Source organism: uncultured Streptococcus sp., assembly GCF_963536705.1.
Lineage (GTDB): Bacteria > Bacillota > Bacilli > Lactobacillales > Streptococcaceae > Streptococcus.
This window is the reverse complement of the sequence record NZ_CAUTAP010000005.1, coordinates 57672-115342: the sequence shown is the minus strand read 5'-3', so window position 1 is coordinate 115342 and position 57671 is coordinate 57672. Positions and strand designations below refer to the sequence as shown.

57 protein-coding genes (2 of these 57 cut by a window edge) are annotated in these 57671 nt (G+C 47.3%); 4 read left to right on the top strand and 53 right to left on the bottom strand.

What is annotated here, in order from left to right; translation table 11 throughout:
• From RWX26_RS04685 to RWX26_RS04455, 47 genes are all read right to left on the bottom strand, one after another.
• On the bottom strand, positions 1 to 201 hold the 5' portion of the coding sequence (locus RWX26_RS04685) for an ABC transporter ATP-binding protein (RefSeq protein WP_314579683.1). It extends 591 nt beyond the left edge of the window; 201 of the gene's 792 nt are visible here — the first part of the coding sequence; the start codon lies at positions 199 to 201; its stop codon lies beyond the left edge, outside the window.
• Positions 189 to 995 (bottom strand): ABC transporter permease, encoded by an 807-nt coding sequence (locus RWX26_RS04680; protein WP_111676348.1) that lies wholly within the window; start codon positions 993 to 995, stop codon positions 189 to 191. Before RWX26_RS04680 ends, RWX26_RS04685 begins: the two co-directional genes overlap by 13 nt.
• The gene (locus RWX26_RS04675) at positions 988 to 1929 is read right to left on the bottom strand and encodes an ABC transporter permease (RefSeq protein WP_111676350.1); all 942 of its coding nucleotides are present in this window, start codon (positions 1927 to 1929) and stop codon (positions 988 to 990) included. The genes RWX26_RS04680 and RWX26_RS04675 overlap by 8 nt, the downstream gene beginning before the upstream one ends.
• Positions 1930 to 2020: 91 nt before the next feature.
• Entirely contained in the window at positions 2021 to 3628 is a 1608-nt protein-coding gene (gene nikA, locus RWX26_RS04670) for a nickel ABC transporter substrate-binding protein (RefSeq protein WP_314579680.1), read from the bottom strand.
• Between the two features lie 94 nt (positions 3629 to 3722).
• Positions 3723 to 4532 (bottom strand): ABC transporter permease, encoded by an 810-nt coding sequence (locus tag RWX26_RS04665; RefSeq protein ID WP_268699213.1) that lies wholly within the window; start codon positions 4530 to 4532, stop codon positions 3723 to 3725.
• The gene (locus RWX26_RS04660) at positions 4525 to 5520 is read right to left on the bottom strand and encodes an ABC transporter permease (protein ID WP_268699212.1); all 996 of its coding nucleotides are present in this window, start codon (positions 5518 to 5520) and stop codon (positions 4525 to 4527) included. Before RWX26_RS04660 ends, RWX26_RS04665 begins: the two co-directional genes overlap by 8 nt.
• Positions 5513 to 6496, bottom strand: coding sequence for a M14 family metallopeptidase (locus RWX26_RS04655; protein ID WP_048772472.1), 984 nt, complete (start codon positions 6494 to 6496; stop codon positions 5513 to 5515). The genes RWX26_RS04660 and RWX26_RS04655 overlap by 8 nt, the downstream gene beginning before the upstream one ends.
• Positions 6486 to 7256, bottom strand: a complete 771-nt coding sequence (locus RWX26_RS04650; RefSeq protein WP_223323135.1) for an ABC transporter ATP-binding protein — start codon at positions 7254 to 7256, stop codon at positions 6486 to 6488. Before RWX26_RS04650 ends, RWX26_RS04655 begins: the two co-directional genes overlap by 11 nt.
• A complete protein-coding gene (locus RWX26_RS04645; protein ID WP_223323133.1) occupies positions 7253 to 8035 on the bottom strand; it encodes an ABC transporter ATP-binding protein in 783 nt (260 codons plus the stop codon). The genes RWX26_RS04650 and RWX26_RS04645 overlap by 4 nt, the downstream gene beginning before the upstream one ends.
• A gap of 3 nt (positions 8036 to 8038) precedes the next feature.
• On the bottom strand, positions 8039 to 9634 hold the full coding sequence (locus RWX26_RS04640; RefSeq protein WP_223323131.1) for an ABC transporter substrate-binding protein: 1596 nt from the start codon (positions 9632 to 9634) through the stop codon (positions 8039 to 8041).
• Between the two features lie 116 nt (positions 9635 to 9750).
• A complete protein-coding gene (locus RWX26_RS04635) occupies positions 9751 to 10854 on the bottom strand; it encodes an NADH-dependent flavin oxidoreductase (protein ID WP_223323129.1) in 1104 nt (367 codons plus the stop codon).
• 55 nt (positions 10855 to 10909) lie between these two features.
• Positions 10910 to 11482, bottom strand: a complete 573-nt coding sequence (locus RWX26_RS04630; RefSeq protein ID WP_125350964.1) for a histidine phosphatase family protein — start codon at positions 11480 to 11482, stop codon at positions 10910 to 10912.
• A complete protein-coding gene (cobS, locus tag RWX26_RS04625; RefSeq protein ID WP_314579662.1) occupies positions 11479 to 12207 on the bottom strand; it encodes an adenosylcobinamide-GDP ribazoletransferase in 729 nt (242 codons plus the stop codon). Before cobS ends, RWX26_RS04630 begins: the two co-directional genes overlap by 4 nt.
• Positions 12204 to 12788, bottom strand: coding sequence for a bifunctional adenosylcobinamide kinase/adenosylcobinamide-phosphate guanylyltransferase (gene cobU, locus RWX26_RS04620; RefSeq protein WP_314579660.1), 585 nt, complete (start codon positions 12786 to 12788; stop codon positions 12204 to 12206). Before cobU ends, cobS begins: the two co-directional genes overlap by 4 nt.
• On the bottom strand, positions 12781 to 14079 hold the full coding sequence (hemL, locus tag RWX26_RS04615) for a glutamate-1-semialdehyde 2,1-aminomutase (protein ID WP_314579658.1): 1299 nt from the start codon (positions 14077 to 14079) through the stop codon (positions 12781 to 12783). Before hemL ends, cobU begins: the two co-directional genes overlap by 8 nt.
• Before the next feature lie 43 nt (positions 14080 to 14122).
• Entirely contained in the window at positions 14123 to 15094 is a 972-nt protein-coding gene (hemB, locus tag RWX26_RS04610) for a porphobilinogen synthase (protein ID WP_314579655.1), read from the bottom strand.
• Positions 15081 to 15806: a uroporphyrinogen-III synthase gene (locus RWX26_RS04605; protein ID WP_314579652.1), complete on the bottom strand. Its 726-nt coding sequence runs from the start codon at positions 15804 to 15806 to the stop codon at positions 15081 to 15083. Before RWX26_RS04605 ends, hemB begins: the two co-directional genes overlap by 14 nt.
• Positions 15791 to 16711 (bottom strand): hydroxymethylbilane synthase, encoded by a 921-nt coding sequence (gene hemC, locus RWX26_RS04600; RefSeq protein ID WP_314579649.1) that lies wholly within the window; start codon positions 16709 to 16711, stop codon positions 15791 to 15793. Before hemC ends, RWX26_RS04605 begins: the two co-directional genes overlap by 16 nt.
• Positions 16698 to 17951, bottom strand: coding sequence for a glutamyl-tRNA reductase (gene hemA / locus RWX26_RS04595; RefSeq protein ID WP_314579647.1), 1254 nt, complete (start codon positions 17949 to 17951; stop codon positions 16698 to 16700). Before hemA ends, hemC begins: the two co-directional genes overlap by 14 nt.
• A 15-nt stretch (positions 17952 to 17966) precedes the next feature.
• Positions 17967 to 18398 carry a bifunctional precorrin-2 dehydrogenase/sirohydrochlorin ferrochelatase gene (locus RWX26_RS04590; RefSeq protein ID WP_002896443.1) on the bottom strand — a complete coding sequence of 144 codons (432 nt, stop codon included), beginning with the start codon at positions 18396 to 18398 and terminating at the stop codon, positions 17967 to 17969.
• An 11-nt stretch (positions 18399 to 18409) separates the two neighbouring features.
• Positions 18410 to 18985 (bottom strand): cob(I)yrinic acid a,c-diamide adenosyltransferase, encoded by a 576-nt coding sequence (locus RWX26_RS04585; protein ID WP_314579645.1) that lies wholly within the window; start codon positions 18983 to 18985, stop codon positions 18410 to 18412.
• Positions 18982 to 20481 carry a cobyric acid synthase gene (locus RWX26_RS04580; RefSeq protein WP_002910532.1) on the bottom strand — a complete coding sequence of 500 codons (1500 nt, stop codon included), beginning with the start codon at positions 20479 to 20481 and terminating at the stop codon, positions 18982 to 18984. Before RWX26_RS04580 ends, RWX26_RS04585 begins: the two co-directional genes overlap by 4 nt.
• Complete coding sequence (locus tag RWX26_RS04575) at positions 20466 to 21281, bottom strand: energy-coupling factor ABC transporter ATP-binding protein (RefSeq protein ID WP_002910533.1); 816 nt, start codon at positions 21279 to 21281, stop codon at positions 20466 to 20468. Before RWX26_RS04575 ends, RWX26_RS04580 begins: the two co-directional genes overlap by 16 nt.
• 62 nt (positions 21282 to 21343) lie before the next feature.
• On the bottom strand, positions 21344 to 22018 hold the full coding sequence (locus tag RWX26_RS04570) for a CbiQ family ECF transporter T component (protein ID WP_032909763.1): 675 nt from the start codon (positions 22016 to 22018) through the stop codon (positions 21344 to 21346).
• Between the two features lie 117 nt (positions 22019 to 22135).
• Complete coding sequence (locus tag RWX26_RS04565; RefSeq protein WP_002911813.1) at positions 22136 to 22441, bottom strand: energy-coupling factor ABC transporter substrate-binding protein; 306 nt, start codon at positions 22439 to 22441, stop codon at positions 22136 to 22138.
• On the bottom strand, positions 22438 to 23172 hold the full coding sequence (locus RWX26_RS04560) for an energy-coupling factor ABC transporter permease (protein WP_002898257.1): 735 nt from the start codon (positions 23170 to 23172) through the stop codon (positions 22438 to 22440). The genes RWX26_RS04565 and RWX26_RS04560 overlap by 4 nt, the downstream gene beginning before the upstream one ends.
• Positions 23173 to 23241: 69 nt before the next feature.
• The gene (locus RWX26_RS04555) at positions 23242 to 23943 is read right to left on the bottom strand and encodes a cobalt-factor II C(20)-methyltransferase (protein WP_314579637.1); all 702 of its coding nucleotides are present in this window, start codon (positions 23941 to 23943) and stop codon (positions 23242 to 23244) included.
• 9 nt (positions 23944 to 23952) lie between these two features.
• Positions 23953 to 24720, bottom strand: coding sequence for a sirohydrochlorin cobaltochelatase (locus RWX26_RS04550; protein WP_314579635.1), 768 nt, complete (start codon positions 24718 to 24720; stop codon positions 23953 to 23955).
• Between the two features lie 13 nt (positions 24721 to 24733).
• On the bottom strand, positions 24734 to 26173 hold the full coding sequence (cobA, locus tag RWX26_RS04545; RefSeq protein ID WP_314579633.1) for a uroporphyrinogen-III C-methyltransferase: 1440 nt from the start codon (positions 26171 to 26173) through the stop codon (positions 24734 to 24736).
• Positions 26174 to 26191: 18 nt separating this feature from the next.
• Positions 26192 to 26941 carry a precorrin-6A reductase gene (gene cobK / locus RWX26_RS04540; RefSeq protein ID WP_125445346.1) on the bottom strand — a complete coding sequence of 250 codons (750 nt, stop codon included), beginning with the start codon at positions 26939 to 26941 and terminating at the stop codon, positions 26192 to 26194.
• Positions 26938 to 27663, bottom strand: coding sequence for a precorrin-3B C(17)-methyltransferase (gene cobJ / locus RWX26_RS04535; RefSeq protein WP_125356104.1), 726 nt, complete (start codon positions 27661 to 27663; stop codon positions 26938 to 26940). Before cobJ ends, cobK begins: the two co-directional genes overlap by 4 nt.
• Positions 27664 to 27742: 79 nt before the next feature.
• Complete coding sequence (cbiG, locus tag RWX26_RS04530; protein WP_314579630.1) at positions 27743 to 28804, bottom strand: cobalt-precorrin 5A hydrolase; 1062 nt, start codon at positions 28802 to 28804, stop codon at positions 27743 to 27745.
• Complete coding sequence (locus RWX26_RS04525; protein WP_126435889.1) at positions 28794 to 29567, bottom strand: cobalt-precorrin-4 methyltransferase; 774 nt, start codon at positions 29565 to 29567, stop codon at positions 28794 to 28796. Before RWX26_RS04525 ends, cbiG begins: the two co-directional genes overlap by 11 nt.
• A complete protein-coding gene (locus RWX26_RS04520; protein WP_314579626.1) occupies positions 29567 to 30136 on the bottom strand; it encodes a decarboxylating cobalt-precorrin-6B (C(15))-methyltransferase in 570 nt (189 codons plus the stop codon). Before RWX26_RS04520 ends, RWX26_RS04525 begins: the two co-directional genes overlap by 1 nt.
• Positions 30108 to 30740: a cobalt-precorrin-7 (C(5))-methyltransferase gene (locus tag RWX26_RS04515; protein ID WP_314579624.1), complete on the bottom strand. Its 633-nt coding sequence runs from the start codon at positions 30738 to 30740 to the stop codon at positions 30108 to 30110. The genes RWX26_RS04520 and RWX26_RS04515 overlap by 29 nt, the downstream gene beginning before the upstream one ends.
• Complete coding sequence (gene cbiD, locus RWX26_RS04510; protein WP_061595246.1) at positions 30731 to 31858, bottom strand: cobalt-precorrin-5B (C(1))-methyltransferase CbiD; 1128 nt, start codon at positions 31856 to 31858, stop codon at positions 30731 to 30733. The genes RWX26_RS04515 and cbiD overlap by 10 nt, the downstream gene beginning before the upstream one ends.
• Positions 31858 to 32562, bottom strand: coding sequence for a cobalt-precorrin-8 methylmutase (locus RWX26_RS04505; protein WP_223337402.1), 705 nt, complete (start codon positions 32560 to 32562; stop codon positions 31858 to 31860). Before RWX26_RS04505 ends, cbiD begins: the two co-directional genes overlap by 1 nt.
• The gene (locus RWX26_RS04500) at positions 32563 to 33261 is read right to left on the bottom strand and encodes a cobalt-precorrin-8 methylmutase (RefSeq protein ID WP_002910554.1); all 699 of its coding nucleotides are present in this window, start codon (positions 33259 to 33261) and stop codon (positions 32563 to 32565) included.
• 9 nt (positions 33262 to 33270) lie between these two features.
• On the bottom strand, positions 33271 to 34221 hold the full coding sequence (gene cbiB, locus RWX26_RS04495; RefSeq protein ID WP_314579618.1) for an adenosylcobinamide-phosphate synthase CbiB: 951 nt from the start codon (positions 34219 to 34221) through the stop codon (positions 33271 to 33273).
• 1 nt (position 34222) lies between these two features.
• On the bottom strand, positions 34223 to 35581 hold the full coding sequence (locus tag RWX26_RS04490) for a cobyrinate a,c-diamide synthase (protein ID WP_314579615.1): 1359 nt from the start codon (positions 35579 to 35581) through the stop codon (positions 34223 to 34225).
• 298 nt (positions 35582 to 35879) lie between these two features.
• Positions 35880 to 37637, bottom strand: coding sequence for an ABC transporter ATP-binding protein (locus RWX26_RS04485; RefSeq protein WP_314579612.1), 1758 nt, complete (start codon positions 37635 to 37637; stop codon positions 35880 to 35882).
• Positions 37627 to 39393 (bottom strand): ABC transporter ATP-binding protein, encoded by a 1767-nt coding sequence (locus RWX26_RS04480; protein ID WP_314579610.1) that lies wholly within the window; start codon positions 39391 to 39393, stop codon positions 37627 to 37629. The genes RWX26_RS04485 and RWX26_RS04480 overlap by 11 nt, the downstream gene beginning before the upstream one ends.
• Entirely contained in the window at positions 39386 to 39844 is a 459-nt protein-coding gene (locus RWX26_RS04475; protein WP_268686904.1) for a MarR family winged helix-turn-helix transcriptional regulator, read from the bottom strand. Before RWX26_RS04475 ends, RWX26_RS04480 begins: the two co-directional genes overlap by 8 nt.
• Positions 39845 to 40018: 174 nt before the next feature.
• A complete protein-coding gene (locus RWX26_RS04470; protein ID WP_002903845.1) occupies positions 40019 to 40354 on the bottom strand; it encodes a hypothetical protein in 336 nt (111 codons plus the stop codon).
• Between the two features lie 79 nt (positions 40355 to 40433).
• The gene (locus RWX26_RS04465) at positions 40434 to 40844 is read right to left on the bottom strand and encodes a peptide deformylase (RefSeq protein WP_314579604.1); all 411 of its coding nucleotides are present in this window, start codon (positions 40842 to 40844) and stop codon (positions 40434 to 40436) included.
• A gap of 46 nt (positions 40845 to 40890) precedes the next feature.
• Positions 40891 to 41790, bottom strand: coding sequence for a fructokinase ScrK (gene scrK, locus RWX26_RS04460; RefSeq protein ID WP_268697834.1), 900 nt, complete (start codon positions 41788 to 41790; stop codon positions 40891 to 40893).
• Between the two features lie 159 nt (positions 41791 to 41949).
• The gene (locus RWX26_RS04455) at positions 41950 to 43962 is read right to left on the bottom strand and encodes a sucrose-specific PTS transporter subunit IIBC (protein WP_314579602.1); all 2013 of its coding nucleotides are present in this window, start codon (positions 43960 to 43962) and stop codon (positions 41950 to 41952) included.
• Between the two features lie 196 nt (positions 43963 to 44158).
• Here RWX26_RS04455 and RWX26_RS04450 point away from each other — a divergent pair, with 196 nt between their 5' ends.
• Together RWX26_RS04450 and RWX26_RS04445 are read left to right on the top strand one after the other, a co-directional pair.
• Positions 44159 to 45613, top strand: coding sequence for a sucrose-6-phosphate hydrolase (locus RWX26_RS04450; protein WP_314579599.1), 1455 nt, complete (start codon positions 44159 to 44161; stop codon positions 45611 to 45613).
• Positions 45594 to 46559 (top strand): LacI family DNA-binding transcriptional regulator, encoded by a 966-nt coding sequence (locus tag RWX26_RS04445; protein ID WP_314579596.1) that lies wholly within the window; start codon positions 45594 to 45596, stop codon positions 46557 to 46559. Before RWX26_RS04450 ends, RWX26_RS04445 begins: the two co-directional genes overlap by 20 nt.
• 96 nt (positions 46560 to 46655) lie before the next feature.
• On the opposite strand, the gene RWX26_RS04440 is transcribed toward RWX26_RS04445, so the two are convergent.
• The 6 genes from RWX26_RS04440 to uvrA all read right to left on the bottom strand — a co-directional run bounded on the left by RWX26_RS04440 (position 46656) and on the right by uvrA (position 56078).
• Positions 46656 to 50354 (bottom strand): pullulanase, encoded by a 3699-nt coding sequence (locus tag RWX26_RS04440; RefSeq protein ID WP_314579594.1) that lies wholly within the window; start codon positions 50352 to 50354, stop codon positions 46656 to 46658.
• Between the two features lie 224 nt (positions 50355 to 50578).
• Positions 50579 to 51010: a transcription antitermination factor NusB gene (nusB, locus tag RWX26_RS04435; RefSeq protein WP_314579592.1), complete on the bottom strand. Its 432-nt coding sequence runs from the start codon at positions 51008 to 51010 to the stop codon at positions 50579 to 50581.
• Complete coding sequence (locus tag RWX26_RS04430; RefSeq protein ID WP_002896484.1) at positions 51003 to 51392, bottom strand: Asp23/Gls24 family envelope stress response protein; 390 nt, start codon at positions 51390 to 51392, stop codon at positions 51003 to 51005. Before RWX26_RS04430 ends, nusB begins: the two co-directional genes overlap by 8 nt.
• 19 nt (positions 51393 to 51411) lie before the next feature.
• Positions 51412 to 51972, bottom strand: coding sequence for an elongation factor P (efp, locus tag RWX26_RS04425; protein WP_002896485.1), 561 nt, complete (start codon positions 51970 to 51972; stop codon positions 51412 to 51414).
• A gap of 61 nt (positions 51973 to 52033) precedes the next feature.
• Positions 52034 to 53095, bottom strand: coding sequence for a Xaa-Pro peptidase family protein (locus RWX26_RS04420; RefSeq protein WP_314579589.1), 1062 nt, complete (start codon positions 53093 to 53095; stop codon positions 52034 to 52036).
• A gap of 151 nt (positions 53096 to 53246) precedes the next feature.
• The gene (gene uvrA / locus RWX26_RS04415) at positions 53247 to 56078 is read right to left on the bottom strand and encodes an excinuclease ABC subunit UvrA (RefSeq protein ID WP_314579588.1); all 2832 of its coding nucleotides are present in this window, start codon (positions 56076 to 56078) and stop codon (positions 53247 to 53249) included.
• A gap of 127 nt (positions 56079 to 56205) precedes the next feature.
• On the opposite strand from uvrA, the gene RWX26_RS04410 reads away from it, so the two are divergent.
• The gene (locus tag RWX26_RS04410; protein WP_032912532.1) at positions 56206 to 57150 is read left to right on the top strand and encodes a magnesium transporter CorA family protein; all 945 of its coding nucleotides are present in this window, start codon (positions 56206 to 56208) and stop codon (positions 57148 to 57150) included.
• 18 nt (positions 57151 to 57168) lie between these two features.
• Positions 57169 to 57671 carry the 5' portion of a DUF1129 family protein gene (locus tag RWX26_RS04405; RefSeq protein ID WP_314579586.1) on the top strand. The gene runs 169 nt beyond the window's last position, so only the first 503 of its 672 coding nucleotides appear in the window; the start codon lies at positions 57169 to 57171; its stop codon lies off the right edge, out of view.

The following is a 57671-nucleotide window of genomic DNA, read 5'->3' as shown; positions in this document are numbered from 1 at the left end:
GGAGCCATAGTGAACTTCTCCTTGCATGCTCAAGGATGAAGGCAGCTGGCCAATCAATATCTTGGTTAAGAGGGTTTTACCAGAACCACTCTCCCCAATGATGACCAGAGACTGACCCGCCTCCACTTCAAAGCTGATGTCCTGCAGTATGGTCTTTCCCTCAATCTGGGCTGTCAGTTGCTTTACTACTATTTTTTCCATATCTGTTTCCAGCCTTTCTCTTCAAAGCATTCGGCAAATAGATTAAAGGCGACCACAGTCAGAAAGATAGCCAGTCCGGGCGCCAGCATCATCCAAGTTGCCGTTTGAAAATGGCTTCTAGCATCATGCAGCATCATACCCCACTCGGTAATGTTGGGCTGGACACCGATTCCCAGAAAGGAAAAGCCAGAAATCATGAGAATGATATTCCCAATATTCATCAGCACAATAATCAAAATGGGCTTGTAGATAAAGGGCAGGATATGGGTTTTGAGGATATGAATCTGGGAGAGTCCCATGGTCTGGGCAGAAATGACATAGGCTTCCTCCTTGGCACTCTTGACCAGATTGGCTGTTACCCTTGCATAGTAGACCCACTCTATGATGACAATGGCTAGAATCATATTGGTCATTCCCTGTCCCAATATCCCAACAGTAGCTAGCGATAGCAGGAAGCTAGGAAAGGCGGAAATAACATTTGCAAACCATAAGAAGGTCGCTTCAGCCTTTCCTTGGTACCATCCGATCAGCAAGCCAACTGTGACACCGATGACCACTTCTAGCAGACTGATGGTCAGGGATAAAAAGAGAGAATAACGAGCCCCGTGCAGCAGACGAGACAAAACGTCTCTGCCTAACTGATCGGTTCCCAATAGATGAACAGCGTCAGGTGCCATTAGTTTATTTGAAATCTCCACGTGCTGGGGGTCGAAACTCGATAGATAGGGAGCAAAGAGAGCGCAGATGAAGAGGGCCAGCAAAATGACACTTGAAAAAATAAATCGTTTAGACATTGCTCCTCCTTTTTCTGACTCTAGGGTCTATCCAGAGCGGCAGCTGCTGGGTTAGAATATTATTTCCCAAGAATAATAGGCCAAATAAAAGCATACAGCACTGGATGATGGGCAGGTCCACAGACTGGAGCGCATCTACAAAGAGGGAGCCGACACCATTCCAGGAGAAGACTTCTTCGACAATCAAGGAGCCTGTCAGGAGATAGACCAAGGTCAGGCTCAGACCTGTCGCAATGGCTGGCAGGGAATTTCTCAAGAGATGATTCTTGACCAGGAAGAACTTACTGACTCCGCGCAGGAGGGCATTTTCGACATGGACACTGTTCATCTGCTCCAGCACAGCCTTACGGATCAAAGCGGTATATTGGCCAATCAATGACATGCTTAGGGTCAGACTAGGAAGAATCAAGCTGCTAAGGTCCTGCTTGCCCGAAACGGGCAGCCATCTGAGCTGAACAGCAAAAATCACAATCAGCATGTAGCCTAGCCAAAAGCTGGGCATGGAAACGCTGGAAAAGGATAGAAAGCGAGTGACCTTATCAAAGAGAGAACCTTTGTAGACTGCACTAAAAATCCCCAAAGGAATGGACGTAAGCAAAATAAGAGCAAAGGATGTCAAGCCCAGAGAAAGGGTCGACTGGAAACGCTCCAGCACCAAGGGCAGGACAGGAACCTTTAATAGATAAGACGTCCCAAAATCCCCACCAAGGGCCTTAGTCAGCCAAGCTAGATACTGCTGGGGCCAAGGTTGATTGAGGCCCAGATAGTCTCTGGCTTTTTCCAAGGATTGAGGAGTCACTTGAATCTTAGATACCCTTAAATAATTTTCTGCTTGATCCGCCGAGGATAGCTTGGCCAAGAGAAAGGTCAATACTGATATCATCAACAGAGCAGCTAAGAAAGAAACTATTTTTTTAAATAAATCTTTTTTCATAGTCCTTAAAAGAAAAGGGGCGGCTGCTAAGCTTTTCAACTTAGCAGCACTACTCCCTTTATATTAAAATTTGCAGTTATGAAGCCAGCTTTTATTTTTTCTCAATATAGCGCAGTGGGAAAGCATTTTCTTCTGGGGCAAAGCGCATACCATCGAGTTCTCCCTTGCGGTAGACGGAAACAACGGATTGGTAAGTGATTGGAATATAGATAGCTTCATCGTGGAGCATGGTGAGGACTTTCTTGTAGCCTTCATCGACTTTTGCCTCATCTGGTTCGACCAGAGTCGCCTTGATAATTTTATCAATTTCTGGCTTAGATGGCAGAGCTTCTAGGGAAACATTTTCTGGGTGGCCATGATCTGCTGGTGAAGTCAAGGCAGTCATCCAAGCGTGTGGGTCCCAAGGTGCTCCCCAAGAGAAGGTCAGCATCAAATCAAAGTCGCCAGTCTTAATATTTTCCCAGTAGTCATCTTCTTCCATAGCTTTGAGCTGAACATCAATTCCGATTTTCTTCCATTCGCCTTGGAAGTACTCAACCAAGTCCTTGTCTGTCGCCTTAGACGAGATATAAGGGACATTCAGACTTAATTTCTTACCATCTTTTTCACGGATACCATCAGAGCCTTTCTTCCAGCCTGCTTGATCCAGCATCTTTTCAGCCAGCTCGATATCATACTCATATGGAGTGATATTGGCATCAGAGTGAGGGGTAGACTTAGAGAAGATGGTATCAGCTGGTGTTTCTGTTCCGCGGAAAATATCTTTCGCGATAGACTTCTTATCAACTGCATGGTTCATCGCCTGACGAACAGTCTTGTCTTTGAAGATTTCTTGCTTGGCATTCAAGAGCATGAGGCGGCTGGACATTGGCTGAGATACATCTGTCGTGTACTTGTCATCCTTGGCATACTTGGCAAAGTTATCCAAACCGATAACGCCATTTCCATAGAGCAAGTCTACATTTCCAGACTCAAACTCCAAAGCACGGGTTTGTGGATCTGGGATAATCTTGACCGTTACTTCTTTCAATTTAGGCTTTTCACCCCAGTAATTTTCATTACGGACAAAGGTGATGTACTCATTTGCCTTCTTGTCTTTGACAACCCATTGACCAGTTCCGATTGGCTTTTTGAGGTTGTCCTTAGTCGTGTCGTCTCCGTCAGGGAAGGCAGCGTCAGCTACGAAACGGATCGGACGAATCATTGATAAATCATAGAGAGTCGCACTGTAGGCTTGTTTGAGTTTAATCTCAAAGGTATGCTCATCGACAACTCGATAGCTTTCCAGCTGGTTAGTGAAGTCAAACCAAGTGTGGTTTTTCTTATTTTCTTCTGAAAAGACGGTATCGAAATTGCGTTTGACATTCTCTGCATTAAAGTCAGAGTCATCTGAGAATTTTGCCTTTCTCAGCTTGAAGGTATAGGTTTTACCATCTTCGCTGATATCCCAGCTTTCAGCCAAGGCTGGCTCGATTTTACCATTGTCACCGTAGCGGACCAGGCCTTCATAGACCATATCCTGAATGACAAATTGGTCTGGATTGTAGCGGTGAGGATTGACATCCCCAAAGTCTTCGCCCCAAACCATGGTGAGTTTGTCTTTCTCATCGACCTTTTGGGAAGAGTTTGAATTTTGCTGGCAGGCTGCCAAGAATAAAGGCAGCAAGAGGACAACTAATAAAAATAATTTTTTTCTCATTTTTATTGAATCACTTTCTTGTATTCATATTTTTTATGATTGCAGTCCCAAGAGATAGGGGCTATAATTTTTTTAGCTGTTGATTTTTTGATGTTCAACTCATGCGGTTGTACTTGCTGTTCAGAGCGTCTCCGAACTTGGTAAAGAGGAGAATCGTCAGAATCAGCAAGATACAAGGGAAGACCACAATCCAAGGGGCTTCCTGAATGTAAATCCGTCCGTCATTGATCATGGCTCCCCACTCAGGCGATGGTGCCTGAGCTCCCAGACCGACAAAGCTAAGACCAGCAATTTCCATGATAATGGTGCTGATGTCAAAGCTCATAGTCGTCAGAATCTGAGGAAAAAGGCTGGGGAAATAATAGTTTTTCAGGCTTGTCCAAAAACTATTGCCATACATTTTAGAGGACTGGATATAGGGTTCATTTTTCAGCTGCAGGGTCATAGAGCGCATCAGGTAGGCATACTTAGTCCAGGCCGTCAGGCAGATAGCGATGAGGGTTTGCTGGAGACCGATGCCCAAGATACTGACGATGGCAATGACCAAAATGATAGAGGGGAAAGACTGAAAAGCCGTAATAACCAGCAAGATGAACTGGTCGAATTTCCCGCCGATAAAAGCGCTAGTCACCCCGATAAAGGAGCCCACCGCCGCAATCAGCATCAGAATCATCAGGGCTGGCAGGACTGTTTCCGCACCTCCGCTCACAGCACGTGCAAAGACAGACCGGCCTAGAGCGTCCGTTCCGAACCACTCACTGCTGCTCGGCCCTTGCAGGGCTTGGCCCAGATTGACCTTGGTCAAACTGTCACCCAAGAGATGAGGGGCCAAGGAGGATAGGATCAGAGCCAGGACGATGAGACCGCCCAAGACCAGGAGTTTTCGATTGATTTTCTTATCCATACGAACCCTCCTTGCTTGCTTTTAATTTCTTCATACGCGGTAGCAATTTGGGATTTTCCTGAGCCAGTCGGACGCGAGGATTGAGCCAAACCGTAAGCAGTTGAAAGACTAGATTTACAGTCAAGACTCCAGCTGTGATAAAGAGGACTGCCCCCTGAATGAGGGGATAATCCCGCTTGGCAACTACGCCAATCAGCATCTTGCCGATGCCAGGCCAGGAAAAGAGGTGCTCAATAATAGCTACACCACCCAAGAGCGAGCCCAGAGAAAGGCTGACTAAGGTGAGAAGAAAGGGCAGAACATTGTAAATCACATCATGCAGTAGGATATGTCCCTCTCGAATCCCCCGACCTCGCGCACCTTCGACTTCTGGTGAATGCAACACTTCTATCAAAGCGGTCCGCAGCTGCGGAATATAGCGAGTGGACATAATCATGGCCAGTGTTATGACTGGCAGGACTAGACCCAGCTCATTAGCCGTTGCCTGAATGGGAAACCAATGCAGCTGAACGGAAAAGATCAGAATCAGGATAATCCCCATAACAAAGCTAGGTATGGCATTCAGAAAAGCCAGACCTCCCATCAGGAAGCGATCAACTGGCTTTCCTGCATGGTAGGATGTGTAGAGAGCTGTCGGCAAGGAAATTCCCAGAGTTGCTAGCAGGGTATAAAAAGCTAGGTAGACTGTATTAGGAAAATAGAAAACCAGCTGCTCCCAGACCGAAGCTCCGGAATTATAGGTCACACCAAAGTCGCCATGGACAATCCTGCCCAGCCAGGCCAGATATTGCTCCATAAAGCTGCCATTCAGACCCATCTCTGCCCGCTTGATTTCCAGCAGTTCCTTGGTAAAAGGAATGCCCTGAGCGTTGAGGATGCTCTCAGCCGGATCTCCCGGTGCTAGATAAACCAGCAAAAAGGAGATAAAGCTGACGCAGAGCAGGATGAGGACGAATTGCAGAATTGTTTTGATAATAAATTTAATCATGCGCCTCCCTTTCAGATGTCTGGTAGCTTTCAGGCTTCTTGCTGGCAACGGCCAGCAGCACTTCGCCTTGGTGGACGACCAAGGTCGCTTTCTGATAGAGGACCAGACCGTCTTCCTTAGCAGTCACCTTTTCTAAAATATTGCCATAAATATCACAGATTTCACCGATGACCTGACCAGCCTGTACTGTTTGATTGGGCCGAACAAAGCACATCCAGCAGCCCGACCTCTGACAGGTCAGATAGTAACTGTCGTCAAAGATCAGCGGCGCCTGCTTATAATAAGGCATGGTCCCTTCAAAAAGATAGCGGGCGACTTGTTTGACTGACTCCTTCATAGCCAGAACATCCTCTGGCAGACAGGTGCCATTTTCCCCCTGCTCCAGCAGGATGCTAGGCAGTCCATAGTCTACTGAGGCAGCGTGGTAGAGATTGCCGCGGTCCTGAGATTGATAGATAATCGGTGTCCCAGAAGCCTGCAGCATCTGATAGGACTTTTCCATCACCTCTGGATTTGCCCGCAGAGAATAGTAACCATGAGGGGTCAGCAGTTCTTCCCGATTGCCACTATGCAGGTCAATCAGGAAGTCACTGACGCTAAAGACCTGACTCTCAATCACAGACCGAATCTGATAGCTGAGGCTGGAAACTGGCTCTTGATCCTGAAAAATCCTGTTCAGATTGAGGCCGTCCTCAGGTACAAGTGTCGTCTCCCGAGCCCAGAAGCCGCTGACATTGACTGCATGCAGGAGGAGGACAGAGCCTTGAAAGTTAAAGTCCCACTCATGCGCTAAATCCATTAGCGCCTTGACACCGACATACTCGCAGCCATGGACTGCAGCACTGATGGTCAGCAAGGGCTGGGAGGCCTGTCCTTTGAGCAGAGTGTACTGGATAGCCAGCTCATCTGTGATGGGCAGACTGCCCTGATAGCTGCTGCATGGCGCCATAGAGTCTAGTTGTTGCTTAATCCTCATCTTTATCCTCCCTGTACTGACTGAGTAGGAGCTTGGTATAGTCACTCTTGGGAGCAGAGACGACCTCTCGCATGCTGCCCTTCTCCTGCACGATTCCGTCCTTGAGGACGACCAAATCTTCCGCAAAATTGCTGACCAGTGCGATGTCATGAGAGATGAAGAGAAAGGAGGTCTGCGAACGCTTCTTGATATCTGCCAGTAGCTTCATGACTTCATACTGAACAGTCACATCCAGGGCACTGGTGATTTCATCGCAGATGAGCACATCAGGATTAATCAGCAGGGCACGGGCAATAGCTGCCCGCTGACATTCTCCTCCACTCAGCTGGTGTGGCAGCCTCTGAGCAAGCTCAGGTGTCAGACCAACCGATCTCAGCAAGTCACAGATGGCCTGCTTTCTATCTGACTGCTGCTGATAGAGAGAGAAGTTTCGACAGACCTCTTCTAGGCTCTGCTGAATGCTGCGCTTGGGATGAAAAGTCGACTGGGGCTGCTGGGCGATGTACTGGACCCGACCATAGTAGTCCCTATCCTTGTAGGCAGAGACTGGCTGGCCCAGTAGGGTTAGCTCCCCTTGGTCCGGCTTTAAAAAGCGGCAGATGAGTTTGGCAATGGTACTCTTACCAGAGCCTGATTCACCGACCAGACCCAAAGCCTGTCCCTTTTCCAAGCTAATGTCAATATCAAATACACCGATTCTCCGCTCGCCTATCTGACTGTACTCGTAGGTCAGTTGGCGACCAACCAATACTTGATTCATAGCAGCCCCCCTTCTCTAAATGCTGCTAGCTTAGGCACGGCCTTCAGCAATTTCTGGGTGTAGGCCTGCTCAGGATGGCGAAGAACTTGATGGGCTGGACCACTTTCGACAATCTGCCCTTCTTTCATGACGACTACTTTTTGCGCTAGATGCTCAGCCACACTGATATCATGTGTAACAAAGAGAATGGCCATGTTTTCCTCTTGATGAAGCTGGCTCAAGAGATTAAGCAGCTTCATTTTCGACAGGACATCCAGAGCGCTAGTCGGCTCATCAGCCAGCAATAGTTTGGGCCTGCTGGCTAGAGCTAGCGCTACACCGACCAGCTGCATCATACCGCCACTGAGCTCGAAAGGATACTTATTGACGACTTTTTCAGGCAGCAGCCCCACCATCTCTAGGCATTCTTCCAAGGGACGGAGATTTGCTGCTTTCTGGCCCTGATTTTTCACCAAGTCCTGATAATGCTTTTTGATCTTACGGCGGTTATTGAAGCTGAGACTGGCATGCTGACTAATCCAGGCCACTTCTCGGCCCACAAAAGGCAGATAAATGCGGTGGTCCTGGGGCTGAATTTCCTGCCCCTCAAAGGTAATACTGCCCTCTGTCACTGTCAGCCCCCTAAGAGGGAGGCCCAGCAGCATCTTGAGCAGGGTGGACTTGCCACTGCCACTCTCGCCCACAATCGAAAGGGACTCCCCCTCAGCAAGAGAGAGGGAGACCCGATCGAGAATGACTTTATCTGCTGACTGCACCAGCAGATCTTTCATTTCCAGCATGTTTTATTCCTTTGATAGTTTGTTGCTGACGTGATAGTAGTCTGTTGGATGGGATTCCAAACCAGAGACCGACTTGTCCATTACCAGAGCGACCTTGAAGAAGCCGATAATGGTAAAGCCGTAGTCCTTATCCATGATTTCTTGGATTTCCTTGCTGAGCTGATTGCGCTTAGCTGGATCAGTTTCAGTCGCCAGCTCTTCGATTTTCTTGTCTGCTTCTGGGTTGCTGTAGTGACCGATATTGGCTGTACCATTGGTCTTGACAGCACTGTTGAAGAAGGCATATGGATCACCGATAGGAGCTGCTACCACCGCGTAAGGTGTAAAGGCATAGTCCTTTTCACTGGCAACGGCACTGACTTCAACTTTCTTAATAGTCGCTTCGATTCCGACTTCCTTGAGCTGTTGCTGGGTTGCTTCTACAGCCAGCGGCATTTCAGGCAGACGAGTAAAGGACAGCAGCTCAATGCTGACTTTTTGACCGTCTTTTTCACGGTAGCCATCGCCGTCAGTATCCTTGTAGCCAGCTTCATCCAAGAGTTTCTTAGCCTTGTCTACGTTAAATTCATGGACGCTCTTTTGCAGGGCAAAGGCAAACCCTTTAGGGAAAGGTCCAACAGCTGGTACAGCTGAGCCTTTAAAGAGGGATTCTGAGTAGGTCTTCTTGTCTACCAAGGTATCTAAAGCCTGACGGAACTTGTCATCTGCTACGTAAGGATTTTCAAAGTTATAGTAGTAAGCTAGGTAGCGGGAACCTTCTACTTCAGAAATTTTGTAGTTCTTATCGGAAGCATAGGTACTTAGATTTGCATAAGGCAGACCATAGACAGCATCGACTTCTTTAGACTTGAGGGCTGCAGAAATAGCTGTCGGATCAGAGAAGTATTTAATCTTCAGATTAGCAACTTTTGGCTTACCATCCCAGTAGTCGTCATAAGCCTTGAGTTCTGCTCCGCTCTCAGGAGTGTACTTGGTCACCATGTAAGGGCCAGTTCCGACTGGAGCCTTGTCAGATGCACTCTTGCCAGTCGTATCCACAATAGCGGAGTAGGGCTCTGCCAAGAGATTCGCCATGATCGGCTGAACAGCCTTTGTCTTGATGGTCACGGTTTGACCCTCTGCAGAAATGCTGTCAATCCCCATATCTGATGCTGCCCGCTCGCTGGTCTTAATCAAGCGTTCCAGAGAAGCTTTGACCTTTTCACCGGTCATTTTTTCACCATTTTGGAAGGTCACCTTATCCTTGAGGGTGATTTTCCACTCTAGGTCTGAGACTGCTTCGATTTTCTCAGCCAGCCAAGGTTTTACCTCAAGTTTGTCGTCCATCTTAAAGAGGGTTTCTCCCACTCCGTAACGGACCGTGAACCAGCCATTGTATTCCGCTGCTGGGTCTACATTTGCTGGAAACTGGGTGTAGCCAATGGTTACAGTCTTACTGCCACTATCGCCAGTAGGCTCACTGGTTTTGCTAGGGTTTACACAGGAGGCTAGGGCTAGGCCTGCCAAGGCTAGAGCCATAATTTTTTTAAAATGTTTCATAAAATAATCAACTTCCTTTTCTATTTTGTAAACTACTTTAAGACGGTCTGTCCTAGTCAAATCTAAATACGCTTCGCTCTCTGTCTAAGGTGGTTCTATGTCCTGAAGATGAGAGAGCAGACGAGTGAAAAACAAATGATTGCTCATCCTCTTTCCTCCTTGGGGATGTGCTTGTCTTAATCTTTTCCTTCCAGATAGCTTCTAGCATCTTCGACAAAGGCAGTTGGCAAAGCCAGGTCAGCCTGCAACTCATCGCGATAAGTTCGGATAACTTCTGCCTCTCGGCCGGAGACAACCTTTTCTGCCCAGTCGGGGTCTAAGAGCAGGGCCTTGCCCAGGGCAAAAAGCGGAATCCCCGCATCCAATACTCGCTGGGCATCCTGCTTGGTCTCTATCTGACCGACACCAATCAGGGGCACTCTACCATTAATTTTTTTGATAATTTTCTGAATCACTGGCTCTGAGTCCTGAGAATCTCTGATAGACGATCGCCAGACATCAGAGGTCGAAATATGCAGATAGTCCACTTGATGATAGATGAGCTGCTCCAGCAACTGCAGGGTGTCATAAAGCTGGATACCTGGCTCTTCAATCTCTTCCGGAGAAAAGCGGTAGCCAATCAGGAAGGGGCGGTCAGCCTCTTCTTTGACTAGTTGCTTGGCTCTTTTCAGCAAGGTCTTTGGAAAGCGCAGGCGGTTGTTAAGACTGCCGCCCCACTTGTCCTGACGGACATTGGAATGGGGAGAGACAAACTGCTGGATCAGGTAGGTATTAGCGCCATGAAGCTCGACTCCGTCAAATCCAGCCTGAATGGCCCGTCTGATAGCTGACAGAAAGTCCTCTATGACCTGCTCCACTTCAGCGTTCTTGAGCGCTCTCGGCTCTGCCAGATAATCGCGCGGAGCCTTGACAGCGCTGGGTGCTACTGGCTGACCGTCAATCAAATCGGGCAGAACCATACGACCACCATGATAGAGCTGAACAATAGCCAGAGCCCCCTGGTCCTTGATGGCCTTGGCCAGACGGCTAAGCCCCTCAATCTTATCGTCCTCGGCGCCGCTGAAGCTCTCCGCAAAGGACTTTCCCAGAGGATGGACATAGGTACTGCCAGTAATGACCATACCAACCGACCTAGACCGGCGGGCAAAAAAGTCAATATCTGCCTGAGATACATAGCCACCCGGCTCACTAGCGCAGATGGTCATAGGAGCCAAGACAACGCGATTGCGCATGGCCTGACCATTTTTAAAAGTGAATTCATCCTGAATCTGTGTATTCATCTGGTCACCTCTTTCCCAAGATAAATCATGTCGTTTGTTTTTAAATAATAGAGCCTTAGAGTAAGGTCACCTGCCAAGTCTGGTCCCGCTCTTCCAAGAGCAGCACTCGTCCTTGGGGGACATCAATGTTCCAAAAAACAGCCTCTCGGTCAACCAAATGCTGGTAAATTAAGCGAAGGACTCCCAAATGAGCCACTAAAGCGATTGACTCATCAGTAGTATCTAGCAGGCGGTCTGTTGCTGCCCAGACTCTGGTCTGAAAGTCTGAGAAAACTTCTGCCTCAGGAGGCGTGACCTCAAAGGGGGCCTCCAACCAAGCCTGCCAGACTTCTGGAAAAGCCGCTTCAATCTCATCAGCTGTCAAGCCTTCCCATTGCCCGAAGCCCCGCTCGTCAAAGTCGGCTATAGGCTGGACTTGCCTTTCTGGAAAAGCCAGCTGGGCTGTTTCCTGCGTCCGCTTGAGACAACTGGTGTAGATTGCATCAACCGTACGCTCCTGCATCAGAAGCTCCAGCTGCCTAGCATCCTCTTGGCCCTGCTCGTTGATAGAGACATCATGGCTGCCGTAGAAACAGCGTCTGCGGTTATAGTCTGTCTGACCATGCCGCATCAGATACCATCTTTTCACCCTAGCACCACCAATCCCAAGAGATAGAGGAGCTGGGCAATTTCTACGTAGGCTCCTAACGTATCGCCTGTGTGGCCATCAATTTTATTATAAACGAACCGGCGATAGCCGATTGCTCCCAGAAATACTAAGCCATAAGCCAAGAGACCTCTCCAACTGAAAACCAGCAGAGATAAGAGCAAGGGAAGAAGCTGGGCAAGCAGGATATGACTCGTCTTGCTGCCACTGAAGAAATTTCCTGAGCCACCGCCTTCTCTGGCATAGGTCATCCGGTAAAGCTGTAGACTCAGACCGGCCTTGCCAATCATGGTCAGACTAGCCACGATAAACCAGCGAGGCTCTGGCAGATAAGGGTAGAGAACCAGCATCAGAGCATAGTAGAGAATGAGCGCCAGAACGCCATTGCTGCCAATCCGGCTGTCCTTCATAATCTCCAGCATCCGCTCCTTCTTACGAGAGGAGAAGAGCCCATCCGCCGTATCCGCTAAGGCGTCTAAGTGAAAACCACCTGTCAGCAGAACATCGAAAGCGAGGGTCAGAACCCAAGCAACCATTCCAGGCAGAACTAGACTCATCAGGAAATAAAATCCACCTGAAACCAGCCCTAGTAAGAGGCCAAAGAGGGTCAGAAAAGGAAGTCCCCGTCGCAGGTAGGAAATATCCACTGCCTTTGGAATCACAATCCGGCTAAAAAATTGGGTATAGATAATCAATGCCTTTATCATTTCAACTGCTGAGCGAGGCCGCAGATAACCAGATAAGCCTCACTCGCCTCCTTTGCAATCAGTTGGTTGATCTTGCCCTGCACATCACGGAAAAAGCGTCCTAGTCTGGTCTCTGGGACAATGCCCAGACCAACCTCGTCCGTTACAATCCAGCACTCAGCATTTGTCTGACGGATTGCAGATAGGAGCTCTTGCCATTCTTCTTCCAAGAGCTGCAGCAGAAAAGACTGCTCCTGCCGGCTGAGAAATTTTTCTTCCGTCAGCTCCAGCTTGTCTGGAAAATGCTGGGCAATCAAATCAAAGAGGCGATTGCTGGTCAGAAGTGTGGCACAGTCCAGCAGGTAAACTGGATGCGACTGCTCTCGCAACCAGTCCGCCAGCCCTGCATACTGCTCCTGAGTCGTCCATGAAGCTGGCCGGCGTTCTTGGTGCAGTCGAATCCGCTCCTGCCATTCTGGATCTTCTCCTCGAGGCAGGCCGGTCGCAATATAGCAAACTCGCTCTCGGTCCGCCAACTGCTCCTCCGCAAATGCCGACTTACCGCTTCTGGCTCCGCCTGTCACTAACACAATCTTAGCCATTTGCTTCTTCTTTCATTTCTTGAAATGCCCACTCAAAGGCAGCCAAGGTCTGGTCTAGGTCCGCTCTAGTATGGGCACTGGACATAAAGTTAGTTTCATACTGAGATGGCGCCAGATAAATGCCCTCTTCCAACAAGAGACTGTGCAGTCTTGCAAACCGAGCATGGTCAGCCGCCTTAGAATCCTCAAAGTTACGAACCGGCTTCTGACTGAAGAAGAAGCCAAACATGGTACCTTTTGACACAACTTGCAGATTAATGCTGTACTTATCGGCTAGACTTCGTAAGCCATCACAGAGGTAGTTCGTTTTCTCTTCAATCTCAGCAAAGAGTTCAGGTGTTAGCTGTTTCAGGGTTTCATAACCGGCCGTCATGGCAACTGGATTGCCCGACAAGGTACCAGCCTGGTAGATGCTGCCTAGAGGCGCTACCTGATCCATATAGACGGCCTTGCCGCCAAAGGCTGCGACTGGGAAGCCGCCACCAATAACCTTGCCCAAGCAGACCAGATCTGGCTCTGTCTGATAGAGGCCGACTGCCCCCTGATAATGAGCTCGGAAACCACTCATGACCTCGTCCACGATGAAGAGAGAGCCGTATTCCTGAGTGAGGGAGCGAATAGTACTGATAAAGTCCGCATCCGCGGGTATCAAGCCCATATTGCCTGCAACTGCTTCTAAAATGACACAGGCAATGTCGTCTCCGTGCTTTTCAAAGCAAGCCTTGAGAGCATCTGTAGCATTGTATGGCAAAGCCAGAGTTTCCCCAGCTACCTGAGCAATGACTCCGGCAGAATCAGCAATCCCAAAGCTAGCCAAGCCTGAACCAGCCTGAACCAAAAAGGAATCGCTGTGGCCGTGATAGCAGCCGATAAATTTAACAATTTTAGATCGCTTGGTCACTCCACGTGCTACCCGAATGGCGCTCATGGTCGCTTCCGTTCCCGAATTGACCATCCGCATTCTTTCCATGAAAGGCAGACGCTCCTGCACCAGCTGGCCAAGAGCGATTTCTCTGGGACTCGGAGCACCAAAGCTGGTTCCCTCCCAAATAGCTTCCTCAACTGCTGGTAACACATCCTTAGGAGCATGCCCCAAAATCATAGGCCCCCAAGACAGGACGTAATCAATATAGCGGTTGCCATCGACATCATGCAGATAGGCTCCGCTGGCTTTTTCGATAAAAAGCGGATGACCGCCCACAGCCTTAAAAGCCCTAACAGGACTATTAACCCCGCCTGGAAAGAGCTGTTGAGCCTTTGTGAAATATTGGTTGGAATGTTCTCTCTTCAACTTGGTCCTCCTTATCTAGAAAACTGCTGATTTTCCGCAGTCTCTATCCTTCTTTCAGATAGCCAGCCGCATCCTTGGCAAAATAAGTGATAATCAAGTCTGCACCAGCCCGCTTCATACTGGTCAAGGTTTCCATGACAATGGCTTTTTCATTGATCCAGCCCTGCTGAGCTGCTGCCTTGACCATGGCGTATTCTCCGCTGACATTATAGGTCACCAGAGGCAGCCGGGTTTCCTGGCGCAGCTCTCTGAGGATATCCAGAAAGGACAGAGCCGGCTTAACCATGAGAAAGTCTGCTCCCTGCTCCTCATCACTCTTAGCTTCTCTTAGAGCCTCCAAGCGATTAGCCGGAGCCATCTGATAGGTCTTGCGGTCGCCAAAGGCCGGAGCACTCTCACCTGCATCTCGGAAAGGTCCATAAAAGCTAGAGGCAAACTTAATGGCATAGGACATGATCGGAATCTCTTCAAAGCCCGCTGCATCAAGCCCCTGACGAATAGCCGCCACAAAACCGTCCATGGCATTGGAAGGCGCAATGACATCTGCTCCAGCCCTGGCTTGGCTGACAGCGACTTCTGTCAGTCTAGTCAGAGACAGATCATTGTCCACTTCCTCCCCTCGCAAAATACCGCAATGGCCGTGACTGGTAAACTCACAGAGACAGGTGTCTGCAATGACGACCGTCTCAGGGAAATGCTTCTTGATCAGACGGATAGCTTCCTGGACAATGCCGTTTTCAGCTGAAGCCTGACTGCCTCTTTCGTCCTTTTCTGACGGAATGCCAAAGACGATAAAAGCCCGAATGCCCAAGTCCACACATTCCTGAACTTCTGGCAGCAAATCCTCAAGTGAGAACTGATAAACTCCCGGCATAGAAGCTACCTCTTGCTTTTCAGTTAGACCTTCCTTGATAAATAAGGGCTGGATAAAATCATCCACAGACAGCTTGGTTTCTCGAACCAGCTGCCGCAGACCGCTGCTTCTCCTCAGCCTGCGATGTCTATAAAATTCCATGCTTTTTCTCTTCTTTCTTGATTATTTCCTTGACCATTTCCTCAACAGAAGGACTCTGGGGCTGGTAGTCCACCTCATAGCCGGACTCCTTGACTGCCTGAGCCGTTGTCTGGCCAATCACTGCAATCTGATGGCTGGACGCTAGATGGGGCTTAATAGCACAAAAACTCTGCCAAGCCGACGGACTGGCAAAGGTCCAAATCACACCCTCCTGGGACAGATAGGTCTCGAGCTGGTCCTGACCAGCAGGATTTGAGGTCGTTTCGTACATAGGCCAAGCCCAGACATCGTGACCTGCTTCTTTTAACTTCTCAGCCAGACTGGGATTGGACAGGCTGCTCTGAGGCAGCAAGATCTTCTGCGTTGGCAGAGCCAAATCCAGCCACTCCTGAATAAAGTCAAGACCATAGTGGCTGCTGGCCTGAAAATCACAGGCTCGGCCTAGCTTATCCAGCGCCTGACTGGTCTGAGGTCCAATGGTCGCAATCCGGTAATCCGCTTTCAGATAGGGACTGAAAGCCTCCACTGCGACAGCACTTGTAAAAAAGACCCAGTCGGCTTCTGGCAGAATTGCTTGGACAGCTTCTGGCAAGGGCAGAGACTGACAGCGGATGAGAGGAACATGATGCGTCTCAAATCCAGCCTGTCTGATTTCTGCTAGCCAGGCTGAGTCTGGCGCCTGCTCTCTGGTAAAGATTATTTTTTTAACCATGGCATTCCTACTGCTCCCTTATCGGCTAACTGGCGCACAGCCTGCTCAGCTAATTGCTGGCCATCCTGCCCTTTAAGGCTGACAAAGACACATTGGCCGTCCTCCTTGGCCAGCATGGCCTCTAGATGATAGTCCTGACCGTTTTTCTGGGCAAAAGCAGCGATAGGGAAGGTACAGTCTGCATTCATCTGAGCCAAAACTGCCCGTTCAACTGCCACTTCAGCAGCTGTCTTCTCATCCTGAACAGTCGCCAACAGTTGCCGCAGTTCCTCATCCTCTTCCCGGCATTCCACTGCCAAAGCGCCCTGAGAAATAGCTGGCAGACAAAGACTGGTCTCTAAAGGCTGAATGTGAAGACGGTTTTGGTCCAGCCAGCCCAAGCGTTTAAGTCCAGCCATAGCCAAGACAATCGCGTCGTACTCGCCTTCTCCCAGCTTCTTGATACGGGTATCAATGTTGCCTCGAAGTGGTTTAAAAGCCAAATCCGGTCTCTGAGCCTGCAGCTGAACCTGTCGGCGAATGCTGCTGGTTCCTATAAGAGCGCCCTTAGGCAGGTCAGCCAGCGTCTGGCCAGCTTGACGGAAAATCAAGCAATCTCGAACATCTTCTCGCTGACTAATCGCACCGAGTGCACAGCCCTCAGCTAGCTTAGCTGGCATGTCCTTGAGACTGTGAACCGCCATATCAATCTCACCAGCCAAGAGGGCTCGTTCGATTTCCTTGACAAAGACTCCCTTGCCGCCAATTTCCTGGAGGCTGACATGGGTCAAGCGATCTCCTTTTGTGGTATAGGGAACGAGGACAAAGTCCCGCTCTGGATGGAGCTCCTTGAGTTGGTCCACTAACTGTTGGGTCTGGGTTATGGCCAGCTTACTCTTGCGGGTTCCTACCTTAATGACCTTCATCTTTTCCCCTTTCTCTGTGCAAGCCAAATATCTTGGCAATCAAGGCAATGTCATAGTCTGAATGCTCTCCTACTGACAGCTCTTTGAGCTGCAAGATTGGCTCCTTCAAGACTTGGTTGATGATACTCTTCATGTGCTTGGAGATCTGCTTCTGCTCCCGCTCGGTCAAATCTGGAATCTTGCGATTAAGACTTTCCATGGCCGAAGCTTGAGCTTCCAAAGCCTTATCCCTGATTTCCTGAATCAGAGGAATAATGCCCAGCTGCTGACGCCAGTCAGCAAACTTGACCAGCTCCTCATCAATCTCCAAAGCAATCCGACCGGCAATCTCCTGCCGCTCTGTCTTATATTGCTCGAGTTGATTGGTTAGATTTTCGATATTATAGAGCTTCAGAGACGAGCTAGGATGGCAGGAACGCGGCAGACAGAGGTCAAATACAATCGCACCCTCCTTAAGCATAGAGGGAAAGATAATGTATTCTTCCGTTTTAACCGCTGAAAAGACCACATCCGCATCCGCCAGTACTGCTTCCAATTCATCCCAGCCATGGGCAGATACCCTGTCCTCTGTCAGAAAAGGCTGAGCCTTGCTGACTGTCCGATTGAGCAGCATGACTGATTCGAATGGCCGCTGCAGAGCATACTTAGTCACCAACTGACCAATCTCTCCCAGACCGATAACAGCTACCTTTTTAGTGCTGTAATCCAGCCCCAGTCGGTCCAATTCTTGGATGGCGGTCAGACCGATAGAAATGGGCCGGTCATTGATTCGATAAGTATCATGCATGCGCTTGGCAAAGGTCTGCGCCTGCTTGAAAGCCTGATTGAGGACAATTCCAGTCGTACCAGCATCTTGCGCTGTCAAGAAAGCCTGCTTGAGCTGGCCCAAGACCTGACTTTCACCGACAATTTTGGATTCTAGGCCGATAGAAACCCGCAGCAGATGCCGCAAGGCCTCATCCCCCTCACGAAAGACTAAATACTCTTCCAGCTCCTTGACAGGAATCTGAAACCAGTCCGCCAAAAAATGCTTGGAATAGTAGCGGCCAGTGTGCAGCTGGTCCACCACCAGATAGAGCTCAGTCCGATTGCAGGTGGACAGGATGATATTTTCCAAGATACTTTTTTCTCTTTTCAGGAGCTTCAGAGCTTTCAGCCCCTCCTGATCTGAAAAATGCGCTTTTTCCAAAATTGTCAGCGGCGTTTCCCGATGGGTCAAACCCACATATAATAGGTGCATGCTTCTTTCCTTCTTTTAAAGTTGGTCTAAAATTGCTTCTATCTTCTTGCGAATCTCCTTGGAACGGCTGGGCGAGAGGCCGTTGGTCGAAATCATAACAGATACGTCCTTCTTTCTCGCAATGGCTACATTGTAGAAGTCAGAAAAGGTCTTGTCGCCCGTATTGTTTACCAGCTGACTGGGTGCCGCATCCTCCATAATCTGGCGGTTGACTTCCGCCTGATCTGTACAGGCAAAGACTAGCTTTGCGCCTTCCAAATCACCTGTCTGGTAAGGTCTAGCTAGCCATTGGATCTCCGCCTGCGGAATGTCAGCATGCAGAGTCGGACTGACCACCGTCACAGCAGCCTGCTCAGCCAGCAGGGTCTTAATCTTCCGCGCTGCGACCTTGCCGCCTCCCACTACCACGACTTTCTTCTCTCTGATATTAATCATGACTGGATACATGCTAGCTTCTCCTATTTCTTTTCCCGAAAGATTTTCGCGCTGCGTTTGTAGACTGTATCTGGCTCCTCTAGACGGTCATTGACCAATCGAGCCAGCACAAAAAAGTAATCCGACAGGCGGTTGATATAGATCAAGCCAATCTCATTGACCGCTTCTTCTGCCTCTATAACAGCCACCATCCGGCGCTCCAGGCGTCTGGTCATGGTACGAGCCACATGCAGAAGACTCGCAATCCGATGGCCGCCCGGAATGATAAAGCGGTCGATTTTCGGAGGGATGTGCATATACTCATCCATCCGCTCCTCCAGCCAGCTGACATTGGCTGGCTCTTGCTTGTAGGGACGCAATTCCCTCGGTGTCGCCAAGTCGCTGCCACAGTCAAATAGATGCTGCTGGATTTCCTCGCATTCCAAACGCAGGTCTTCCAAGATAGGATAGTCGCGCATCTCAGATACGACATAGCCTAGATGAGAGCATAGCTCATCCATCGTTCCATAAGCTTCGACCCGAATATGGGTCTTGGATACTCGATCCCCACCGTAGAGCCGTGTAAAGCCCTTGTCACCGTATTTCGTATAAATTCTCATTTTTCTTCTCTGTTGATGATTTGATAAATCTGATCCATATCCAAAGACTGGCGCAGGACGTCTGCCAACTTATCATACTCTCTGTCTTTAAAGTCTTTGATACTGATAAGCTGGCCCTCTAGCGGCTCTAAGCCCTTAGCCAGACGAAGTTCATTCAGGTACTGACGAGTCCATTCTAGATTGTCAAAGACCCCATGCAGATAGGTTCCTTGGACCTGACCATCATAAGCCACTGCTCCATCTAGACGTTCAGTCGCTTCACCATTTTGCTCCTTGATGATGGAAAATGGCTCCAGACTATCCGCAAGCTGGGTTTCCCCCATGTGAATCTCGTAGCCTTCTAGCTCTTGCCCCTCATGCAGGGCTCTGACCTGAGTCGTCCGCTTGACCGGCTGAAGCACCGTCTCTGTCTCTAAAATTCCTAGACCGCTAATCTCTTCTAAGTCGGACTCTAGGTGCAGCGGGTCACTAATCTTCTGCCCCAGCAGCTGATAACCGCCACAGATACCAAAGATTCGCACGCCTTGCTCCAGACACTCGAGAATCTCGGCTTCAAGACCAGACTCACGCAGATAGTTCATGTCTTCGATGGTGTTTTTGCTGCCCGGCAAAATCAAGAGATCTGGCCGACCGATTGCATCACCAGGCTGAACATAGCGGACAGAAACATCCGGCTGGATTTCTAAACTGTGGAAATCCGTAAAGTTGGACAGGCGCTTGAGGCTGACAACTGCGATATCCAGACTCTTTCTGCTATCAAAGCGCCGGCTTTTCTGCACCAATGCGACGCTGTCTTCGCTGTCAATATCCAGTTGGGCATAAGGCACGACTCCGATAACCGGCACCTGAGTCAGCTCCTCAATCATGTCAATACCAGACTGCAGCAAGGCAACATCACCGCGGAATTTATTGATAATAACCCCCTTGATCCGCTTGCGGTCCTCAGGCGGCATGAGCTCAATCGTTCCGTAGATAGAGGCAAAGACGCCTCCCTTATCAATATCCGCCACTAAAATCACTGGCGCATCGACCAGCTTGGCCATACCCATATTGACAATGTCTCGGTCATTGAGATTGATTTCAGCTGGACTGCCAGCACCCTCGATGACGATGATATCATTTTCAGCACCCAACTCCTCACAGACTTCCTTAATCTTAGGCAGGAGTTGCTGCTTGTATTCGTGGTATTCGACGGCATCCATATCCCGCAGTACCCGACCTAGAAAAACGACCTGAGACTTGCGGTCAGACGTGGGCTTGAGCAGGACTGGATTCATGCGGACATCCGGCTCTTTGCCAGCTGCCTCAGCCTGAACGACCTGAGCCCGGCCCATTTCATCTCCTTTTTTGGTGATAAAGGAATTGAGCGCCATATTCTGCGACTTAAAAGGCACCACTTCTAGGCCATCCTGCTTAAAAATCCGGCAGAGCCCCGCCGCAATAATGCTCTTTCCAGCATCTGAGGCAGTTCCCTGTACCATCAATGATTTGACCATTTTACATTTCCTCCTAGCTGCTCAAAGAAAGCAGCTTCATTTTCTGCCAGTGGCGTCTGGATAGTCTGATGAAGCTTGACAATCCAAGGTACAGCCAAGCCTGCCTCTACTAGCAGTTCTCCCTGCTGGAAGAAATCAAACTTGCTGCCCTCCGCTATCAAATGCCCCTTCTGCAGCAGATAGGCATAGTCACAGCAATCATACATCAGGTCCATATCATGGCTGGATACGATGATGTTGGTTCCAGCTTGGACTAGCTTTTTCATGGTCGCGGCCATCTGGTCCCGCCCTTTTGGATCCAGTCCAGCTGTCGGCTCATCCAGCAGCAGATACTTGGGCTGCAGGGCCAGCATGCCAGCAATAGCCACCCGCTTTTTCTGGCCGTAGCTCAAATACTGCAAGGGTCTGTCCTGCAGATGGGAAATATCCATCATCTCTAAAGCTGTCGCGACTCTGCTTGCTATCTCGTCTTCTTCATAGCCTAAGTTTTCCAAGGCCATACCAATATCGTCCTTCACAATGGTATAAAAGAGCTGCTGCTCTGGATTCTGAAAGACCATATTGACATGCTGCCGATACTGAAACAAGGCCTTCTTAGAGTCGCCCACAGGCTGACCATCATATAAAATGCTGCCCTTCTGCGGTTTGAGCAGGCGGGTGATAATTTTCATGATGGTAGACTTACCTGAGCCGTTAACTCCTAGAATGCCGGTAATCCGGCCTTCTTCGAAGTCCATAGAAATATCGTGCAGCGTTGGATTTTCGTCATACGCAAAAGAAATATTCTTCACTTGTAACATCTGAGTTTCCTATCTACTTTCCATTATAGTATAAAAGCAGTCTTCTTGTAAATGCGCTTTCATTATTCACTGTGCTCTGCATCAAATCTTAGCGTCAGCACCTCATTTAAATGCTGATTATCATCCAGCAGTTTGACAAAGAGAGTATTGGCTAATCTGCCCCAAGCCTGGTGTTGCTTCCTTTTATTGTAAAAGGAGAATTTCAAGTCCAAGGTATCCCGAATGGTCACAAACTCATAGAAGACCAGGAAAATGAAGCGATACATGAGGACAATCAAGTCTAGCAGTACCCGCGGGACGTGCATGGCTTTAAAAAGCCGCAGCATCTGAGCAAAAGGCACTGTCAGGACAAAGAAATAAGTCGAAACCAAGGATGAGTAGATGCGCAAAAGGATAAAAATGGTCTGCTGGACAGAGGATTGGCTGATGCCCAGATAACCCTGACCTAAAGGCAAGGCCAGCAAGAGCTGTTCCTGATTATTCTGATAGGTCAAGATAAAGGTCAAGAGACTAATCAGAATAAAAATACTGGCGTGCAGATACCACTTTAGATAGCGCAACCACGGAAGCCGAGCTAGATAGCAAGTCAGAGGCGCCACCAAGACAATGAGCCCTAGCTGCAGACTCCTGACACCAGAAAAACTGACAGCTAACAAGAGTACATAGATGACAAATTTATAAGCAACCGGCAGATTTTTCAACCGGTTTTGATAGGCGTATTTATCAATCGCAAACATGAGGTAGCTCTCCTTTCTAGCTATGTTTTGCAATACCTCCCAGCACAGAGCAACTCCGGTCCCAGACAAGCTGAATCGCTATCAAGAACCAGAGCTCGCTCTTACTGTTGAAGGCTTTTATTTATGTTCAGAAACTTCCTTTTGTTGGCCTTGTTTTTTCCCTTTGTGGTAGCCAATGACATAGAAGATGATCCCCGCTCCGATACTGCCTTGCAGGGTAAAGAGCAGACTCTCTACTTCCGGACCTGCTGGCTCAAAAATCGGTGAAAACCAAGGCTCGTAGTCCTTTTGGATAGAACTAATAGTTTTTTCAGCAGCGTCATCTGTTCCACTGTATTCCACACCCTTAGGGGCAAAGATAAAGGCAGCTAGAGTGACTGCTACTGCAGCCAAGATTAAGATGATATTCTTATATTTTTTCATTTGAACAGACCTGCTCTTTCTTTGATATTTTCTGAGATCAAGTTATAGAGGACAACTGTCAGCAATCCTTCTACGATAGCAATCGGGATTTGAGTGGTCAAGAAGACACCCATGAATTTCAATGCAGAACCAACAAAACCGCTGTTAGCATCTGGGAAGACTAAACCGAGCTGGATAGAAGTTGTCGCATAAGTCGCCAAGTCCGCAATCACCGCACAGATAAAGATAGATACCGGTGTAGACAGCTTGATGGATTTAGCAAACTTATAGACAAAATAACCGACAAATGGACCAACCACTGCCATTGAGAATGCATTGGCACCCAGAGTAGTCAAGCCGCCGTGAGCCAAGAGGAGGGCTTGGAAGAGCAAACAGATGGTTCCCAAAACGCTGATAACGGACGGACCAAACATAGCTGTCCCCAGACCAACCCCAGTCGGATGCGAGCTAGATCCTGTAACAGACGGAATCTTCAAAGAAGACAGGATAAAGATAAAGGCACCGGACAAGGCTAGCATGGTCTTGGAATTTGGATCCTCTGCAACGATTTTCTTGATGCGCATCAAGCCGACCACAAAGAAAGGCAGGAATACGGCGAACCAGAAGATACACCAAAAGAGTGGAAGATAGCCTTCCATGATATGCATAGCTGACACAGACTGGGTACTCAGTACCGCCAAAATAGCCAACAAGGCCACAAAAGTTACTTTTTTATTTTTCAATAGTTTCATATTTTTTTCCTTTACTAAGAACCTAAGCTCAAAAGGATGAATGTTTATCCATGAACATGGGTTCTGATATTAAAAAATCTTCTTTTTCACGAGGAAGGTAGTAAAATAAGGCAGCTTGGTTTCTGGTGTGATTCCCTCGAGGCCCAGCAGGGTCTGCTGCTTATCCGTCGAAGAATTGCTAACCATAAAAGTCTGCTGCAAGAGACCGAGCTTTTCTAGCAGAGGCAGGACAGTATCTAGGTGATTGGCCACCTTCATGATCACAATCGAGTCATGCAGCTCAAGCGCCGCCTCGATCTTCTCAGCTGAAGCCGTAGCCGGCATGACCGCCAGAGACTCCTCATCCATGGTCAGAGGCTGACCTAGCTCAGAAGCCATGCTACAGAAAGAGGTGATACCAGGGATGGTCTGACAGTCGATTTCCTTTTCCAGCAGGGCCAGCAGATAGCTGTAAGTACTATAGACCATGGGGTCACCCAGTGTGATAAAGCCGACATTCTTGCCAGACTTGACATCCTCTGCGATTTCAGCAGAGATGGCCTGCCACTGGACTTGTTTGGTCGAATTGGAACGGACCATAGGGAAATGCCGCTGCTTGATTTCCAGATGCTCTTTCAGGTAGGGCTCTGCAATGCCTAATGCAAAGCTCTTACTCCCTTTCTTAGCCTCAGGTGTATAGAGAATATCTAAGTCTTCCAAAAGCCGACTGGCCTTGATAGTCACTAGCTCGCTATCACCCGGTCCCACACCAATTCCGTAAAATTTTGCCATGCCTTCCTCCTATTCGATGATTTCTTCCAAATGCTGGATGTAGAGCTGCTGAACTTCAGGATATTCGCCCAGACCGACCAGATGGGCCTTGACCTCATATCCCCGCTCCTTGAAGAAGTGATACCATGAACCTTCCTCGTCTGAGCTCATATCATTGGTCGCATGGTCGCCCGCTACCAGCATGAAAGGTGCCAGATGCACTTCTCGGACGCCATCTTTCTTCAGCTTCTGCTCAATCAGCTCAACCGGAGGATAGCTTTCTACACATCCGATATAGACTGAGTTTCCCTTCATCATATGATCCAAGGCTGCATAAGCTGTAAAGGCATAATGCTGACTGCCGTGCCCCATCAGAACGGTTGCTGCATCATGACCTTCATGACCATACCGTTCCAGCAGAATATCCTTGACAGCCTCATAGTCTTCCTGACTGTTGAGCAGAGGCTTGGCAACGACCAGCTTTTTAAAAACAGATTCAAACTCTTTGGCTTGAGCGATAATCTTTTCATACTCGCTGCCCAAAATGACATGGAGAGGCTGGATATAGACCTCTTCAGTCCCCTCTTCCAAGAGCTGCTCCAAAACCTCTTTGACCGTAGGAATATCTAGACCTTCCTGCTTCTTAATCCGCCGTCTAACGACATTAGAGGTAAAAGCTCGGTGAACCGGATAGTCTGGAAAATGTTCCTGAATAGCCTGCTCACAAGCCTCGATAGTTTTACGTCTAGTCTCGGGATAGGTCGTTCCGAAACTGACTACTACTATAGCTTTACTCATGACCCGTATCCTTTCAGAGAATTTCCCGACATTTGTCGATGATAGAAGCGATGGTCGCCTCATCCGTCTCAACAATCTTGCTAAAGCCTGCTTCCTCTAAAACAGCCCGTGTGCTGGCACCCATGACAACGATAGGAACTTCCTTCCAGTCAAATCCAGCTTCCTGACTTGCTGCTACAAAGTTCATGGCCGCAGCTGAGTTCGGAAGACAGACTACTTCAATTTCTGACCAATTGTCACTGTTAATCTGACTGTCAAAGGCTAGCCTGTGACTAGCAATAATCGGCAACGAATAGAGTTCTGCCAGACTGGCTTTCTTATGCTCAGCTGTCAGAATATACCAGTTGCCGCCTTCTTTTTCAAGAGCAGCTGCAAAATCCGCATCCGACTGCTGAGGCGTCATCCGATCCAGCACAATGCCGCTCGCTTCGATAGACTTAGCCGTATGATGACCAATAGCCGCAAAGCGGATGTGCGGCAGACTGCGCAAGTCTTTGCCTGCCTTGCGGAGGGCTTTCAAGAAGAGCGGCCAGCTCTGCATGTCTGCAAAGAGGAGACCGTCTACTTGCTCCAAGTCCGGCAGCTGCAAGTCTAACTCTTCAACCAAATCTCGAGCAGGGAAAGTGGTCAGCGCAGCTCCAGCATCCCTGAGCAAACGAGGAAGTCTGCCAGTCTCTGATTGCTGGATGAAGATTTTACGGCCGAAAAGTGGCAGATTCTCATGGAAATTCAGCTGCTGTCTATAGGCTACGACATCACCTACCACGATGACACTCGGTGCCTTAAAGTCCTCAGCTTCTGCTAGTTCGACTATGTTGCCCAAGGTTCCATCCACTGAGCGTTGCTGAGGATGGGTTCCCCATTCAACGATGGCGGCTGGCTTGTCCTTGCCATAGCCTCTAGCCGTCAGCTCTTGGACGATGGAAGGCAGATTTTTCATGCCCATGAGAAAGACCAAGGTTCCTTTGAGCTCAGAAATTGCTTCCCAATTGAGCATTTCTGTCTCATCCTTGAGATGGGCTGTAAAGACATGGAAGCTAGTCGCTACATCCCGATAAGTCATAGGAATCCCTGCATAGGTCAGACCAGCCACAGCAGAGGTGATACCTGGCACCACTTCAAAGTCCACACCAGCTTCCACCAGCTTGACTCCTTCTTCTCCGCCTCGGCCAAAGATATAGGGATCACCGCTCTTGAGGCGGACTACCCGCTTGCCCTGACGGGCTTTTTCGATGAGAATCTTTTCAATCTCTTCCTGTCGGATGCAGGGCTGGCCTGGCTTTTTGCCAACATCTATCTTTTCGCAGTCAGACTTTAGATGCTGAAAGAGCTCTTGATTGACCAAGCGGTCAAAGACCAAGACATCTGCTTCTTGAAGCCGTCTCTTGCCTTTGAGGGTCAACAACTCCGCATCGCCTGGACCTGCTCCCAGTAATGTTACTAAACCGGACATTTTTTCTCCTTTTATTAGCTATTTTGTCAGATAAGCCTCTAACTCTTCCAAGTTAGAAACCATCTGCGGATAGGCCACAATTGGCCGAGAGATGATAATGCAGTCCATCCCCAGTTCTTGACAGCCATCAATCTTTTCACGAATACCACCGACGGTACCGCTCTCCTTGGAAACAAAGACATCTGCTCCTGAACGTAGCAAGAGCTCTTTATTACACTCTTTGGAAAATGGAGCCTTAATCGCATCAATCTGATCCGCTACCAGTCCCAGCTGCTCACAAGCCAGAAGCACTTCCGAAGTCGGCAGAACGCGAACGACAATCCGCTGCTCTGGCAGTCCCTTGACAAAGAGTGGCAGGGTCTTACTGCCCGTTCCCAGATAGACTGTCTTGTAGCCGCGCTTGGCAATCTCATCAATCGCTTCTTGGGTCGAATGCACCACGATAGCTCCGCTCAAATCCAAGGTCGCCTGACGCTCAAAGCGCAGGTAAGATACACCGGCCATCTCTGCCGCCCGAATGGCTTCCTTGGAAACGATATCCGCAAAAGGATGAGTTGCATCAATGATTTCATCCACATCATTCTCTTTGATAAAGGCAACCATATCCTCGGCTGTTAGCCGGCCTTGAATGACCGGCTGGCCGAATTTGGAAGCCAAGTGCCGACCATAGTCTGTGACAACAGAGCTTGTTACGTCAATCTTCATGCGGTCAAGCACTTCTAAAATAGCGGTGCTGTCGGATGTCCCTCCCAGCAGTAATTTCATCATAAAGTATATCCTCGAGGTGTGATCATGCGTCCGTTTTTAACATAAGTTTCTTTGTTACCAACGATAACGATTGTCGTCATATCTACCAAAGTCTCATCCAAATCTTTGATAGTCGTCAAGATGATTTCCTCATCCTTACGGCCAATGTCCTTACCGATACCGACAATAGTATCCTCTGACTTATACTCAGACATGATAGAAAGTGCCTTGGCCAGATGGTCTGGACGTCCCTTACTCCGAGGGTTATAGAGGCAGACAACAAAGTCACCTTGAGCTGCGGCATGCAGACGCTTCTCAATCATTTCCCAAGGAGTCATCAAGTCACTCAGACTGATGTGACAGAAGTCATTCATGAGGGGAGCTCCCATCGCTGCAGCGGCACCCAGACTAGCTGTAATACCTGGAACCACTTTAACTTCTACATCGCTGGCATCTCCCAGCAATTCTAAAATCAAGCCAGCCATGCCATAGACTCCGGCATCTCCACTAGAAACAACTCCGACATTTTTGCCAGTCTCTCTAGCCAAATCAATAGCCTTTTGACAACGGTCGATTTCCTGACGCATACCATTCGCTACGAGCTCCTTGTCCTTGACCAAATCAAGAATCAATCGCATATAAGTCGAGTAGCCGACGATAATCTCACAATCGGCTATAGCAGCCAATGCTTCTTGTGACATCAATTCTTTTTTACCTGGGCCTAATCCGATAACGTATAACATATATTTTTTCTCCTTTATGGGTATGATTAAACTTTATAAGGGCAGTTGGTTCATAAGACCGTCTGCTTTTTCTTTTGATTTACTTTTTGGTTATTGCTTTTGCAAGCGCATAGGTACAGCCGTTCTTGGCAAAGCGCTCTGTCAGGACTTGACCCTGACTGGCCAAATCTGCGCTGGCCAAGGCGACACTGCCGACTCCGACTGTCTTTTTGACAAATTCTGACTGAGGATAGCGGTCTGCTACGACAGACAGCTCTTCCTTACTAAAGGTCTCAAAGGGACAGCCCAATTCCTCGGCCAAGGCCAGAATGGCTGCTTCATCCTTCTTGACATCAATGCTGACGATTTTAGAAATCTCACTGGCAGAAATTCCCTGCTGCTGACAAAATTCCTCAAAGCCTTCTCGGAAGACAGCAGGAGCCACATCCTTTCTGGCTCCAACTCCTAAGATATAAGGTTGAGGATAGATGAGAGCCAGGTTTTCTCTTTGAATGTCCTTTTTTTCAGTAGTCAGTAGAATCAGCGGTTCCGTTCCTTTGAGAACAGCCACAAGTCCTTCCTCATCCACCAGAGTCAGACCGCGAAGGTCCGTAACCCAGTCCTTTTCCTGATAGAAATAGACGGTTCGGCCGCTTCCTAGATAGCTGTTGAAAGGTTTGATGAATTCTCTCAATTCCGGTCGCCAGCCATTGACCGACTGAGCCAGATTGTCCAAGGCTGTTACATTCTGCACATCTGTCGCTGTCGTGATAACAGGATTGGAACCGAGCAATTCTGCGATGTCTAGCGTTACTTGATTGGCTCCGCCTAGATGTCCGCTCAACAGGCTGATGACATTCGTCGCTTTCTCATCCATGACCACCACTGCTGGGTCGCTCGCCTTGTCTTTCAAGACTGGTGCAATAGCTCGCACAACCGCCCCGATAGCCATGATACAAATGAGAATATCCACTTCCTGAAAGAGCTGACCAAGCGCCTCAATCACTCGTCCTTCGATAGCAATGACTCTGTCATCTGCCAATCGAGGTGTCGTATAGATAGGGATTTCCTTGCCCAGCTTTTCTCGCAGAGTCAGAGCCAAGTCCTTGCCGACCGCTGTCACTGTTGCGATTGCGTAACGGGCTTGAGAATTACTTGGCATGGCTGCTCTTCCCCCGTCTAAACTCATGCTGAAAATCTGCATGGTAGAGCTTGGAATAGTAGAATTCCTGACCTAAAAAGTCACCGACCAAAATCAAAGCTGTCTTTCTAATCTTAGCTTCCTTGACTTTCTCAGCAATGTTAGTCAAATCGCCAAAGACCTTCTTTTCATCCGGCCAAGTCGCCTTGTAAATGACTGCTACAGGCGTTTCTGGAGGATAGCCACCCTCGATTAGCTCGCTGACCACCTTTTCGATGCCTTGAACGGACAGGAAGATAGCCATAGAAGTCCGATGCTGAGCATAGCTTTTCAGAGATTCCCGATCTGGCACAGGCGTCCGGCCAGCCATCCGAGTGATGATGAGGCTTTGAGAAACCTCTGGTACGGTATACTCTGCCCCGATACTGGAAGCAGCTCCCAGAAAAGAACTGACGCCCGGCGTACAGTCAAACTCAATACCCCGTTTCTTCATCTCTTCGATCTGCTCTCGAATGGAACCGTAGATTGAGAAATCTCCCGTCTGCAGACGAACCACATCTTTACCAGTCTTGACTCCAGCCTCCATGACATCGATGATTTCCATCAAGTGCATGCTGGCACTGTCGTGAATCTCAGCTCCTTCTTTACAGTAGTTGAGCAAGTCTGGATTGACCAAGGAGCCTGCATAAATGACCACATCAGCCTCAGACAGCTGCTTGTAACCTTTGAGCGTAATCAGCTCCACATCACCTGGGCCTGCTCCAACAAAATGTACTTTGGACATCAATTAGCCTCTCTTTCTTTTTTCTTGCAGGAAACGATAATAGTCGGATTCTGAGGCTTGAAATAGTGCCCCTTGCCTATAGCTGTCCAGCGGCTAGCCTGAACGGAGACAATCTCTAGATCCTCCCAGTCCATCTGCTCCGCTATTAGAGCTGCTTCCAGAGCATTCTCCAGCAGGATAAAGTTCAAGACCAGCCGACCGCCCGGCTCCATGAGCTGGGCACACCAGTCGAAAATCTCCTGCATATTGCCCCCGGTCCCTCCGACAAAAATGGCATCAAAGCTGCCATCCAGCTCAATCGGAGCCAGTCCTTGATGGAGACGGACATTGTGGCAGCCAAAGTGCTGGATATTCTCCTGCGTCAAGGCCACCGCGTCTTCATTTCGCTCCACCGCCACCACTTCCAGTTCTGGATAGGTTCGGGCTGCCTGAATCGTGACACTACCAGTGCCAGAACCGACATCCAGCATGCGCTTGGCTCGATGCAGCTCCAACTTATCCAAACTGATGGCTCTGACTTCTTCCTTAGTCATAGGGACTTTAGCCCTGATAAATTCCGAATCCCTCATCTAACACCACCACTACATTCATTTCATATTCTCTATCTTCTACCTCACTCGCAGGCAGAATGGTAATACGCTCGTCTTCATAACTCAGCTGCTCACCGATGACCAGCACCTTATCCAAGCCTCTTTTAACAGCCTCTTGAGCAATCTCGTAGGGGCCAACTTTCTGATCGGTCACCATAAAGACTTTTGACAGACTCATAATCAAGTCAAAGTTAGGCGCCTTAGCATGACTGCTCGTCAGATAAGCATCGTTCATGGGCAAGGCAATTCTACTAGCCAGATACTGCATGGCGCTGATACCCGGCGAGATGACCACGCGTCCCTTAAACTTCTCTGATAGCCATTTGCCCAAACCGTAAATTAGCGGGTCGCCTGAGGCCAGATATAAAATTTCCTCATTCTCACCAAAGCTCTCCAGCAATTCTGCTAATGCGGCTAATTTTTTAGGAGGGACCAAACCCTTATCCCGATAAGCCGGCGGTAAGATTTCCAGATGGCGTTCACTGCCCAAAATGCGGTCAGCCTTTTCAAAATAGGCTTCCTGTCCCAGAAGACCATAGCTAGGATCTCCCGGACCAATTCCGATAACATAAATCATGTCCATTCCTCCTTTATCTGCTCTAAAGGCTGGGTTGATGCCAGATAGCCTTCCTCAGTCCCAAAGACGACCACCTCAATGCTGACTTCTGGCTTACGATAGCGAAGCAGGCGCTCACTTCTAGCCTTGATCTTATCTGCCAAGACCTGATAGACACCCTCGTAAGAAAATTCTTTAATGGCTGTTCCAGCTGCCTCGGTCGTCAAGCACTTGTCAACCTTTTCCAGCAGCTCAATAGGCGCCCCCATCAGGGCAAGATTAGCCACCAGCGTTTCCATACGGGCATCCGAGTCCTTGCTGTGGGTAGAGAAAATCCCAGCAGCTACTTTGACAAACTTGCCCATGTGACCGATCATCAAAACCTTGGTAAAGCCGATGCGCTGCACTTCTTTGAGGACATGTCCGACAAAGTTACTCATATTGACGATGCGCCCAGCTGGAATCCCCACAGTATTAGTAGCAAAATCTTCACCGTAATTTCCCGGTACCAAGACGACTGAACGATGTCCTTGATTGTAGAGCATGGTCAGCTCAATCGTAATGGACGCCTTCCAGCTATCCTCGGACATTGGATTGACAATCCCTGTTGTTCCTAAGATTGAAATGCCACCGACAATACCTAATCTGGAATTGTAGGTCAGTTTGGCCGTTTCTTCCCCACCAGGAACGGAAATGATAACTCGTGCTCCACAGTTGGGACCGATAATCTCACGGACATGCTGCTCAATCATCCGTCTAGGAGTTGGATTGATGGCTGCCATGCCGACATCACAGGCCAGTCCCTTCTCGGTCACGCGCCCGACGCCCTGACCACCGTCAATCTCGATTTCCTTCTGATCTGGCAGAAGAGTCACGGTCGAATAAATCAAGAGGCCGTGCGTCGCATCCGCATCATCTCCGCCATCTTTTTCAATGGCCGCTGTCGCTTCTTCTGGTCCAAAGGAAGGATTGTGAACATCCATGGTCACTTCCACACCTGAAGCCGTATGAACAGTAACCTTTTCTTCTCTTTCCTGATTTAAGATCATGCTCAAGGCTGCAACGGTCGCCGCCGTCGCACAAGTACCAGTTGTAAAACCTTTTCTTAATTTCTTTCCATTGACATAAGCGTATTCATCCATCATTAGCCCTCTCCTTTCTCCGGAGCCTGCTTTTTATCTGAAACACTGTAACGTTCATAGTCTGTAGTGTCGAGCTTGAGCTGGTAGAGGATGGCATTGACCACAGCTGCTGCGATGGTACTGCCACCCTTTTGTCCCAACGCCGCGATAGAAGGCACAGAACTTTCATGGAGCTTGAGCTTGGATTCTGCCGCTCCGACAAAGCCGACTGGAACTCCGACAACCGCATCCGGCTGCAAGCTCCCCTCTTCGACCATATCCAAAACCTTAAAGATAGAAGTTGGAGCATTCCCAAAGACAAATAGCTTTGGACCATCCACTTTAGCCGAATATTCCACAGCAGCCATGGAGCGAGTGATTCCTTTCTCCTTAGCTTCCTTAAAGATTGCTGGCTCATTGACCAGACAGCGATAGGAAACACCTAAGTCATCCAGCAGTTTTTTATTAAAACCACCCAAGACCATAGTCGTATCCGTAAAAATGGTGCCTTTGTTTCGGAGGACGTAGAGGATTTTCTCAATAACCTGATTGGAAAACTTGATATTGTAGAGGTAGTCAAAGTCCGCACTGGTAAAGACAACCCGCTTGAGCACTGCCTCTTCAAAAGGATCTGAAAAATGAATATCCGGATGCTCTTGGTCAATAATTTCCTGAATCTTGCTGAAACTAGCTTCTTCAATCTTGTGCGCTGCTTTTAGATAGGACATCTAGTTCTTTCCTCCTTCTTTACTGGATGGTGTAGAATAACGGACATAGTCATCCGTCACCACTTCTCTCAGCTGGTAGATAATGGCATTGACAATGGCTACTACAATCGTGCTGCCGCCTTTTCTGCCGAGATTGACAAGGGCCGGAAGACCTGACTGAAGCAGTTCCTCTTTGGATTCTTCGACATTGATAAAGCCGACTGGAACCCCAATCACTGCATCTGCTTCTACCAATCCCTGCTCTGCCAGCTCAATCAGGTAAGACAGAGCCGTAGGAGCACCACCGAAGGCAAATACTTTAGGCCCTTCAATCTTAGCTGCTATCTCAACAGCCGCCATAGCTCTGGTAATTTGCTTTTCCTTGGCCAGCGCAACTACTTCTTCATCGCTGATTAAACAGCGGTAGCTCACTCCCAGCTGGTCCAGCACCCGCTTATTAATGCCATTGAGAGAGATATTGGAGTCTAGCAGGATAGTCCCCTTAGCTCTGATTACTTCTTCTATTTTTTTAAGAACATCATGCTCAAAGCGCATGGTATAGAGATAATCAAAATCTCCCGTCGTATGGATAGCCCTCTTGATGATAGATTCTTCCATTTCCGAATGGAAGACATAATCAGGGTCTTTTTCAGTAATCATAGACTGAATAATTTGAAAGCTCTTTTCCTCAATAGAGGAAGGGTTTTGGATATATGTCATAGTATACTCCTAGAAATATGCTTGCTTTACTAAATATAAAAGAGTGAACAAGATTAAACCTGTCATGGTACTTGTATAAAGCAGAGAGATCGCCGTCTGAATATCATCAGCCTCAACCAATCTGGAAGCCTCTCCAATGGTCGGCTTCTCAATCAGCTCTCCGTGATAGACGTGTGGTCCGCCCAGCTGAATCCCCAGAGCTCCAGCCACAACTGCCTCTGAAAAAGCACTGTTGGGACTAGCATGCTGATAGCGATCCCGCCAACCGATCCGCAGGGCTCCTTTGACATCCAGCAGTAAAATTTGACTGCTGAGAATCAAGAAAAGCCAAGTCAAACGCGCAGGAATCAGATTGGCCAGATCATCCATCTTGGCAGATATCAAGCCGATTTTGCGGTATTTCTCCGTCCTATAGCCTACCATAGAATCTAAGGTGTTGATAGCCTTATAGGTCATAGCTAGAATGGGTCCGCCCAGAAAGAGGCAGAGCAGAGGGCCAATAACCCCGTCACTGGTATTTTCAGCCACCGTCTCAATTGTCGCCTTGCTGATTTCCTCTGGAGTCAGCTGGGAAGTTTCACGGCCGACAATCATGCCAACTTGCTTTCTAGCTTCTTCCAAAGTGCCAAACTTGAGCGTATGGTAAACTTTTTGGGCCTCAAAAGCTAGACTTTTAGCCGCCAGGCTGGCATAGGCCAGATAGATCCAGACGATCCAATAGAAGACGGGATGGACCAGACTAGCCAACCAAAGCAGACCGTAGCTCACTCCCAGCGCCAGTCCAACTGTTGTCAGCCAGAGGAAAAAGCCAAATAGATAGGGCGAAAACTGCCTTTTCTCCTGCAAACGCATACATAAATAAATATAGGAACCCATCCACTTGACTGGATGAGGCCAGCTATAGGGGTCGCCAATCAGCCAGTCAAGTAAAACGGCCAAAAAAATTGCAATGTGTGTCATATCAGTTCGCCTCTTTGATATAGTTCAGCCAGTTGGCCAGCAGCTGCTCGTCCTGATAAAAATGAACATGCAAGTAGCTGGCAAAGGTCCGGCCCTTTTGATAACCGCCTGTCCAGGCAGCTACGACCTGACCGTCTCTGACCTTCTCTAGCTTGAGGACCCTATCTTCCTCCGTTTCAAAGACTGAATGGTGAAACTCATGTCCCCTGACTGCCGTACCTTTAGGACCAAAAAGACTGTCTACCTGCGTTTCTGCTTGGCAATAACCAAAGCTTTTCAGGCCAGGGGTCATCAGGCTCTTGCCCTTGAAAATACCGACCATTTCATAGACCTGACCCTCTACTTCCAGCAGCTCTCCCAGATACATGAGGCCGCCGCATTCTGCATAGATTGGCCGGCCCTGCTCGTGAGCTTTCTTGACCGAAGCCCGGAAGTCAGCATTTGCCATCAGTTCCTGAGCGTAGACTTCTGGAAAACCGCCGCCAAAATAATAAGCATCTGCAGCTGGGAGCTCCTTATCTTTCAGAGGGCTGAAAGGTACCAGCTGGACATTGAGCTCTCTTAAAAAGTCCAAATTATCTTCGTAGTAAAAGTGGAAAGCATCATCCAAAGCATAAGCCAAAGTCAAGGGCTGATCATTGTGGATATGAAAAGGATTTGTCATCCGCTTATCGGGAAGTTCTGCCTTTTCCAGCAGCCTGTCTAGATTAATATGCTTGGCTGCTGCCGCTCCCAATTCCTCAAATCGACGGTCCAAATCATCCATTTCTACGTCAGGGATGAGACCCAGATGACGCGATGGCAGCTCTGCTGTTGCATTCTTAGGCAGATAGCCCAGCACTTCAACATCTGTATACCGCTCTATGGCGCCCTTGATGAGCTCATAGTGGTTTTGCGAAGCTACTCGATTGATAATGACCCCAGCAATATCCAAGTCCGGATCAAAGGTCGCAAAGCCATGGACCATGGCTGCCGCCGAGGTGGATATTGCCTTCCCATCAATAATCAAGACAACTGGAATACCCAACTTCTTAGCAACAGAAGCAGAAGACGCACAATCCTTGTCCGTTCCCAGACCATCAAAGAGACCCATGACTCCTTCAACTACTGCCACATCTGCGTCTCCATGCCATTTGTAGTAGGACCAAGCCAGACTCTGATCGTCCGGTATCATAAAGCTATCCACATTCCGTGAAGGCCGCTTGGTAATCCGACTATGATAAGCTGTATCAATATAATCAGGTCCTACCTTATAAGGCTGGACCTGATAACCTCTGTCTGCCAGAGCTTTCAAAATCCCTAGGGTAACTGTGGTCTTTCCGACACCGCTGGAAACACCAGCCAGCACAAATTGCTTCATCGCTTTACTCCAGATTCGCTGATAAAAAAAGTACTACAAAAAATAAGGAATTTTTATTTTTTTGTAGCACCGTTGCTCACTTATATGTAGAGCAAACACCCCGTTGTGTTCGCTTTCAGTTCTTATATTAAATTTATTTTAATATAAAGCGTAAAAACTGTCAAGTTTTTGATAGAGCATCTGTGAAAAAAAGTCAAGATTCTAGAGCGTCCTTACTGAAAACTGAGCATTTTTTAAAATTCTGTTAAATTTAAAAAAACATCAGGAAAACGAACATTCCTGATGTTTTATTTGAGCATCAACTTGCATCTTCCTCTATAAACTGACTATTATAGAGGTCCGCATAGAAGCCATTCTGATCCATGAGTTCATCGTGGTTGCCCTGCTCGATGATATTTCCATCGCGCATGACCAAGATAAGATCTGCATTACGGATAGTAGACAGACGGTGGGCAATGACAAAGGAAGTCCGGCCTTCCATGAGTTTGTCCATGGCCTTTTGAATCAGCTCCTCCGTCCGTGTATCGACTGATGAAGTTGCCTCATCCAAGATCAAGAGCGGCGCATCTTTCAGCAGAGCACGAGCGATGGTCAACAGCTGCTTCTGACCAACCGATAAGTTGACCGTGTCATCCAGCACCGTACCATAGCCCTGCGGCAGAGTCATAATAAAGTGATGAACACCGACCGCCTTCGCTGCGGCAACAACTGCTTCATCCGTCACATGCTCTTGATTGTAAATCAAGTTTTCTCGAATCGTTCCCTCAAAGAGCCAGGTATCCTGCAAGACCATTGAAAAGGCATCGTGAACCTCGGAGCGTTTCATATCCTTAATATCTATACCATCAATGCTGATACGACCCTTGTCAATTTCATAAAATTTCATAAGGAGATTAACGATGGTTGTCTTGCCAGCACCCGTTGGGCCGACAATGGCAATCTTCTGTCCTGCTTTGGCCTGGGCTGAAAAATCATGAATAATCGTCTGGTCCGGCTTGTAGCCAAAGAAGACCTCTTCAAAGGCAACATTTCCCTTGACAGCAGTAAGCTGCTGCTCTTTATATTGGTCGTCTTCCATATCAGGCTCAGCCAGAAATTCAAAGACACGAACCAGTGCTGCACCAGCCTGCTGCAAGACGGCGATACCTTGGGCAATCTGTGACAAAGGCTGAGAGAAGGTCCGCACATAAACCATAAAGGCGACAATAATTCCGATACTAATAGAGCCATTAATTGCCAGAGCAGCACCGACCAAAATAACCAGCACATAGGCAAAATTTCCCGTAAAGAACATGAGCGGCATCATCATGCTAGAGATAAATTGTGACTTCCAAATACTATTATAGAGATTGTGATTGAGAACTGCAAAGCGCTCCTTAGACTGATCAATGGCATTATAGCTGGTAACAACATTATGACCGGAGTACATCTCCTCCACATAACCGTTTACTGCAGCCAGATCGTTTTGCTGGGCGGTGAAATAGCCCTGAGACTTGCCCATGATGAGGCCGACAAAGACAAAGCCTAATACAGTAGCCAAGATGGTTACCAAGGCCAAGATCCAGTTCATGAAGAACATGGTCAAAACCACAGCCACCAAGAGCAGGCTGGCAGAGATAACATTTCCCAGACTCTGGTTGAGGGATTGGCCGACCGTATCTACGTCATTGGTCACGCGCGACAGAGTATCCCCCTGAGAATGAGCATCAAAATAGCCCAACGGCAGCTTGTTAATTTTCTCTGCAATGGCTGTCCGCAGTCGCTTAGAGAAATACTGGATAACCGTACTGATGATAAAGGACTGCCCGTAGTTGAGCAGAGCTCCGACTGCATAGAGCACGGTTAGCAGAAGGGCAATCTGAGACACAGCTTTTAAATCAATATTGGTAGCCAAACCTTCAGAGATGAGATTGGTAATTTCTTTTAGTTTATTTGGCCCATAGACCGTGATAATGTTTGACAAGACAGCTCCCACAAATGCCAAAGCAAGAGGAAGCTGGAAGCCTTTGAGATAAGGCCGTATCTGGCTAAATAATGAAGGCTTCTTATTTTCCATTTTCTAATTCCTCCTTGGATAGTTGTGAGTAGGCAATTTCTTGATAGACTTCGTTGCTGGCTAAAAGCTCTCGGTGGGTACCTTGACCGACAACCTTACCAGCATCCAAGACCAAGATTTGATCCGCATCCATGATAGTAGAAATCCGCTGCGCCACGATTAGCTTGGTCATATCCTGCGTCCGCTCAGCCAGTTCCTTGCGCAAAATGCGGTCTGTCTTATAGTCTAGGGCTGAGAAGGAGTCGTCAAAGATGAGGATTTCTGGCTTACGAGCCAATGCTCTGGCAATAGCCAAACGCTGACGCTGACCACCAGAGAAGTTGGTTCCGCTTTGAGCCACTTCTGCTTTCAACCCCTTTTCCTTCTCTTGGACAAAGGGTTTAGCCTGTGCTAGGTCAAGAGCCTCCCACATTTTCTGCTCATCCAGCGGGCTTTCTTTGCTTTGACCGAAGTCCAGATTGCTCTCAATATCGCCAGAGAAAAGCACCGCCTTTTGCGGGATGTAGCCGACCTTATCATGCAAGTCTTCCAACTGGTAATCTTGAACATTGACACCATCTACCAGAATCTCTCCTTCAGTCACATCGTAGAAACGAGGGATGAGATTGACTAGCGTGGATTTCCCTGAACCGGTTGAACCGATAAAGGCTACGGTATCACCAGCCTGCGCTGTAAAGCTAACATGCTCAATGACCGCTTCTGAATTCTTGGAATAGCGGAAGGACACATCTCGAAAGACCACCTCTCCCTTGCTATCCGATGCTGCCTTAGGCTGTTCTGGACTGGTGATAGAAGAATGCAGGTCCAGCACTTCATTAATCCGGCCAGCGGATACAATGGTCCGAGGCAGGACGATGAAGAGGGCACCCATGAGCAAGAACCCAATCACAATCTGCATTGCATAGGACATAAAGACGACCATATCACTGAAGAGTGGGAGACGCTCCTGCAGTCCAGCCTCCTGAATCAAATAAGCACCAATCCAGTAAATAGCCAGTGTCAATCCGCTGGAAATCCCCATCATAACTGGATTCATCATAGCCATCAGACGACCGATGAAAAGATTGAGCCGGGTTACTTCATCATTGGCTGCCGCAAATTTCCCATCCTGATAATCCTCAGCATTGTAAGCCCGGACCACGCGAATCCCAGTCAGACTCTCTCTAGTGACGCTGTTTAGCTTATCGACCAAGCGCTGCGCAACTGACTGCTTGGGAAAGGCCAATGTCACCAAAACTACCGTCAACAGGATATTGACTATAACAGCAATAAGAACTGCTATCAGCCAGTTCTCGGACTTGCCAATAATCTTGGTCATGGCCCAAATCGCCATAATCGGTCCCCTAGTCACAACCTGAAGCCCCATGGTAATTAAGGTCTGTACCTGGGTAATGTCATTCGTCGTCCGAGTCAGCAGACTAGGGATTGAAAATTTCTTAATCTCCGTCTGTGAATAGTCTAGCACACGGTTGAAAATATCGCTCCGCAAGCTCTGGGTAAAGCTGGCTGCTATACGAGCGGCAAAAAAGCCAACCACAATAGCTGACAGCAAGCTAGCAAAAGACAGGCCGATCATTTTCAGACCTGGCTCCCACAAATCTGCCAAACCAGTCCCTGGTGTTTGCAGCAACTCTGTAATCGTCGAAATATAGGTTGGAACTTCTAATTCCAGATATACCGTTAGGAAGGTGAAGAGCACACTGAGAACAATCATGCTCACTTCCCTTACCGTCAGCCGTTTAAATAACTTAAACATCTTTCCCTCCATTTTCTAAACTTTCGATATTCTGATAAAACTTGGCCATGACTTGAGAAAAAATCAGCAGTTCCTGCTCAGAAACACCATTCAAAATAGAACGATCCATTTCATCAAAAAAGTCACGGATTTTTTTCATTCTTTCCTGCGACTGCGGAGTGAGACGGATATATTTAGCCCGCTTGTCTGTCTTGCCCATTTCCAGCTTGATAAAGCCATTCTTCTCCATCCTTTTCATTAAGTTAGAGGCCACCGATTTGGAAATATCCAACTCCTGCTCAATATCCTTGATAAGGGTATCCTTCCCCTCTTCCATACGACAGGCGACAATATGCAAGACCTGCCCCTGAGGCCCAGCCATGGACTCAATCCCTTGCTCCTTGGCAAGCTTTTCCGCTATGAGATGAATCTTTCGTCCAAAACGCTTCAATTCCAGTAAAGGCTTATCCATACCTGTATCCTTTGTAAAAATAGTTTTCGTGAGAACTATTTTAACACAAGAAAAAAGAAAGTCAAGAAAAAAGTTTCCATGAGAACTATTTTTTCAACAAGAAAAAAAGCGAAGAAAATTTCTTCACCCTTCCTTTCAAACTGACAAACAGCCTAAAAATTGATTGGTCCCGCATTAAAATTTTGAAGAAGAAGCGAGGAATAGAGCCCCTCCAATGATAAGGAGAATGCCTGCAATCCAGCCTATAAATGGAATGGGCGCGATATTGCTGCTTCCGACGATAAGGAGGACGCCCGCTGCGACACTGAAACGCATTTGACCTTTGTAATAAGCTAAGGAAGTAATTCCCAAGCCCAGAGCTGCCAATTTAATCACCGCTCCCAGTAAATTCAGGCCAGAATCACCTAGTAGGGCTGAAAAAGGAACAAAAAAGATATTCGAGAGCAGCAAAATAGTCCCTCCAATCAAACCAACCAGACCGCTTATCAGTGCTAAAGTTTTTGTTTTCATTTACATCTTGCCTCCTTCAATATTATTCTGCTAATTATCTCTAATTTTAGACATTTTTTTGCAATTTTGTCAAATTTTTCTAAATGATAATCCCTTCCAAATGATCCAATTCATGCTGGCAGATTTGGGCAGGCAGGCCTTTCAAGGTCATGGTCTGCTGCTGCCAATGTTTATCCAGATAATCGACTGTGATTTCCTGATAACGTTGAGTGGGACGGCTTCCAACCAAGGACAGGCAGCCCTCTTCTGTCTGATAAGGGCCTGACTTAGAGAGCAGCACCGGATTAAACATGACTACCGGCACCAAGCCATATAGAAAGATAATGACCCGCTTACGGACACCAATCATATTTGCTGCGAGCCCTATACAGTTTTCTCGATTGGCCTGCAGAGTATCCTGCAAGTCTTGAGCCAGATAAAGGTCTTCTCTGCTAGCCCGCTCAGACAGCTGCTGCAGAAAGAAAATATCTTTGACAATTGCTTTTTCCATTGCTTTCCCTCATAGAGAAGAGCCTGATAAATCAGACCCTATAAGCTTATTTTGCGTGGCGTTCACTAACTTCTTTAGCCAGTACAAAGTTGCCCAGCGTTGCGGAGCCATTTCCAGCCACAGCCGGTGTCACGATATAGTCACGAACATCAGGAACTGGCAAATAGCCATTCAGAAGAACTGTGAATTTCTCACGAACTCGATCCAGCATGTGCTGCTGAGCCATAACTCCGCCACCAAAGACGATGACATCTGGACGGAAAGTCACTGTCGCCTGAATAGCCGCCTGAGCGATATAGTAAGCTTGAATATCCCAGACAGAACTATTGAGTTTAATATTTTCCCCACGAACTCCGGTCCGCGCCTCTAAGCTTGGTCCAGCCGCCAATCCTTCCAAGCAGCCATTGTGGAAAGGACAAACGCCATTGAACTCTTTTTCCACATCCATAGGGTGCTTAGCTACATAATAATGCCCCATCTCTGGGTGTCCTGTCCCCCCTACAAATTCGCCTCGCTGGATAGCGCCAGCACCGATTCCTGTCCCAATCGTATAATAGACCAGATTTTCAATACGGCCGCCAGCATTGTTGCGGGCTACTACTTCACCGTATGCCGAGCTATTGACATCCGTTGTAAAGTAAATGGGCACATTGAGGGCTCGGCGCAGAGCGCCAACAATGTCCACATTAGCCCAGTGCGGCTTAGGAGTAGTCGTGATAAAGCCGTAAGTCTTTGAATTAGGGTCAATATCAATTGGCCCGAAAGATCCAACAGCTAGACCAGCTAGATTGTCGAAACGAGAAAAGAACTCAATCGTCTTGTCTAGCGTTTCAATAGGCGTGGTCGTTGGAAACTGTGTCTTTTCAACAACTTCAAACCGTTCATCGCCTACAGCACAGATAAACTTAGTGCCGCCCGCTTCCAAACTTCCATACAATTTTGTCATTATAAATCCTCTTTTAACATTTGATTTCTACTCTATTCATTATAGCATATCTCTTGCAGACTTCTTGCCAAAAATAGTCTTTTTAAAGCTTTTTCAACAAGACTGTACTTATGACATAAAAAACGAACAAATCAACTTTTGTTCGTTTTCTAAATTCCATTAGGCTTTCACTTCAATAACTGCGTCGCCTTTAGCAAGAGCTCCTTCTGCTACTGGAGTCACAGAAGCGTAGTCAGCTGTGTTGGTAACGATGACCATAGTCGTATCATCCAGACCAGCGGCTGCAATTTTCTCAGCTTCAAATGTTCCCAGAATATCACCAGCTTTGACCTTGTCGCCTTGAGCAACCTTTTGGTCAAAACCTTCACCGCCCATAGACACTGTGTCGATTCCGACGTGAATCAGAATTTCAGCACCATTAGCTGTTTTCAAACCATAAGCATGGCCAGTCGCGAATGCAATTGTCACTTCAGCATCAGCCGGAGCATAAACCACACCTTGGCTAGGCTTGATAGCAATTCCTCGTCCCATCGCTCCGCTAGAGAAAACAGGATCATTCACATCGCTCAAAGCTACTGCCTGACCAACGATTGGAGAAATAATCGTTTCGTCTTGGAGGGCAGCTGGCACATTACCAGTTGTTTCTTCTTCGACTAATTTTTCAGTTTCAGCTTTTTCTTCAACAGTGTCTTCATCTTTATAACCGAACATATAAGTCAGTACAAAACTCAAACCAGTTGTTAAAACAACCATAAAGATATATTGCAACAATTGACCATTCAGGTAAAGGAGTGTACCTGGAATAATTGTGATACCGAAACTTGTACCTGCAAGCCCCATAATAGAAGCTAACCAACCACCAACAGCACCAGCACCCAGTCCAATTACAAACGGTTTAACAAAACGCAAGTTAACCCCGAAGATAGCTGGTTCAGTAATTCCCAATCCCGCAGATAGTGCCGCAGGAAATGCAAGAGCCTTGAGTTTTTTAGATTTTGTCTTCACAGCTACAGCCAAAGTCGCACCAGCCTGAGCTGTCATAGCAGCAGTGATAATCGCATTAAATGGATCTTTCCCGGTTTGAGATACCAACTGAGATTCTAGTAAGTTGAAGATGTGATGAACACCAGTTACGACAATCAGTTGATGAACTGCACCGATAATCAAACCAGCAAGACCAAACGGAAGGCTAAGAAGGAACTCTGTACCATTCAAAACATATGTCTCAACAATGTGGAAGACAGGACCAATAACAAAAAGTCCTAAAATAGACATTACAAGGAATGTAAGGAATGGAACAAGAAGAAGATCCAAAACGTCTGGAATTTTCTTGTGCAACCATTTTTCAAATTTAGCACCAAACAAACCTACAAAGAAGGCTGGAAGCACAGAGTTTTGGTAGCCAACTACTGGAATAAAACCAAAGAAATAAATCGGATGGACTTTTGTTGCTGTAACTTCGCTAGTGAATTTCAAACTTCCAAGAACATCCATATTAGCAATTTTGTCTAAAATATCCTTAGAAGGATCAACAGCAAATTTAGTTGCCTGACCAGCTACATCCCAAGCATTTGGAAGTGCTGAGTTAACCATCATTAGACCAAGAACCAAACCAATGATTGGGTTCCCGCCAAAGACTCTAAAAGCTGACCAGCAAATCAAAGCTGGGAAGAAAGCGAATGCTGTATCAGTTAATACTACTGTATAGGTGTAGAAATCAGTTGCTTTAAATGCATCTGCTGTGGTACCAAATAAAGATAAAACTTGATCCTGAGCAATTGCTCCACGAACTCCCATGAAAAGTCCTGTCGCAACAATAGCCGGAAGAATTGGCACAAATACGTCACCAAACGTACGGATAGCACGTTGGAACCAATTTCCTTGCTTGGCAGCTTCTGCTTTCATGTCATCTTTTGATGAAGTTGGCAATCCTAAGGCTACAACTTCGTCATAGATTTTATTAACCGTACCGGTACCAAAAATAATCTGGTACTGGCCTGAGTTAAAGAAGGCACCCTGAACTTTTTCCAGATTTTCGACAGTATTTTTGTCGATTTTACCTTCATCTTTTACCATGACGCGCAAGCGAGTCGCACAGTGAGCCACACTGTTGACATTCTCACGTCCGCCAAGGGCTTCGATGACTTTTTTTGCAATTTCAGTATTATCCATTTGCAAAAATCTCCTTATAAATATTTTTAACTTTTTGAAAGCGATTTTATCACCTTTACGAATATTATTTTACCATGATTCAAAAATATGTCAAGCGTTTTGCAGAAAAAATATTTTTTCACTGTTAAATGTTGATTTTTCGACAGAAAACGTTTACTATAGTAATAAGAAATAATATGATTCGGAGGACAAAAGATTGGCTTGGACGACTGAAAAACGCTATAAACGCTATGAAGACTGGACTCAGGAAGAGCTACAGCACATCAAAGAAAACATCGCTAAATCTCCTTGGCGGGCTAATTATCATGTAGAGCCTCAAACAGGTCTGCTCAATGACCCCAATGGCTTTTCTTATTTTGACGGCAAGTGGGTGGTTTTCTACCAAAACTTTCCTTTCGGAGCAGCTCACGGCCTCAAGTGCTGGGTCCAGTTGGAAAGTGACGACCTAGTTCACTTCACGGAAACTGGTCTTCGAGTGCTGCCAGATACTCCTCTGGACAGCCACGGCGCCTATTCTGGCTCTGCTATGCAGTTTGACGACAAGCTCTTTCTCTTCTATACTGGTAATGTTCGTGATGAAAACTGGGTGCGTCACCCTTATCAAATCGGTGCCCTATTAGATAAATCAGGCAAGCTGGAAAAAATTGACAAGGTCTTGATTGAACAGCCAGCTGAAGCGACCGACCACTTCCGCGATCCGCAGATTTTCAACTACAAAGGGCAATTCTATGCCATTGTCGGTGGGCAAAATCTAGACACACAAGGCTATGTCAAGCTTTACAAGGCTGTTGATAACGACTATACCAACTGGGAAGCCGTCGGCGATTTAGACTTTGCAAATGACAAGACAGCCTATATGATGGAGTGTCCAAACCTAGTCTTTATCAACGACCAACCAGTCCTGCTCTATTGCCCTCAAGGTTTGTCTAAGGAGGTGCTGGACTATGACAACATTTATCCAAACATGTATAAAACAGGTCAATCGTTTGACACAAGCAAAGCTGCTATGATTGATCCTAGCCCTATCCAAAATCTGGACTACGGCTTTGAGTGCTACGCGACCCAAGCCTTTAACGCACCTGACGGTCGTGCACTGGCTGTCAGCTGGCTAGGCTTGCCTGATGTGGAATACCCATCTGACCGCTTCGACCATCAAGGGGCCTTCTCCCTCGTCAAGGAATTAACCCTGAAAGACGGCAAGCTCTACCAGTATCCAGTGCCTGCTATCAAGAATTTGCGAGCAGAAGAACAACCTTTCGCTAATTTGGCAGAAAGCAAGAACAGCTACGAACTGGAGCTGAATCTCGCTGCGGGCACCGAGCATGAAATCGTCCTCTTTGCAGACAAGGATGGCAAGGGCTTACGCATCAATTTTGATCTTAAGGAAGGTCAAGTGACCGTTGACCGCAGTCAAGTGGGTGAGCCATTTGCTCTAGACTTTGGAACCAGCCGAAGCTGCAATATTGACAAAGAAACTACAAATGCTAGTATATTTATAGATAAATCAATTTTTGAAATTTTCATTAATAAAGGAGAGAAAGTATTTTCCGGCCGTGTCTTCCCAAGAGAAGACCAAACAGGTATTGCCATTACTAAGGGCAATACAACCGGTACTTACTATGAATTAGAATATGGTCGCAAAGCTAACTGATGTAGCAAAACTAGCAGGAGTCAGCCCCACAACTGTTTCCCGCGTCATCAACAGAAAAGGCTACTTGTCTGACAAAACGATTTCCAAGGTTGAGGCAGCCATGCGAGAATTGGCCTACAAGCCTAACAATCTGGCGCGCAGTCTCCAAGGAAAATCAGCCAAGCTAATTGGACTCATTTTCCCTAATATCAGCAATGTCTTTTATGCAGAATTGATTGGGAAGCTGGAGCATGAGCTCTTTAAACAAGGCTATAAAACCATTATCTGCAATAGTGAACATGACTCTGACAAGGAGCGCGAATACCTTGAGATGTTGGAAGCCAATCAGGTGGACGGCATTATTTCCGGCAGCCACAATCTAGGCATCGAGGACTACAATCGTGTGACCGCACCAATCATTGCCTTTGACCGCAATCTCTCGCCGGATATCCCAGTTGTCTCCTCAGACAACTATGGCGGCGGAGTGCTGGCGGCTCAGACCTTGGTCAAGGCTGGAGCTCAAAACATCATCATGATTACTGGCAATGACAATTCCAACTCACCAACCGGCCTGCGCCATGCCGGCTTTGCTTCCGTCCTGCCGAACGCACCTATTATCAATGTATCCAGTGATTTTTCTCCGATCCGAAAGGAAATGGAAATCAAGCAAATCCTCAGTCAAACTAAGCCCGATGCTATTTTTGCTTCAGATGATTTGACAGCCATCTTAATTATGAAAGTCGCTCAGGAGCTAGACATCCAGATTCCCAAAGATTTGAAAATCATTGGCTACGATGGCACCTACTTTATAGAGAACTACTACCCACAGCTGGCAACGATCAAGCAGCCGCTGAAAGATATTGCCTGCCTCTCTGTGGACCTGCTCCTCAAAAAAATTGCTGGCCAAGAAGTCCAAACGACTGGCTATTTCCTGCCAGTCAGTCTCTTGCCTGGTAAGAGTGTTTAACGCAGATATAAACAAGCAAAGACGACCTCCATTGTTGGAAGTCGTCTTTATTTAGCCATAGTCTAAAAAATTTCTCACATGGCATTCATCAAATTATTACTGTTTCTTTCTAAAGGTTAACAGACCGGCCAGGAAAGCAAGGAAGCTACCTAAAAGAGACAGTAGAGAATTATTTGTTCCAGTTTTTGGCAAGTTTTTTTCTGTTTGGCTAGCCGCTTCTTTTACTGCTGAATCCTGAGGTTTTTGCCCATCCAAGGATAAAGCCTGAGGCTGAGCCTTGGCTACAGAAGAGGCAGACAGTTGCTCTTCTTGAGTTGTTGGATCTTGGGATTTTTCTTCCTGATCGGGGTTCGCTTTTCGAAGTCGCAAAATAGTCGCTGTTAGCGGAGCCAGGGCTAAACCATTGCTGTTTCTGGTGACACCTGCTGGATCAGAAATGGCTGTCACTCCTGCCGTATTACCATCTGCCACAAGCTCTGCACCTGCTAGATGCTTGTAAGCTTCACCAAAGTTGAATTGTCGCTCTTTGGTGTCTGTATTGACAAAGACTGCATAAATATCGCCATTTGACGCAACTACTTGGTAACCGAGAACAAGGTCTTCTTTCTCAACACCATCCTTGCCAGGTTGGGTGATGAGGGTTACATTTTGATCCACTTCTGCTTTGGAACTGCGAGTGAAGGCATCCGTTGATTTCCGCAGGGCAATTAAGCCCTTCATATAGGCACGACTCTTGGCATTTTCAGGGAACTTCTCCGAATCAGTCGCCTTGGTCCAGTCAAAGTGGTTGATCGCGTCGCTCGAGTCATAAGAATCATGAATGAAATAAGGATAGTCAAAAGGCGTGCCGTCTTCATTGGTCAACAAATGCGCTTTATTAGGAACCTTGTCTTCTGAGACCGGATATTTATAGGCAGGATCGCGGAATTGCTTAGTCCGGCCGTACTCTTGACCAGAGTGGATAAATGGTGTCCCTTGCGAAGTCAGAATCATCAGATTCCCCAGACGCAGGCGGCGATGAATCTCTTGATTATTGGCAGCTAGTGCCGGATCTTTCTTAATCGACTGGGCAATGATATCAAAGAGTGTCAGATTATCATGAGCAGCGATGTATTGAATCACATCCCCTGGGCTATCCGCCTCAAAATTAGTTGGCTGCGCCTTGATGTTTTTGAAGACATTTTCTACACTTCGCTTGCCACCAGTGATAAAGGCTGGTGTTCCCTCATTTGGATAACCCGATTTCAAGGTATTGCGAATATCATCTGAGAAGACCGCTACCGTGTCTGTTGATTTCATCCAAGATTGGTCAGCAGGCTGGACAGCTTTATTTTCATCACCTGCATAAGTTTTCCAGCCCTCACCCAGCATAATGAGATTTGGGTTAAGCTTCTTGGCTTCTTCGTAGGCTTTTTGGATGGACTCAGCATCATGGTCTCCCATCATATCAAAGCGGAAACCATCTACCTTGTACTGCTCTGTCAGGTACTTGATCGAATCCACCAAGACCCGTCTGCTCATATAGTGAGTAGTACCCAAACGACCGCCGCCAAAGCTGGATCTCGGTGTCCCATCCGCATCCATAAAGTGGTAGTAATTGGGCTCCAAATCTTCAAAGATAGAGGTCTTAGCCGTATGATTATAGACCACATCCAGGATAACGCCCATTCCACGCTTATGAATTTCGTTGACAAGATTTTTGAATTCCTCAATGCGCTTGGCTGGATCTGTCGGCGCGCTGGAGTACATACCTGTCAGCGAGAAGTAGTTTTGCGGGTCATAGCCCCAGTTATAGTTGCTGTTACTGGAAGCGTACTTGTCCATGCGCTCAGCATTTTTCAGCTCATTTACAAAGTAATAACTTAGAACTGGCAGGAGCTGAACGTGGGTCACTCCCAAGTCTTTCAAATAATCCAATTTCTCAATGAAAGCTGAGAAAGTTCCAAATTGAGATTTCAAATCCTTTGAGATAGCTGGATCAGAGGTAAAGTCACGAACGTGCGCCTCATAAATCAAGGCATCTTCCCGCTTCTTGAAGTTTGGAATATTGCCATAGGTCAGGTCTTTCGGTCCATATTCACTTGGATCTACAAAGGCTGCCTTGGCAATCTTATAGGCATCCCCCTTGTCCGCATCTTCACTGTTCCAAGCAGCTAAAGACTTGGCATAAGGATCCAGCACAAGAACCTTTTTGCCGCCACGAGTAATTTCATAATGATAGAAATATCCACGATAGTCAGAAATTCCTAGACCGCTCTCAGGCGTCAGGCTACTGGTCCATGTGCCAGCCTCACCTTTCTGCATAGCCAAGCGTCCAATGACCTTGTTCTGATCTTCTTTGTCATAGACCACCAAATCAACTTGGTCCGCACTCGGTGACCAGAAGGTTAGGGCCACTTGTTTACCCGCTTGAGAAACACGCGCTCCCAAATCACCATCATACTTATAAATACTATCCTTCAGCTGCCAGTTCATGCTGGTTTTGAATTGATCATTGCCATATTTGATAAGGTAGGGTGACTGGGCTTGGTTAAAATCACCAATGAATTTGGCGCTTTTGGTCCTAGGATCCAGAACCACATCTTTAACAGCGACTTCATGGCCATCTTTGTCTGTAATCTTTAAGTTCTTTAAAATGTCCTCTTTTTTAGCACTTTCTAAGGTAGAAAAGCTGGCCTCAATCTCAGTCAAGCCAATATGCTGGGCTCCCGTCATACGAATATCATTGACAAAGTAAGGGTTGGTATAAACTGTCGGATCCGCATCACGCAAGAAAATCTGGTTATTTTTCTCCAAATTAGCAAAATTATAATCCTGATTTTGAATCTTCACATCATCTCCTGATTTGCTTTCGTCTAGAAGCAAAAAGCCAATCATCTTAGCAGCATCTTTCAAGGGAACATCTACATAGCGACCGTATTTGCCAGTATTTTCAAAGTCCACTCCGTCAGGCCAATTCTTGCTTGGGTTTTGGACATCTCCCCAGAGCCAGAGCGACTTCTTATCATACTGGCCATCTGTACGATAGTAGTTGATTCGGACCATCCCTTTCTTCAATGGCTCATAAGTATGAGGTTGATAGTCCGTGTCAAACCAAACCTCATTCATCTGAGGACTGAGTAGCTCGACCGTCTTGTCACCCGTAATATTTTGCCCTGCTGTATTATTGATTAGAAGGCTGATCTTGCTTCTTTTCTCAGCCATCTTGACATCAAGATAATAACCATAGTCATCTTCTTTAGCAGTCGCAAAGCTAGTCGCTCCGGTCGGCCAAGCTCCCTTTTGGCTAGAAGGCGTCTCAACATCATCCCAAGTCCACAAGCCCAAGCTGTCTAGATTTTGTGACGGCAAGGTTTTGAAATGAAAGCGGATATTGCCTTCTTCGATAGCGTCTTTCGCCGAAGCTTGCGGCTGACTAACTGGTTCTTGCTTGTCTTTTTCACTTGGATTCCCAGCTTCTTGACCAACTGCTTCTGAACCTGCACTAGCTGGAGCTTGATCTGCCACTACACCAGTTGGAGCTGCCTGCTCTGAAGCCCCCGCTCCTGAACTATCTGCCTCTCCAGTTTTTCCCTCATCTGCTGACTTAGGTTGAGCTATCGCATCTGCATCAGAGACTGCTTCTATTGCAGGGCTGGTGGCTGTGCTCGCCTCATCCGCTTGGACTAGCTGAGCATTTCCCAGGAGGAAACCTGAGGCAATGACAACAGAGGCTACTCCTACTTTTAAACGACGGATGCCAAAATAATGACGCTTTTCGCCCATCTGAGACTGTAGGCGATAGTTATTTTTCATAAACAGAAAACTCCTTTATTTTTTCTTATAGAGAACATCTATGCAAACGTTTTCTGTATTTATTATACCGATTCTTTTTCAAGTTGTAAAGGCTTTCAAGAAGAGTTTTTCTCACTCGGATATTTCATGTTCTCTGAGCGGATTTTAATAATTCGATAAGCTATTTGCGATTCAAACAACAATAGGCAAACAAAAAGGCCAAGACACTTATCTCGACCTTCATTTTATTCAACGATAAATTGACTCAAAATCCCATTGATGAACTTACTGGACTTTTCGTCAGAGAATTGCTTGGAAAGCTCAATGGCTTCGTTGACTGCTACCAACTGTGGGGTGTCAAACTCTGTAATCTCAAAGATCCCCAGACGCAGGATATTTTTTTCGACCAGCGTCAGACGATCTACTGTCCAGCCCTTTTTGAGATGCTGAGCAATTTTCTTGTCCAAGTCGTCCTTGGACTGGACCACACCAGATACCAGATTGAGCAAGAAGGCTGGAATATCAGCTTCCTCCGCTTTGTCAGCCTCTTCGTCCTTATCATAAGAATAGGCAAAGCGGCAAGCTTCTACAAGATCCCCTTCATACTCTAGGCTCATCAGGGCCTGAAAAGCCCGCTGGCGCAGACCTCTTCTGGATTCCAACAGTATATCAGTCATTGAGGAAGTCCTCATCAAATAGATCTTTCAAGTCTGGCTTCGGTGCCTTTTCTGGAACAATGCCTGCCACATGGATATTGACAGCAGACAGCTCTACCTCAGCCATGTCAAAAACAGCACTTTTTACAGCCTTCTGGATTGCTACTGCAACAGTTGGAACGCTGACACCGTATTCCAAATACAGATAGATGTCTACAGTCACATCACCTGTCTCATCAGTATGGAGCGATACTCCGCGACCGAGTGAGCGCATAGAAAGACTGTCTGACATACTCTTATTTGCGAAGGAATAAACACCTTCTACCTTTGCCGTTGCAATGGCAATAATTTTTTCCAAAACACGTGGCGCAATGACGATTTCACCTAATTGTTCAGCTGCCATAGTTATTACCTCTTCTATATTATGCGCGAGAAACGTAAGTTCCTTCTGCAGTGTTGATGATTAATTTTTGTCCAACTTCGATGAAGTCTGGTACGTTGACAACAAGACCAGTCTCAAGTGTCGCTGGCTTACCAGATCCGGTAACAGTAGCTCCCTTGATAGATGGCTGCGTATCTGTCACGACCAATTCAACTGTTGTTGGTACTGTCACACCAATCACTTCTGTTCCGTAGAATTGGATTTTCACATCAGAGTTTTCAAGGATGAATTTCAATTCTTCTTCTACATTGACTACTGGAATTTCATATTGATCATAAGTCTCAGTGTTCATGAAATAAGCAGTGTCATCCATTTGGTACAAGTATTGAGCTGGAACAGTTTCAATAATGGCTTGTTCAAATTTTTCTTCAGGACGGTAGCTGGTATCAAAGGTAGAGCCAGTACGAACATCGCGCAGCTTCATACGCATAATCGTATTTCCCTTACCTGGCTTGTGGTGGCTCGCTTCCAAAACGCGGATGAGTTTTCCATCAGCTGTCTCGAAGGTCATCCCAGCTTTCAGCTTACTTGCTTCAATCATTCTATATTACCTCTTTTTAAAATTATATTTCTACTTATTCTATCATAAAGCATGATAATTCTCAAATAACAATCAACTCTTTCGGCGCAAGAGTTAGGACTTCGCAGCCGGTTTCTGTGATGAGGAGATCGTCTTCGATGCGGACGCCGTATTTGCCGTCCAGATAAATACCCGGCTCATCAGTCAAGACCATGCCCGCCTCAATCGGCTCTTTTGACTTGCCAAAGTAAGGAATCTCATGGATGTCCAGGCCGATACCGTGGCCAATCCCATGGCTAAAGTAAGGACCGTAGCCAGCATCGTTAATAATCTGGCGCGGAATCCGGTCAAAATCAATCCGGCTAAGACCAGCCTTGGCTGCTTCTATCAGGGCTTGATTGCTGCGCAGGACAATATCATAAATCTCCCGCTCTTCATCCGTCACCTGTCCCACATGAATAGTCCGCGTCATATCACTGACATAGTGATTGTAGTAGCAACCAAAGTCCATGGTTAGGGTTTCACCCTTTTGAATGACCTTGTCACTAGCCACGCCATGTGGCATAGCAGAGCGGTAGCCCGAAGCAATGATGAAGTCAAAAGAGGCACCTGAAGCACCTAGCTGGCGCATACGGGCATCTAAAAAGTTCATAACAGCTAGCTCTGTCGTCTCACCAGGCTTGATAAAATCCAGTACATCTAGGAAGGCTTGATCAGAAATCTGACAGGCCTTACGAATGGTCGCGATTTCTTGCTCATCTTTAATCATGCGCAGATTTTCAATAAAGCCCGTCATGGGAACCAGCTGGTAGGTCGAGAAGACACTTTCCAGCATTTTGAAGTAGGCATAGGAAATCTCGTCATCAAAACCGATTTTTTGCAGCTTGTCGTCCGCAATAATCTTGACAATCTCCCCAATCGCGTCGCGCGTTTCGACAATATCAAAACCTTGGACTACTCCCTTGGCAATCAGCGTATAGCGCGCATCCGTCAGGAAAATCCTACGATTCTTGCTGATAAAAACTGTCGCTTCTGTCCCACTGAAGCCAGTCAGATAGTAAATATTTTTCAGATTGGTTACTAAAACAGCATCGCATTCTGTCTGAGCCAATGCTGCTTCAAACTTTTCCACTCTTGATAACATGAGCCACCTCCATGAAATAACTAAGCTTATTATATCAAAAAACAAGTCAAATAGGACATTTTTTAATAAGCCTTGCCTAAGACTTAAATCTGACGAGCATTCTCCGACACGAAAAATCCCTGTTTTTAATATCAAACAGGGATTTGATGAATTATTTCTCGTGCAGCTTGCCTTTCAAGTACTGGCCGGTATAGCTGGCTGGATTAGCAGCGACTTCTTCGGGTGTCCCCGTCGCAATAATCGTACCGCCACCGACACCGCCTTCTGGTCCTAAGTCAATGATATGGTCAGCTGTCTTGATAACATCCAGATTGTGCTCAATAACGAGTACCGTATTACCATCGTCCACAAAGCGTGATAACACATGAAGGAGCTTGGCTATGTCTTCAGAATGCAGACCCGTTGTCGGCTCATCCAAGATATAGAAGGACTTACCAGTAGAGCGCTTGTGAAGTTCGCTGGCCAGCTTCATCCGCTGGGCTTCACCACCTGATAAGGTTGTGGCTGGCTGCCCCAGAGTCACATAGCCTAGTCCCACATCCTTGATAGTCTGGAGTTTGCGGGCAATCTTGGGAATGTGCTGGAAGAATTCTACCGCATCATTGACCGTCATGTCCAGAACCTGAGCGATATTCTTTTCCTTATAGTGAACCTCTAGAGTCTCGCTATTATAGCGGGTGCCGTGACAGACCTCGCAGGCCACATAGACATCAGGCAGGAAGTGCATCTCAATCTTGATAATCCCATCACCCGAGCAGGCCTCACAGCGACCGCCCTTGACATTAAAGCTGAAACGGCCCTTCTTGTAGCCGCGAATCTTGGCTTCATTAGTCTTAGCAAACAGATCGCGAATATCGTCAAAGACTCCAGTATAAGTAGCCGGATTAGAGCGCGGTGTCCGGCCAATCGGACTTTGGTCAATATCAATCAGTCGATCCACATGCTCAATGCCGCTGATTTTCTTAAACTTACCTGGCTTGGCAGAATTGCGGTTGAGTTTCTGGGCGATGGCTTTTTTAAGGATAGAATTGACCAGCGTTGACTTACCAGATCCAGACACTCCCGTCACAGCGATAAATTTGCCCAAGGGGAATCTAGCCGTGATATTCTGCAAGTTATTTTCCTGAGCCCCTGTCACTTCAATAAAGCGGCCATTGCCTACACGACGTTCCAATGGTACTGGAATCTCGCGCTTACCTGACAAGTATTGGCCTGTGATAGATTTCTTACTCTTAGCTACTTGCGCAGGGGTGCCGGCTGCGACGATTTCACCACCGAAAACACCGGCTCCTGGTCCCACATCAATCAGCCAGTCAGCCTCCCGCATGGTATCCTCATCGTGCTCAACCACGATGAGGGTATTGCCCAGGTCACGCATCTTCTTGAGGCTGGCAATTAGGCGGTCATTATCACGCTGGTGCAAGCCAATAGAGGGCTCGTCCAGGATATAGAGGACGCCACTTAGGTTAGAACCAATCTGGGTCGCCAAGCGAATCCGCTGGCTTTCTCCTCCTGATAGAGTCCCAGCCGAGCGAGACAAAGTCAGGTAATTAAGGCCAACGTTATTAAGGAAGGTCAGGCGATCATGAATTTCTTTGAGAATAGGGCGTGCGATAGTAGCTTCATTGTCAGTCAAGCTAAGCTTGTCCAACTGAAGCAAATGATCTGCAATGGACAAGTCTGAAATCTCACCGATATGCAAGCCGTCTTCGCCGCCAACCTTGACAGACAAGGCTTGAGGGCTGAGTCGATAACCATGGCAAGCTGCACAAGTCAGCTCATTCATATAAGCCCGCATCTGCGTCCGAGTAAAATCACTATTGGTCTCATGGTAGCGGCGGTTGATATTGGTGACAACCCCCTCAAAGGGAATGTCAATATCGCGCACGCCACCAAATTCATTTTCATAGTGGAAATGGAACTCCCGTCCATCTGAGCCAAAGAAAATCAGCTGTTTTTCTTCCTCCGTCAGCTCCTCAAAAGGCTTGTCCATATCAATACCAAAGGCTGCCATGGCCTGCTCCAGCATCTGCGGATAGTAGTTGGAGGAGATGGGATTCCAAGGCGCTAGCGCTCCTTCGCGCAAGGTCTTGCCAGCTTCTGGCACAACCACATCTAGATCCACCTCCAGCTTAACCCCCAGACCATCACAGTCCGGACAGGAGCCAAAAGGCGCATTGAAAGAGAAGAGACGTGGCTCTAGCTCTGGCACTGTAAAGCCACAAACAGGGCAGGCATAGTGTTCAGAAAAGAGCAACTCTTGACCATCCATAGTGTCAATCACCACATAGCCCTCAGCAATCCGCAGAGCAGCTTCGACCGAGTCAAAGAGACGACTACGCACCCCTTCCTTGATGACAATTCTATCTACTACGACCTCAATATCATGCTGCTTGCTCTTAGAAAGCTCTGGCACTTCCGTCACATCGTAAATATCGCCATCCACGCGCACACGGACATAACCGTCTTTCTGAATCTTATCAAAAACGGTCTTATGCTGGCCCTTTTTCTTGCGGATGACCGGCGCTAATATCTGCAGCCGCTGACGCTCTGGCAATTCCAAGACCTTGTCGACAATCTGCTCAACAGACGAAGCTGTAATAGCTCCATGACCGTTGATACAGTATGGCGTTCCAACACGAGCATAGAGCAGGCGCAGGTAGTCATTGATTTCGGTTGCAGTTCCCACTGTTGAGCGCGGATTCTTACTGGTCGTCTTCTGGTCGATGGAAATAGCCGGGCTGAGACCATCAATCGAGTCCACATCCGGCTTTTCCATATTGCCCAAAAACTGCCGAGCATAGGCCGACAGACTCTCCACATAGCGGCGCTGCCCCTCAGCATAGAGGGTGTCAAAAGCCAGACTGGACTTGCCCGAACCGGACAGACCGGTCACCACGACCAACTTGTCCCGCGGAATTTCTACATCAATATTTTTTAAATTATGAGCTCGCGCTCCATGAATCACAATTTTATCTTGCATCTTGACCTCGTTTCACTTATAAACCTTCTCCATTATAACAAATTTTTCTGCAAACTTTTGCCCCAAAAACCCGAATTTGTAGTATAATAGTACGGTATGCAAAAAAACTCTGGAAAGGAAAATGATTATGAAGCAAGTCTTTTTATCTACTACGACAGAATTCAAAGAGATTGATTCGCTCGAATCGGGCACCTGGATCAATCTTGTCAACCCTTCCCAGAGTGAATCAATTGAAATCGCCAACGCCTTTGGTATTGACATCGCCGACCTGCGAGCACCGCTCGATGCAGAAGAAATGTCCCGACTTACGATCGAGGATGAGTATACACTGATCATCGTTGACGTGCCCATCACTGAGGAGCGGAATAACCAGACTTACTATGTCACGATCCCCCTTGGTATTATCATCACGGAAGAGGCTATTATTACCACTTGTTTGGAAAAATTACCTCTGCTGGACATCTTCATTCACAGGCGCCTGCGCAACTTCTATACTTTTATGAAGTCACGTTTCATCTTTCAGATTCTCTACCACAATGCCGAGCTGTATCTGACAGCCCTGCGCTCCATTGACCGCAAGAGTGAGCAGATTGAAAGTCAACTGCACAAGTCCACGCGAAATGAAGAACTGATTGAGCTCATGGAGTTGGAAAAGACCATCGTCTATTTCAAGGCCTCCCTTAAGACAAATGAGCGCGTGATTAAGAAGCTGACCAGCTCTACTAGTAATATCAAGAAATATCTGGAAGACGAGGACTTGCTGGAAGATACCTTGATTGAGACCCAGCAGGCCATTGAGATGGCTGATATCTACGGCAACATCCTCCACAGTATGACAGAGACCTTTGCTTCTATTATTTCTAATAACCAGAACAATATCATGAAAGCCTTAGCTCTGGTGACCATCGTCATGTCTATCCCGACCATGATTTTCTCGGCCTATGGGATGAACTTCAAAAATAACGAACTGCCTCTCAACGGTGAACCACATGCCTTCTGGATTATCATGTTCATCGCCTTTGCCATGAGCGCTTCGGTCATGGCCTATCTCATGCACAAAAAACTATTTTAACCTTTAGAAAGAATGCCTATGTCACAAGTATCCCTCGACAAACTCAGCAAAAAAAACAAAGAATTTATCCATATCGCGACTAATCAACTCCTACAAGACGGCAAATCCGATCAGGAAATCCAGACTATCTTAGAAAGCATTCTGCCGGAAATCCTGGAAAATCAAACCAAGGGAATCACTGCCCGCGGCCTCTACGGAGCCCCAACTACTTGGGCCGCTTCTCTGACTGCAAAAGAACGCTATGATGCCGAACATCCAAAAGAAAATGACGATCCTAAATGGATGATGCTGGACTCCGTCCTCTTTATCTTTGGTTTCTTTACCCTCCTGACCTCAATCGTCAATCTAGCTTCCTCTCAGCCATCTGTCTATGGACTGACGACTCTCGTACTCGGAAGCATCGTCGGTGGCCTTTCTTTCTATGCCCTCTACCACTTTATCTACCGTTTCTACGGACCAGATAAGGACCGCAGCCAGCGCCCTAAACTGCTCAAGTCCATCCTGACCATGGCAGCGGCTAT

Bases quoted from the DNA above. Each gene is read 5' to 3' on its own strand.
- RWX26_RS04680 (WP_111676348.1), bottom strand. From the start codon at position 995: ATGTCTAAACGATTTATTTTTTCAAGTGTCATTTTGCTGGCCCTCTTC.
- RWX26_RS04675 (WP_111676350.1), bottom strand. From the start codon at position 1,929: ATGAAAAAAGATTTATTTAAAAAAATAGTTTCTTTCTTAGCTGCTCTG.
- nikA (WP_314579680.1), bottom strand. From the start codon at position 3,628: ATGAGAAAAAAATTATTTTTATTAGTTGTCCTCTTGCTGCCTTTATTC.
- RWX26_RS04665 (WP_268699213.1), bottom strand. From the start codon at position 4,532: ATGGATAAGAAAATCAATCGAAAACTCCTGGTCTTGGGCGGTCTCATC.
- RWX26_RS04660 (WP_268699212.1), bottom strand. From the start codon at position 5,520: ATGATTAAATTTATTATCAAAACAATTCTGCAATTCGTCCTCATCCTG.
- RWX26_RS04655 (WP_048772472.1), bottom strand. From the start codon at position 6,496: ATGAGGATTAAGCAACAACTAGACTCTATGGCGCCATGCAGCAGCTAT.
- RWX26_RS04650 (WP_223323135.1), bottom strand. From the start codon at position 7,256: ATGAATCAAGTATTGGTTGGTCGCCAACTGACCTACGAGTACAGTCAG.
- RWX26_RS04645 (WP_223323133.1), bottom strand. From the start codon at position 8,035: ATGCTGGAAATGAAAGATCTGCTGGTGCAGTCAGCAGATAAAGTCATT.
- RWX26_RS04635 (WP_223323129.1), bottom strand. From the start codon at position 10,854: ATGAATACACAGATTCAGGATGAATTCACTTTTAAAAATGGTCAGGCC.
- cobS (WP_314579662.1), bottom strand. From the start codon at position 12,207: ATGATAAAGGCATTGATTATCTATACCCAATTTTTTAGCCGGATTGTG.
- cobU (WP_314579660.1), bottom strand. From the start codon at position 12,788: ATGGCTAAGATTGTGTTAGTGACAGGCGGAGCCAGAAGCGGTAAGTCG.
- hemB (WP_314579655.1), bottom strand. From the start codon at position 15,094: ATGGAATTTTATAGACATCGCAGGCTGAGGAGAAGCAGCGGTCTGCGG.
- RWX26_RS04605 (WP_314579652.1), bottom strand. From the start codon at position 15,806: ATGGTTAAAAAAATAATCTTTACCAGAGAGCAGGCGCCAGACTCAGCC.
- hemC (WP_314579649.1), bottom strand. From the start codon at position 16,711: ATGAAGGTCATTAAGGTAGGAACCCGCAAGAGTAAGCTGGCCATAACC.
- hemA (WP_314579647.1), bottom strand. From the start codon at position 17,951: ATGCACCTATTATATGTGGGTTTGACCCATCGGGAAACGCCGCTGACA.
- RWX26_RS04590 (WP_002896443.1), bottom strand. From the start codon at position 18,398: ATGTATCCAGTCATGATTAATATCAGAGAGAAGAAAGTCGTGGTAGTG.
- RWX26_RS04585 (WP_314579645.1), bottom strand. From the start codon at position 18,985: ATGAGAATTTATACGAAATACGGTGACAAGGGCTTTACACGGCTCTAC.
- RWX26_RS04580 (WP_002910532.1), bottom strand. From the start codon at position 20,481: ATGGTCAAATCATTGATGGTACAGGGAACTGCCTCAGATGCTGGAAAG.
- RWX26_RS04575 (WP_002910533.1), bottom strand. From the start codon at position 21,281: ATGTTACAAGTGAAGAATATTTCTTTTGCGTATGACGAAAATCCAACG.
- RWX26_RS04570 (WP_032909763.1), bottom strand. From the start codon at position 22,018: ATGTTTGCGATTGATAAATACGCCTATCAAAACCGGTTGAAAAATCTG.
- RWX26_RS04565 (WP_002911813.1), bottom strand. From the start codon at position 22,441: ATGAAAAAATATAAGAATATCATCTTAATCTTGGCTGCAGTAGCAGTC.
- RWX26_RS04560 (WP_002898257.1), bottom strand. From the start codon at position 23,172: ATGAAACTATTGAAAAATAAAAAAGTAACTTTTGTGGCCTTGTTGGCT.
- RWX26_RS04555 (WP_314579637.1), bottom strand. From the start codon at position 23,943: ATGGCAAAATTTTACGGAATTGGTGTGGGACCGGGTGATAGCGAGCTA.
- RWX26_RS04550 (WP_314579635.1), bottom strand. From the start codon at position 24,720: ATGAGTAAAGCTATAGTAGTAGTCAGTTTCGGAACGACCTATCCCGAG.
- cobA (WP_314579633.1), bottom strand. From the start codon at position 26,173: ATGTCCGGTTTAGTAACATTACTGGGAGCAGGTCCAGGCGATGCGGAG.
- cobK (WP_125445346.1), bottom strand. From the start codon at position 26,941: ATGATGAAATTACTGCTGGGAGGGACATCCGACAGCACCGCTATTTTA.
- cobJ (WP_125356104.1), bottom strand. From the start codon at position 27,663: ATGTTATACGTTATCGGATTAGGCCCAGGTAAAAAAGAATTGATGTCA.
- cbiG (WP_314579630.1), bottom strand. From the start codon at position 28,804: ATGCCAAGTAATTCTCAAGCCCGTTACGCAATCGCAACAGTGACAGCG.
- RWX26_RS04525 (WP_126435889.1), bottom strand. From the start codon at position 29,567: ATGTCCAAAGTACATTTTGTTGGAGCAGGCCCAGGTGATGTGGAGCTG.
- RWX26_RS04520 (WP_314579626.1), bottom strand. From the start codon at position 30,136: ATGAGGGATTCGGAATTTATCAGGGCTAAAGTCCCTATGACTAAGGAA.
- RWX26_RS04515 (WP_314579624.1), bottom strand. From the start codon at position 30,740: ATGGACATGATTTATGTTATCGGAATTGGTCCGGGAGATCCTAGCTAT.
- cbiD (WP_061595246.1), bottom strand. From the start codon at position 31,858: ATGATGGATGAATACGCTTATGTCAATGGAAAGAAATTAAGAAAAGGT.
- RWX26_RS04505 (WP_223337402.1), bottom strand. From the start codon at position 32,562: ATGTCCTATCTAAAAGCAGCGCACAAGATTGAAGAAGCTAGTTTCAGC.
- RWX26_RS04500 (WP_002910554.1), bottom strand. From the start codon at position 33,261: ATGACATATATCCAAAACCCTTCCTCTATTGAGGAAAAGAGCTTTCAA.
- cbiB (WP_314579618.1), bottom strand. From the start codon at position 34,221: ATGACACACATTGCAATTTTTTTGGCCGTTTTACTTGACTGGCTGATT.
- RWX26_RS04490 (WP_314579615.1), bottom strand. From the start codon at position 35,581: ATGAAGCAATTTGTGCTGGCTGGTGTTTCCAGCGGTGTCGGAAAGACC.
- RWX26_RS04485 (WP_314579612.1), bottom strand. From the start codon at position 37,637: ATGGAAAATAAGAAGCCTTCATTATTTAGCCAGATACGGCCTTATCTC.
- RWX26_RS04480 (WP_314579610.1), bottom strand. From the start codon at position 39,393: ATGTTTAAGTTATTTAAACGGCTGACGGTAAGGGAAGTGAGCATGATT.
- RWX26_RS04475 (WP_268686904.1), bottom strand. From the start codon at position 39,844: ATGGATAAGCCTTTACTGGAATTGAAGCGTTTTGGACGAAAGATTCAT.
- RWX26_RS04470 (WP_002903845.1), bottom strand. From the start codon at position 40,354: ATGAAAACAAAAACTTTAGCACTGATAAGCGGTCTGGTTGGTTTGATT.
- RWX26_RS04465 (WP_314579604.1), bottom strand. From the start codon at position 40,844: ATGGAAAAAGCAATTGTCAAAGATATTTTCTTTCTGCAGCAGCTGTCT.
- scrK (WP_268697834.1), bottom strand. From the start codon at position 41,790: ATGACAAAATTGTATGGAAGTTTGGAAGCGGGCGGCACTAAGTTTATC.
- RWX26_RS04455 (WP_314579602.1), bottom strand. From the start codon at position 43,962: ATGGATAATACTGAAATTGCAAAAAAAGTCATCGAAGCCCTTGGCGGA.
- RWX26_RS04445 (WP_314579596.1), top strand. From the start codon at position 45,594: ATGGTCGCAAAGCTAACTGATGTAGCAAAACTAGCAGGAGTCAGCCCC.
- RWX26_RS04440 (WP_314579594.1), bottom strand. From the start codon at position 50,354: ATGAAAAATAACTATCGCCTACAGTCTCAGATGGGCGAAAAGCGTCAT.
- nusB (WP_314579592.1), bottom strand. From the start codon at position 51,010: ATGACTGATATACTGTTGGAATCCAGAAGAGGTCTGCGCCAGCGGGCT.
- RWX26_RS04430 (WP_002896484.1), bottom strand. From the start codon at position 51,392: ATGGCAGCTGAACAATTAGGTGAAATCGTCATTGCGCCACGTGTTTTG.
- efp (WP_002896485.1), bottom strand. From the start codon at position 51,972: ATGATTGAAGCAAGTAAGCTGAAAGCTGGGATGACCTTCGAGACAGCT.
- RWX26_RS04420 (WP_314579589.1), bottom strand. From the start codon at position 53,095: ATGTTATCAAGAGTGGAAAAGTTTGAAGCAGCATTGGCTCAGACAGAA.
- uvrA (WP_314579588.1), bottom strand. From the start codon at position 56,078: ATGCAAGATAAAATTGTGATTCATGGAGCGCGAGCTCATAATTTAAAA.
- RWX26_RS04410 (WP_032912532.1), top strand. From the start codon at position 56,206: ATGAAGCAAGTCTTTTTATCTACTACGACAGAATTCAAAGAGATTGAT.